This window comes from Paenibacillus sp. TAF43_2 (genome assembly GCF_052113545.1).
Lineage (GTDB): Bacteria > Bacillota > Bacilli > Paenibacillales > Paenibacillaceae > Pristimantibacillus.
This window is the reverse complement of the sequence record NZ_JBFRDK010000012.1, coordinates 1-57,671: the sequence shown is the minus strand read 5'-3', so window position 1 is coordinate 57,671 and position 57,671 is coordinate 1. Positions and strand designations below refer to the sequence as shown.

The following is a 57,671-nucleotide window of genomic DNA, read 5'->3' as shown; positions in this document are numbered from 1 at the left end:
TCCTGTATCAATCGCTGCAGCACTTGCTGCGTATGGAACAGGGAAAAGCTGAACGAGCAGCACCGCAAATGCCATAAATGCGGTAAATAACCGTTTTCGCCACAGTCTGCTGTTCATTCGACCTCTGTTCCTAGAACTTCTTGGTCCCATAGACCTACCATCTTCCTTCATTCCCGTACTCTCCTTTACTATTAAGATCGCTTTCAAAAGCTGTCTACATTCTTCTGTCTCTTTTTTATAAGTCCGACGACCTATAATAACATTCGTTTCTGTACAAATTCTGTACAATTTCGACAAGAAGAGTGGAAAAAGCTAGAAATTAATAAAAAAAAAAAGACTCCGTCGCATAATTAAATGCTGGAGTCGTTTGTTTGGTATATATATGATTGAATAATAGCTACCTAAGCTTGCTCTTCTTTTATAACCTTAAGGCGTTTCATTACATCATTTGCGCCGCGTCCGTAGTAGTCGTGCAGCAAGTTATATTCCGCATACAGCTTCTCGTAAACTGCAACGTTTGCCGGAATCGGCTTGAACGTTTCTTCGCGTACACGAGCCATCTTTTGAGCCGCATCAACAATGCTGTCGAAACCGCCCTTTGCGGCACCAGCTGCTACTGCTCCAAACATCGCTGCACCAAGTGCAGGCGTTTGCTTGGATGCTGCGACCTTGATCTCGCGATTCGTTACATCTGCATAAATCTGCATAAGCAGCGCGTTCTTCTGCGGCAATCCGCCGCATGCGTACAATTCATTTACTTCAACCCCGTTGCTGTGGAACGCATCGACGATTTTGCGTGTGCCAAATGCCGTTGCTTCAAGAAGGGCGCGGTAAATTTCCCAAGGCTTCGTTAGCAAGGTGAGGCCTACAATGGTACCTGTCAAATCCGTATCTACAAGAACCGAGCGGTTTCCATTCCACCAGTCAAGCGCCAGTACGCCGGATTCGCCAACATTCAGCTCGCTGGCTTTGCGAGTCAAATAAACATGTACATTTTCGCCAGCCTGCTCTGCCTCTTGAAGTACGTAGGCTGGAACAGATTCCTCAACGAACCATTCAAAAATATCACCAACCGCTGATTGTCCCGCTTCGTAGCCAAAGTAACCCGGAATGATGCCGTCCTCAACGACGCCGCACATTCCTTCCACTTCCTTCTCTTCCGTTCCGAGCAGCATGTGGCAAATCGATGTGCCCATCGCCATAACCAGCTTGCCTGGCGTAACGACGCCAACACCCGGCACCGCCGCATGTGCATCCACATTGCCAACCGCGATCGCCGTGCCTGGCGCAAGTCCGATGCGTGCAGCCATATCAGGCAGCAATTCTCCAGCCTTCGAGCCAAGCGGTACAACTTCGCCGCGCAGCTTCGTTTCTGTCAGGTTTTCTAAACGAGGATCAAGCGCTTTGAAAAAATCCTTGCTTGGATAGCCCTCTTGCTTATGCCACATGCCTTTGTAGCCGGCCGTACAGCTGTTGCGAACAATATTGCCAGTCAATTGGCCAATAACCCAGTCCGTTGCTTCAACAAATTTATCTGCAGTTTCATAAATGTCCGGTGCTTCATTCAAAATCTGCCATGCTTTGGCCATCATCCACTCTGATGAAATTTTGCCTCCATAACGCGGCACCCACTTCTCACCGCGCTGCGCTGCCATTTCGTTGATAAGGTTAGCCTCATCTTGTGCAGCGTGATGCTTCCACAGCTTCACCCAGCTATGCGGATTATCCTTGTAGGCATCCTGTACACATAGCGGATTCCCTTTTCCATCGATGGGGAGCATTGTACATGCTGTAAAATCGATGCCTAAACCGATGACATCAGCAGCATGGATACCTGATTCCTTCATTACCGCAGGAACCGACAATTCCAACACTTCAATATAGTCAAGCGGATGCTGAAGCGCCCAGTCATGCTCAAGCTTAATGCCAGATACCGGAAGCTTCTCATCAATAACGTGGTGAGTATACGGCGTGACATGCTCCGCTACCTCGGCACCGTTAGATAGATCCACAAGAACAGCTCGGCCCGATTGCGTGCCGTAGTCTACACCAATTGCGTATTTTTTGCTCATTATCCGAATCCTCCTTATTTTTGGCCGTAGTAGGCGTTCGCTCCGTGCTTGCGTAAATAGTGTCGATCCAATAAAGCTTGATCCATCGGCTGAACATTCGGGTTAAGCTGATACGTATGAAGAGCCATCTTCGCCACTTCCTCCAGCACAACCGCATTATGAACGGCGTTATGCGGGTCTTTGCCCCAGCAAAAAGGAGCGTGGCTGTTTACGAGCACCGAAGGCACTTGGTTTGGATCGATATGGTTTTTATTGAAGGTTTCAACGATGACATTGCCCGTTTCCAGCTCATATGCGCCGTTGATTTCCGCTTCTGTCATCGCGCGTGTGCAAGGCACCTCGCCATAGAAATAGTCGCCATGCGTCGTGCCAAGCGATGGAATAGAGCGCCCCGCCTGTGCCCAGCTTGTCGCCCAAGGCGAATGGGTGTGTACAATTCCGCCTATCGAAGGAAACGCTTTGTAGAGCAGCACATGAGTAGCCGTGTCCGAGGAAGGTCGAAGATTTCCTTCAATCACATTGCCTTCCAAATCTACGACAACCATCTGCTCGGCTTTTAACTCCTCGTAAGGAACGCCGCTTGGCTTAATAACTGCATAACCAGACTCTCTATCTACACCGCTGACGTTGCCCCAAGTAAATGTAACTAATCCGTACTTTGGAAGATCCATATTCGCTTCCCAAACCGCATGCTTCAATGCTTCTAACATGACCACTTATCGCTCCCTTCAAGCTCACATTTCTATGCTGATCCGCATTCACTTATACGGACATTGCCATAGAATATCTTTGCTTTATTATAAGTTGTACGTACAAGTGTGTCACGTCTTTTTTATTCATCCATTTAAAAACATTAACCGTTCAGCAACAGCTTAGCTTTGGGGCGGTCTAGTTGAATCACGTACAACGAGCTGCGGATCATATATTTTATCCTGCGTTTGTCTCCGCTGGTGCTGCTTATCCAGCATACTAAGCAGCAATTCGACCGCATCCGTGCCCATTTCTGTTTTTGGATGCGCAACGGTTGTCAGCTTCACTTCGGTAGCCGTAGCCAGATTCGCATCATCAAAACCGACAATCGAAAGATCCTCAGGCACCGTTAAGCCAGCCTGCCTTACGATATCAAGCATTTTTACAGCCAGCTCATCGTTATAGCAAATAATAGCGGTCGGCCGCTGATCCGGCTCACGCTGCAGCATCGCAAACAAGGCCTGCATCGGCTTGTCCTGCTTCTCCTCCGTCGTATAGCGCAGCAAATAATCCGGCGGAACCGTGTGCCCTTGCTCCCGATGAGCCCGTAAAAAACCGCGCATCCGGTGAACGCCTTGAAAGTCATCCGTCTTAAAAAATCCGGCGATTCGCGTATGGCCGAGCTTAATTAAATGCTCTGCGGCACGATAGCCGCCAAGCTCGTCATCCACGCGCAAGCATGGCGCATCCACGTCGCTATATCGTTCATTGAGCATAATGTATGGAATTTTGAGCGCATCGAGCGCCAAAAAATAATTAAAGTTCGGGTTGCCCTCCGCGCTCTTCGTCGGCTCAATAATGAGCCCGGTCAGCGGCTCGCGCAGCATCGACTCCAGACTGTCCTTTTCTTTATCCTTTTCATTATCCGTGCTCGCCAGCAGAAGTCTTGCCCCTACAGCGCGCAAGCTCGATTCAACGCCTCTGACGATGGTCGGGAATATATAATCTGATATATGGGTCGTAATCATCCCGATCGTCATCCCTTGGGATGAGTTTTTCCGCTCCGGCGCAGATTGGTCCGACACGAACGTCCCTTTCCCTTGTACGCGGTAGAGCCAGCCCTCCTGCTCCAAATCACCGAGTGCTTGGCGCACCGTTTGCCGGCTCATCTCGAATTGCTTGCCGATCTCATTCTCCGATGGCAGCTTCTCGTGCGGCTTAAACTGCGCTGTGACGATCCAGGATATGATTTCCTGCTTTAATTGCATATATTTGGGCGTTTGCTGTTCCTTCACTTCACACCTCAACTCCGTTAGTTGTATTCCTGTAGTATATCATACGCGAAACTTGTACGTACATGATCTCAAGTTCTAACCATAAAACCGGCCAAAAGACAAAATAAAAAGCCGCTCATTGGCGGCCTTCATTTCTCATGGATTAGAACTGCGTTTCCTTCAGCCTCTCCAGCATGTACTTTCTGACCTCATCGCCTAGATCCGCACGCTCTAATGCAAAATCAATCGTAGCTTGTACAAAACCAAGCTTGTCGCCTACATCATGTCTAATACCATCGAACCGATAAGCCATTAAAGAAGAGATATGGTTTAATTGCTGTAAGCTGTCTGTCAGTTGAATTTCCCCAGCTTTGCCTGGCGTCGCTTTCTCAAGCAGATCAAATATGACAGGATCAAGGACGTAGCGTCCAACAACCGCATAGTTGGACGGGGCTTGTCCTTGCGCCGGCTTTTCAATAATGTTGCGTACTCGCGCTACCTGCTTATCCCGCTCAATATCAACAATACCATATTTATGCGTCTGATCCCAAGGCACCTCCATCACAGCTACAACAGATGATTGTTCCCTCTCGTACACATCCATCATTTGCCGCAAGCAAGGTGGATCAGCTTTCAAAATATCGTCGCCTAGCAATACCGCGAACGGCTCGTCCGCTATGAAGCGGCGTGCGCAAAGCACTGCATGGCCAAGGCCTAGCGGCTCCTTCTGACGAACATAATAAATATCGGCCAGCTGTGATATTTTCCGCACCATCTCCAGCATTTCTTCATTATGACGCGCTTCCAGCTCCATTTCGAGCTCGGCAGATTTGTCAAAATGGTCCTCGATCGCTCGTTTGTTGCGTCCGCTGACGATTACGATACTCTCGATGCCTGAATTTACAGCCTCTTCTACGATATATTGAATAGCAGGCTTATCGATAATAGGCAGCATTTCTTTCGGCTGCGCTTTCGTAGCCGGCAAAAACCTTGTCCCTAATCCCCCAGCAGGAATGATCGCTTTCCGAATCCGCTTCTCCACCTTAACATCTCCCCCAGCTCTTTGCTTTCTATGCAATCGCTCCTTTTATCATAACGGTTTCACCCTCGTTTTTCCATGTATTCAAAAGCTTCCACTGTCGCTTCTTTCCAGCTTCGTCCCATAACTAAGCAGCTGTTCGTGCAAACGGGAGCTTAATCATAAAGCTTGCTCCAGTAAGCTGGTCCGCACTTGGATCAAGCGCAATGGTTCCGCCGTGAATATGAATGATGGTTTGTGCGATCGAAAGCCCAAGCCCGCTCCCGCCTTGGCTTCTATCCCTTGATAAATCCCCTTTATAAAAACGCTCAAATATTCGCTCTCGATCCTCCTCATGAACGCCTATCCCGGTATCGGTAATTCGGACCACAATGGAACCATCCTTTTCGGACAAAGACAAAAAGATTTTGCCGTCCTCTGGTGTAAATTTCATGCTGTTGGCAAGCAAATTCATCCATACCTGATTAAGCTGATCACGATCAGCAGTAATTACCGTTTCCTCCATTAACAGCTCAACCGTTTGTCTCTTGGCCATCCACTGCGGCTCGCAGGCAAGCACCACATCACGAAGCTGACGATCCAGTCGATAGGGCTGCGGGTGAAAAGGATGCTGCTGCGAGTCGAGCGATGCCAAATTGAGCAAATTTTCACTTAGCCGAGAAAGCCGCATGCTCTCTTGCTTAATGATGCTAATATAACGCTCCCGCTCAGCTCCAGTAACCTCCTCGCTGCGCAGTGCTTCTGCGAAGCCGCCAATCGACGTAAGGGGAGACTGCATTTCGTGCGAGACATTGGATACAAAATCCTGACGCATCATTTCAAGCTGTGATAAGCTGAGCGCCATTTTGTTCATGCCCTGGGCAAGCTCACCTAGCTCATCGCCGCGTCTTGCGGGCAGCCGTACACTGAAATCCCCCTGTGACATTCGCGTCGCAGCGTTCGTCATCATTTTTAGAGGCCTCACTAAATAACGGGCCACGATTAGAATAAGTACGCTTCCGACGAGCAGCAGCGTAACAAGCAGCGTGACAGCCGTCCATAAGAAGTTGCTATTTTGTGGAAAACGATTTAGCTGAACGAACAATGCCCATCTTTCATTGCCGAATGACACAAGTTTCCCTAAAGCAGGCGGCGAAGGCGGGCTAACCTCCTCACTAGCGTATACATCCAGTCTGACAGAGCTGCCGCCGAATACCTTTCTTAGCTGCTCGAATGTCAGTCGCTCCATAATCAGCTCGCTTCGCTCGCCAGCCCTTACTAAGTAGTTGGAGCTGCTGATAGCGACAATTGACTGCCCTTGCAAGCTTGAGATCTCCTCCAAAAATGCTTGCAAATCTGCCGGCTTCGAGACGGCATAAAGCTGTTCAATGCGAGCAATCGACTTCTCCAGCTGATTGGGCAGCTGTCCCCTTGCATCCCTCTTGAACATTTGGTTCGTGAATAAAAAAGCGACCCCGATGCTAATCAGAACGATAACAAGGAATGTAGCCGTAATTCGAAAGTAAAGGCCGCGAATCATGACCATACCTCCAGTCGATACCCTAGTCCGCGAATCGTTACGATACGGAAACGATATTGCTCCTCGGGAAAACGATCCCGCAGTCTTTTGATATGGACATCAACGGTTCGCTCGTCCCCCTCATAGTCCATTCCCCATATTTGTTCAATCAGATGATCACGGGCAAAGGTTTTGCCTGGATAGCTTGCCAGCTTGAACAGCAGCTCAAACTCCTTAGGCGGCAACGTTACCTTCTCTCCGCCAGCTGACATATGAAAGTCCGTTCGATTCATGAGGACATCGCCGAACTCCACCGTCTGCGAAGCGGTAATCCGGTATCTTTTGAGCAGCGCCTTAACCCGGGCTATAAGCTCCGGCGGATCAAAGGGTTTGACCATATAATCATCCGCACCAAGCTCAAACCCCTTCACCTTCTGCGAGGTTTCTCCCTTGGCAGTCAGCATGAGCAGCGGAATATCATAGCTCGCTCGCAGTTCCGCGCAAAGCGCCCACCCGTCCATGCGGGGCATCATGACATCAATAATCGCAAGATCTGGTCGTACCAAGTCCAGCTTCTCTAATGCGTCTATACCATCTATAGCTTCAATGACCTGACAGCCTTCTCTTTTTAGGAAAAGAGCTACCAGCTCGCGAATGTTTGGATCGTCGTCTGCAACTACGATTTTGGGCATTTTGTTCTTCCTCCAATTAGACTTATGTAGTTATGATTTCAGCATACATGACCAACATGAACGTTACATGAACGATATTGACTTTAAAGCTACATTATAATAATTTTAAAGTAGGATTTATTATTCAACGGAATTTTGAATGGAGGATATAGATGATGCATAAAACAATTATTATTGGTACAGGACCTGCCGGATTGACGGCTGCCATTTATTTGGCTCGCGCGAACATGGAGCCGCTCGTTATTGAAGGGTGGCAGCCAGGCGGCCAGCTTACAACAACAACAGAAGTAGAAAATTTCCCAGGTTTCCCTGATGGTATTTTGGGCAGCGAGCTAATGTCCAACATGCGTAAGCAAGCACAGCGTTTTGGTGCAAAATTCAAAACAGGCTCTGTAAAAAACGTCGACTTCAGCAAACGTCCCTACACGCTTGACGTGGAAGGCATTGGCGAGCTGCAAGCCGAATCCATCATTATCTCTACAGGCGCTTCAGCCAAATACCTCGGCATTCCGGGTGAGCAAGAAAATATCGGTCGCGGCGTAAGCACATGTGCAACTTGTGACGGCTTCTTCTTCCGCGGCAAAAAAATTATTGTAGTAGGCGGCGGCGACTCCGCAATGGAAGAAGCCGTGTTCCTTACTCGCTTCGCTTCCGAAGTAAGAGTAGTTAACCGTCGCAATGAGCTGCGCGCATCAAAAATTATGCAGGATCGCGCTCGTGCGAATGACAAAATCGTATGGAGCCTGAACCGTACACCGCTTGAAGTTGCTGCAACGGGCATGGGCTTGCAAGGGTTGAAGGTGCGCAATAATGAAACAGGCGAGGAAGAATTGCTTGAAACAGACGGCGTATTTATTACGATCGGCCACACGCCTAATACTGGCTTCCTTGGCGGTCAAATCGACACCGATGAGCAAGGCTACATTATTGTAAAGCCGGGCACTTCCGAGACGAACATCCCAGGCGTATACGCTTGCGGCGATGTTCAAGACCGTAATTACCGCCAGGCGATTACCGCTGCTGGAAGCGGCTGTATGGCTGCTCTGGATTGCGAGCGCTACTTGGAATCCCTAGCGCATGAAGCGGTTAATGCATAATTTTTTTTCAAAACTAGACTAGTACAATACGTGCAAATTATGTATAATAAAAGTGTTGAGATTTACAATAGAAAGGCAATGCTACCGCAACCATTTGTTCGCAATATGCTTCGCGTGAGCGGCGCCTGAACGTGTTATGGGAGAAGGTACAACCTCGGCTTATTATGAGCACAGAGGTTGTGCCTTTTTTCGTGTTTCCATATCTTCTCTCACATCATCCATGAAGGAGCGATAATCATGTTATTAGAAGCTGTTTATCACAGACCGAAGCAAAACTGGGCTTACGCCTACGACGGAAAGACGCTGCACCTCCGCTTGCGTACCAAAAAAGACGATGTTGCTGTAGTTGAAGCAATCGTCGGCGACAAGTACGCATGGGATCAAACGATTACAACGGTCCCTATGCATATTTTCACTTCGGATGCACGATTCGATTATTGGGAAACTTCCGTTATTCCTCCTTTTCGGAGGCTGCGTTATGCGTTCCGCTTAATAAGCGGAGATGAGGCGATTATTTTCTCGGATAAAGGTATCGAGCTTACACTTCCTGACAACTCAAATTCATTTTTTGATTTCCCATATATTAATCCAATCGATGTATTTGAGCCGCCAGCTTGGGTGAAGGACGCTGTCTTTTATCAAATATTCCCTGAACGCTTCGCGAATGGCGATCCTTCGATCAATCCTGAAAATGTGCTGCCTTGGGGCGGCGAGCCTACGCCAAAAAACTTTTTTGGCGGTGACCTCCAGGGTGTAATTGATCACTTGGATCATATTTCAGCACTTGGCATTAATGCGGTATATTTCACTCCGCTGTTCGAAGCAACGACCAATCACAAGTATGATACACAAGACTACATGAAGGTTGATCCGCATTTTGGCACAAATGAGAAGTTGAAGGAATTGGTTGATGCTTGCCATGCCCGCGGCATTCGTGTCTTGCTTGATGCGGTATTCAATCACTCAGGCAAAACCTTCCCTCCATTTGTCGATGCTCAGAAGAACGGACAGCAGTCAAAATATGCGGATTGGTTCTATGTTCGGGAATGGCCGCTGCAAGTGGTGGACGGCGTTCCGACGTACGAAACCTTCGCATTTGAGCCGCTTATGCCGAAGCTGAACACCGAGCATCCTGAGGTGAAGCAATATTTGTTCGAGGTAGCTCGCTACTGGATCGAGGAGATCGGAATCGACGGCTGGAGACTGGACGTTGCCAATGAGGTTGATCATCAGTTTTGGCGTGAGTTCCGTCAGACGGTAAAAGCAGTGAATAAAGACGCTTATATTTTGGGCGAGATTTGGCATGATTCGATGATGTGGCTGCAGGGGGATCAATTCGATGCGGTTATGAATTATCCTTTCACGAATGCAGTTCTTGATTTCTTTGCTTATCAAACGATCGATGCGACTGATTTCGCTAATGCAATTGGATCGCAGCTTGCAGCATATCCGCAGCAAGTAACAGAATCGGCTTTCAACCTGCTCGATAGCCATGATACGCCTCGTCTGCTTACGATCTGCGAGGATAATACGGATGCGATGAAGCTTTCTTCGCTCTTCCAGCTGACCTTCCCTGGAACCCCATGTATTTATTATGGCGATGAGGTAGGCATCAATGGCGCTGGCGATCCAGGCTGCCGCAAATGCATGGTGTGGGACCCAGAGGAGCAAAACCGTGAATTGCTCACGTTCTATACCGACGCAATCGGACTGCRCCACAAGTACAGTGCGCTTCGCAGCGCTGATATTCGCTTCGTGCACGTTGGCGCAGCAGATGGCACCTTGGTCTATGAGCGTCGTGAAGGCAGCCAGCGGCTTCTTATCGCGATGAATGCTCGCGGCGAAGCTGCTGATTTGAGCTTTGCAATTGAAGCTCAGCCGACTGATTGCAACGCTGCTCCTCACGCTGTTGCTTTTAGAGGCTTTGCGAAACCAGCAACTGCAACTGCTGTAAGCGAGGCTTCTGCATCCCCAGTGGCTGCCTCGATCGAAAATGCTAAGGCCGATGCTAGATCGGTTGCAACAGCTGTCATCACCGATAACGGCGCATCGACATGGTCTGTATTGTTATCAAACACTAGCAAATATGCAGTAAGCTCTTCCTTTGCAAGCAGCAACGACGGCAAGCTTCAATTCACGTTGCCTGCTTACGGCTATGTGATTTTGGAGCAGTCTGCCGAGTAACCAATAACCTTATTTGCTTAGGGCAGTCCAATCGCGGACTGCCCTTCTTTTGGTTGATTCACACGTCCATGTAACACAATAAGCACCTATTTGTGCTTACAGACCAGTAACCACAGCTACTTTCTCGCTGTAAGAACACATACGTGCTTACAGCCTCTTTTTTAACCTTCCGCATACGCCTAATTCGCTCAATAAGCACGTATTTGTGCTTACAGACCAGTAACCATAGCTACTTCTCGGCTGTAAGAACACATACGTGCTTACTGCTTGTTTTCTACCCGCCGCATGCGCCGAATTCGCTCAATAAGCACCTATGTGTGCTTACAGTCCAGTAACCATAGCTACTTCTCGGCTGTAAGAACATATATGTGCTTACAGCCTGTTTTCTACCTTCCGCATACGCCGAATTCACTCAATAAGCACCTATTTGTGCTTATTGATCAGTAACCACAGCTACTTTCTAGCTGTAAGAACACATACGTGCTTACAGCCTCTTTTCTACCTTCCGCATGCGCCGAATTCACTCAATAAGCACCTATTTGTGCTTACAGACCAGTAACCATAGCTACTTCTCGGCTGTAAGAACATATACGTGCTTACAGCTTCTTTTCTACCCGCCGCATGCGCCGAAATTACTCAATAAGCACATATATGTGCTTACAGATTAGTAACCATAGCTACTTCTCGGCTGTAAGAACACATACGTGCTTACAGCCTCTTTTCTACCTTCCGCATACGCCGAATTCGCTCAATAAGCACGTATTTGTGCTTACAGACCAGTAACCATATCTACTTCTCGGCTGTAAGAACATATATGTGCTTACAGCCTCCTGCCTACCCGCCGCATACGCCGAATTCGCTCAATAAGCACATATACGTGTTACAGCTACTACTACTACTCGTTACCTTCAGAAGTGTTTGAGGAAATCTTTAATAAATTGAGGCTAGACATCTAATTGGCATTCATGCAATAATTACTTAAACGATTAAGTGTCTGCTTTTAATCACGCCAATTCCCATTTATAATCCAACAATCATTATCAAGCTTTAGCAAGCTCTCACGATACCAATCGTATTAAGAAGGTTGAAGGAGTTGTATCCCCATTAAAAAAGCTACGCTTAAGGACATTGCAAAGGCTGCTCAAGTTTCTGTAGCTACTGTCAGTTATGTACTCAACAATGTCTCCAATCAGACGATTCCCGCAGAAACAAAATGCCGTGTCCTCGATGCAGCCAAGCAATTGAATTATGTACCCAACCTTGCTGCCAGATCGCTAGTCAAGCAAAAGTCTGGATTGATTGGCATTCTGATTAACAGAGCGGAAAATGAAGGCTTCTGGAAGCAGTTCCGTTATTCTCAGTTTATTAATCGGCTGGAGCGGCTGCTGTCAAATCGCGGCTACCATGTTGTATTATTCAGCTTGGATGCCTCAAGCCCAAATCTCGATATTATCTCGGAACGCAAGCTGGACGGCGTATTTGTTGTTGATGTTAAGGAGGAAAACTTCCACCTGATTTCTAGCCACTTCTCTACGGGCGTCCCTTTAATCGTTGTGGACAGCATGATTGATGATCCCTTATTTTATAAGGTTAATTACGATTATGCCGATGCCTTCACTCATGCATTCGCATCGCTCATACAGCCTAAGGAGAGCTTTTTGATAATCGACAGCTTCAACAATGCAGACCTCGTTAACCATATTTGTACTCATTCAGGAATAGAACGCAATCAAATCCATGTTATGGACGAAGAGCATGACTTAAAGGCATTCCTAGAACACAATTCGGATCGGACCGGCATCATTCTGAACGAATTTGTTGCCATCTTAGCAGCTAAGTACGTTGATCCAAAAAGCTTAACTGTCATTTGCATGGCAGGCTGTCCAGAAATCGCCCCTGCTTCCGCTTCCAAGATATCGTTTGGCGATCGCAAGCCAGAAGAAGCGTTCCAGCTTATGATGCAGCTGCTGAATGATCTGAAGTCTGGCCCTACAAACAAATATGTTCTTGTAAAAGCTSATAAATAAGCAAACGCAGAGTAATCTCTGCTTTTTCTATAACAACTTAAACGATTAAGTTATCCTCTATATCCTTAATAACTGCAGTTAATTATTAACCAAGTCAACCATTCTTATAGGAGGTTATATTATGCTCGGATTAGCAAAAGAATCAAATGGCAGCGCTCCTAATCTTCAACCGCAAGAAGGTTCTGCTTCATCTCTGTGGAAAAACCGAAATTTCATTGCCGTATTCTCCAGCTACAGCTTATCGCTGCTAGGCAATACCTTTCATAGCATCGCGCTTAATCTGTGGGTGCTGCAAACGACAGGAAGCGCCAAGCTCATGTCCGTTGTACTCATTACCCATCTCGTAATCAGCATGTTGTTCGGTTCCTTCGCAGGCACGATTGCGGATCGCACCGATCGTCGCACGTTAATGTGGGTGACAGATATAATCCGTTTTGTGCTCGTCGGCGCCATCGCTGTACTTGTTTACCTGCCTAATATACCGTTTATTTTTATCGTTATTTTGACTGCCATCGTCGCATTTGCAGGGGTCATTCGAACGCCTGCCTTCCAGGCTTCGCTCGTCGAAATTATTGATAAAGAACAAATAACCAAGGCCGTTGGGGTAATCAATATATCGGATAACATCATCCGAATATCTGGCTTTGCTCTTGGAGGTATCGCTGTTGCCGCATTTGGCGGGGCATTTGCGATTGCTATCGATGCAGTAACCTTTCTGCTCTCAGCAGCGCTGCTGCTCTTCACGGGCAAGTTCCCCTATGCAGCGGTTCGAGATACGCAGAAGGCGCAAACCACCTTTAAAGAGGATCTCAAAGCAGGCTTCCGATACGTATGGACGGATCCATTTGCCAGAGCAGCAGTTATTTTGTTACCGGTAGTTATGTTCTTCTTTCTGTCCACCTTCATGCTCATTCAAGTCATGGCCGTCAATGTATGGCATGCAAAACTTTTTGTATTCGGACTTATGGAGGCGTGCATCCCGCTCGGTTATGTCGTAGGCTCCATACTGATTATTAAGCTCGATACACGGTTAAAAGGCAGAGGAAAATGGATCATTGGGAGCATGATCCTCATGGGTCCTATGTTCATCGCCATATCACTAATGTCATCTGCATTTGCAGCATTGCCGCTTATCCTTCTCGTTGGCTTCCTCTTCTCCTTCAGTACGACGATCATCTTTATCGCACTTCGGGTAGCTATTGATCCTTCGATGCAAGGCAGAGTATTTGGACTCATAGGTGCTCTAACAAGCGTGGCGCCGCCTGTCGGCCTAGCCGTATTCTCAACTCTATCTGATATACACGGACCTGCCGTCATCATAGCGATAAGCGGCGCAGCAATGCTCATTATTGGCTGCATCTCCTACATGTATATGAAGGAGATGCGTCACTTCAACTAAACGAATAGACTGGCACCATTTTAAGATTGAATAACTGGGAACTCGGCGATCCGAAGCCGCGCGCAGCCGTAAGGGATAAGCGTAATTTCTTCCACGGGTTCCTTGCTCGCAACAGGCCCTATTGGCAGAGTGCCAGCCGAATTAAGCTCCATGGTCCATTGCGGGATCCGGCGACCGTTCATTCGCAAACGTATCGGTGCGTTCTCAGCTGCGAAGGGCTGCCTTACCATTGCTGCGGCTTCCACAATAGGTTTTCCCTGTTCATTTCCCTTCAGACTCACTCCATAATTCCATGGCGACTCCGGGTAAATCTCCCAGTCATGATAAGGCTCGTATGTGCGATGCTTCTGCCAGCGCTCCTTGATTGGGATAACGAACATAAGCGGTCCGCGCTGCAAGCCGGCCGCACCGTTAGCTCTGCTGATCGTGCGTGCCTCCATTGGAAGCCGAAGAGTCAGCTCATCGCCATCGTTCCAAACCTGCCGCAGCATAGCAAAACCTTTTTCGATGATCATAGCAGGCTGCTGTTGTCCGTTGATCAACAGAACCGGTGCGCTGCACCATTCCGGTATTCGTAATTTAATCGGGAATTCAGCTGGCTGATTTATCTGCACTTTCATCGTTATCGTTTCTCTAAATGGATATTCCGTTGCTACACGTATGGAAACATCGGTACTTGCATCGATGGCAGCTGTGATCGTACAGGGAGCATACGCGATTGCAGCCAAACCGCCGTCCTCCGTTGCCATCCACAATCTTGCCGTGTATTTCGGCCATCCTTGATGCATGTTAGCGGTGCAGCAGCCAAAATGCGGCTCAATGCCAAATAGATTGGCTTCATTGTTGTTTTCCGTCCAATTGCGTTTGGCATGCGTACACATAATCTGGTTAGCTTGCTGGTCATATTGATGAACTTTCCAATCCGGGCTGATTGCGGCAGGCAATGCATTATAAGCAACCTTCTCCAAAATATCACCGAAGGAGCCATCGCCTGTAATCCGGATCAGATGCTCCAACGAATGCATATATTCCACCACAGAGCACAGCTCCGTGCCTTGGCTAGGATGAGTTCCTGCAAGCCATTCGTCACCAGAAAACATGCCGTTAACTTGGCCATGGTAAGTCATCACGCTTGAAATCCCTTTGTATGCAGCTTCGATATGCTGCTTATCCTTTGATTGCATGTAGCGGAGAGCCGGCTGCTTGAATGACATCGCTACGTTAACAACATGAACCCGGTGATCAAATGCCTTCTGCAAGGACCAATAAGGATAGTCTTCATATAAGCCTGTCCAGTCCAGCGTTTGCTCCTGAATCAATTGCGAGAGCTCAAGCAAGAAAGGCTCGCCGGTGCGATTGTACAACCAATAAATGCTGATGAGATTTTCGCCGCCTCTAGCCTTTGCCCATTCCTGCAAAGGACGATTCGGCAGCTCCGCAAGCTGATATTTGAAATAGTTCATCAAGAATGGTTCTACCCGTTCATCGCCAGTATGCTCAGCGTGCTGAATCAGCACCTTGAGCATAATCATTCGGCTCCACCAATCTTCATTTGCGGCAGGCCCGAATTGTCCATCCTCGCGTGCGCTTGCAAGCGTCCATTCGATCCACGGCTTTACTTTGGCCTTAAGCTTGTCATCATCAAGGAGATAAGCAAGCGGAAGCAGACCGTCCAAGTAGTAAGGTCCTCTTTCCCAGCTGTCTCCATCTCCTCCGAGCCAACCGCTATTCGGCCCGACATAGCTCCAAAATTCATCTAGATGCCCTGTCATTCCCTCGCTTTGAATCTCCAGCTGGTCTCTAAGCCAGCCGTCCGGCTTAATCGCACCAAGCGGCAGCTCTTGAAAAGGGGTCGAAGCAAGCGGTGCACGGTTCAAAAATATAGCGCTCAATTTGTCATCTCCTCTATGCTGCTTATGTAGTTGAATTTCATCTAGCCATGCTAGTGATCCTTAACCCGTTTCCTTAAAGAATAAATGATTTGCCCCAAAGGAATACTAATTTGGAAATAAGCTAGTACTGGAGGGAATCGTTAGTAATGAACAATGCAGCTAACCAGAAGGATTCCAGCTCTTCTCAGCTTCGCGTAAAGGATAAGGTTGCGGTCATCACTGGAGCTGGTTCCGGCATAGGACGCGCTGCCGCGCTGCGTCTCGCACAGCAAGGAGCAAAAATCGTTCTTCTCGATCTCATTCACAACCGTACTGAAGAGGCAGAGCAAGAAATAAAGGAATTAGGAGGCGAGTCCTTCTTCATCGATACCGATGTTGCCAATGCTGAACGGATGCAAGAAGCGATCCAAGCTGCCGCAAAGCATTTCGGACGAATCGATATTGTGTTCGCTAATGCGGGCATTAACGGCACACTCGCCCCTATTGAAGATCTGTCGCCCGAGTCATGGGATGAAACGCTAACAACGAATCTAAAGGGAACCTTCCTTACCATCAAATATGCAATCCCCCATATGAAAAAAGCCGGCGGGAGCATCATTATAACGAGCTCTATTAATGGCAATCGTGATTTTTCAGGTGCCGGCATGGCTGCTTACAGCTCCTCCAAGTCAGGTCAGGTCGCTTTTGCCAAGATGGCTGCTCTAGAGCTTGCCCGATATAAAATACGTGTGAATGCCATTTGTCCTGGAGCCATTCAAACGAACATTGGGGAAAACACCCATCGCACTGCTCAAGTAGATAAAATCACCATACCCGTGAACTACCCTGAAGGCAGCCAGCCTCTTGAGCATGGTCCCGGGCAGCCTGAGCAGGTCGCCGATTTAGTGCTGTTTCTAGCATCGCAGGAATCCAGCCATATCTCTGGAACCGAAATTTACATCGACGGGGCAGAAACCTTGCTATAGAAAAAGAAGCATACAGGGTTGGAATGCCTTAGGGATGATCCTTAAGGCATTTTCTACTATGCTAAACTGAGGGCTGAATCACATCACTCTGATCACTTTTCCGTATCAGCTGCCAGCTGAGCGTGGATCGTAACCAGCGCCGCTTGCTCCAATAGTTCAGTTGAACGATTCGGATCGATTTCAATGACTCCCGTCTGAGGGTTCCGAAGCGTCGTCCACACCTCATCCGCATAGTTCTGTATATAATCTTTATACTTCGATTTTTTGTTCATGTCATCCAGCAGCAGCAGATTTTCAAAAAAGATTGAATTGAAAATAATCGGCTGTGTGTAGAGACGCGAGCTGCCATAAAATTTCAAAGCCGCATCAGCGATGCTTACTGCTTTGTTCAAGTACGATTTTTCACCAGTTGCTTTGTATAAAAGTACGCTGGCTCCAATCATCGTTCCTTGATTATAGGACCATTGTGTTTTATTAATATTTCCGTTTAGGTCAATATGGTCCCAGTAAAGCCCGTTAGGCGCCAGCATGCAGTCATTTACCCAGTTATACATTTTCTTCGCCCAGTCTAAATAGTATGTATCCTTGCTGATTTCATATAAATACAGTCCTATTTGAGCTGCAGGCGCATTCGATAYGGTATTCCGATCCTTGCTCCACGATGCCTGTGTCCAGAAAACGCCGCCAGGGCAAGCATGAGAGGCATCCGTGTCCCAGCCGGATACTTGCAGCTCAAATATTTGCTTTGCTCTATCTAAAGCTGCAATATCACCAGTAATTCGGTAAATTTTTATAAGTTCTATTGCGATCCAATCATTATCATCATAAAAGATGTCCCCGCCTCCGCCAAGCGGTGCGCGTACGTAAGAATCGTAGCCTGCAGGTGTCTTCGTGTCATTCCAATATGCAGCTAGACCATCTAATCGATTCTGAATGTCGGTTTTGTATTTCTCGCCCACCGCAGGTATTTTCGCCAAAGCTACGGTTGACTGCATCGTCCCTGCATAAGGCCAAACGTAGGAGTATTTATTGTTCCCAGAATGTGGGCTGTTCTCGCTGTAGAGCTTGGTGTCTGGCTGATAGAAGTAGGTTTGTAGAGCCTGATAAGCCGCTTCAGCCCGTTCTGCATTTTGATTTTTATTCGGTTTGGCCCAGACGCTTTGACCGGACGTCATTAATAAAACAACAATCGACAATGCAACAAAACGGAACGTCTTTACTGGTTTCGGTGTACTCATGATATACCTCCCAAGGATCTACTTAGACTGCTCTATATTAATCCAGACTTCTCCAAAGCTGCTGCCGTTTCGAGCAGGATCACGCCGCTAAGCTGTGTGCTGAGCTCGATTTCCTCTTCAAGCGATTCATCCCACCGTTTGCTGAAAAGAATATCCCCCCGGCTCGCAACACTGCTCCATAGGGACGATGCGTTTGCATACAATACATCTGCTACTTCACTTCCGCTGCCCATCGCAAGGGCCAGCTCGCCTGCATAACGAACAAAAATCCCTTTAAACAAGCCAGCATCCCCGCCGCCTTCTGCAGGCAGGACATTAGCTTCCTGCGAAGCAAACTCCTCCACAGACGCCTGCCATGTCCGAATGGCATCTTCAAGATAACCTTTTTCGCCCGTAATCTTGTACAGCTCAACTGCTGCTCCAATGAATACGCCCTGGCAATAAGTAAACTTCCATTCCTTATCGATAGCACCATCGCCTAGACGGTTAGCGCCATCCCACACGAAACCGCTTTCAGGATCAACAAGCACAGCTTTCTGCCAATTGTAAATCTTGATTGCCCATTCTAAATCTTCCTGCTTGCCGAATACCTGATATAGACGTGCCGCCAAAATAGCCGCAGGAGCATTAGCAGGCGTGTTTTTATAATCAAGCTGCGTTTTCTGCCAAGCAATTCCGCCGCCGACATGGTCATTCCATCCCGTCTTAATATCCTCCCATAGCAGCTTCGCAGTGCGCCMGTAGGTCTCATCTTGATCAATCAAATACGCGCGAAGCCAGCCAATTGCCATCCATTCCATATCATCGTATAGATTGTTAGGCCATTCTCCGCCGTTTCTCTCCAGAAGGCCTTGGTGTAGCATAGCCAACCTTTGCTTATAGATGGAATCACCCGTACGGTTCCATCCATCCACCTGCGTTTCAACCGCATGGGCCATCCACCAGTAATGAAAAATCGTGTTGCACGCTCCGCCGGGACATGGAGTCTTAATGTCATACAAGCTGATACTTGGGTTCCAGAACTGAGAATCCAATGTTCGTTGAGCCTGCTCCGCTCTCATATCCCAGAACGCAGCTTTTACGTTGTTTGCCATCTTCCTCTACCTCCGTTTCACTTTGATCCATTAGGTTTCCCGCGACCTGCAAATTGCTTTAGCACGGGATTACTTCCTCTTTGAAAATGTACAAAATAAAGCACTTTCAAATAATATACTATATTTCACATGTTAATATGTCAATATGTCATCTTTACATTTCAGGCTGTAATTTTCTACAAAAAAAGGCCGTTTCAAGAGCCATATTGGCAGCTCTAAGAAACGACCCTTTATTCTGATCTGACGTTAAATAGATACGGTAGAATTTCCTTGAACAATCTCGTGCTCCACAATATTGTTCAATTCCGTAGTCTCATTATTCCAAACACGCTGCAATATTTCGACAGCTCTCCTGCCTGTATCACGCTCGTTCTGGCGAACATGAGTAAACAAATAATCGCCAAACGGCTGACTCGGAGAGTCAAAGCAAACAATTTGATAGTCTTCCGGAATCCGTTTCTTTAGGGACAACAGCGCTTCCCGCAAAATAAGAGCAAGATTATATTCCGTAACGACATACGCATTAAGATCCTTATTAATTTCCACGAAATGGCGTACCGTCTCAATATCATACTGTACTTTAATCGTTTGAAACGATTGCGGCAAAGAGCTGTATAGATTCGTCATAATATGCTCAGGTTTAGGTGTAAACCCACGCTGCAAGCACGCATCATTAAAACCTTGTATTCGGTCTTCAATCGTCGTCGTATTGTCTGCAGGCGTCGATAAGAAACCGACATGCCGGCCCTCTTGATTCAGCAAAATATTCGTAAGGTCGAAGGCTGCCTTTCTATTGTCTGTATACACAGCGGTAGCCGCAATCCCCTTCAAATATCTGTCTACTAACACAATAGGAAAACCGTTTAATACGAGTCTGAGCACTTCAGCATTATAGTGCTCGCCGTGGCCTGGGAATACAACAATGCCATCGACACCCAGCTTCACAAAAGCACGAATGGCAGCTTCTTCTTCATCACGATTATCGTAAGTCAGCTTCATCATCATGACGCAGCCGCTAATCGCGCATTGCTCTTCTATTCCGCGAATAAGATCAGCACCAAACGAATCGCCAAAGTCTGGCAGAATCACACCTACAATGCGCACAACCTCATCTTCCGGCCTCGCTTCTGCGCTTTCTGACTGCTTCTGCAGCTTCGTTTCTTGCAGATCAGGCAAAACCTCCGCCACAAAGGAGCCCTTCCCTTGTATTCTCTCAATGAGTTTATACTGCGAGAGCATCTCCAGCGCTTTCTTAGACGTAATTCGGCTAACGTTAAATTGGGCAGCAAGTTCTTTTTCCGAAGGAACGCRCTCCCCTTTTTTCAATTCGCCGTCATTGATTTTTTGAAAAATATAATTATAAATCTGCTCGTATAAAGGATTATCCATTAGCCGACCTGCCTTGTCATAGTATCTTGATATATCAACTATACAACTTTATTATCACGACATCAATATATGAAAAGGCGAAATGGAGCAACGGCGCTGCCGTCGCCCCGCTACGTCAATACTAACTTATTCCAAATCTAGTCTTTCTATTTTGGCTGCGGCTTCTATTAAGAAAACTCCGCTCAATTGCACGGATATATCCAGAGGCTCCTGATGAGGCATATCCCAAGCGGGGCCAAACAAGCCAATTTCCTTCGTGCTGCCTTTCGAGAGCAGTGTATCCGCATTATGAAAGATCATTTCTTTCATTTGGACGCTTTCGTTGACTTCATACAAATGGATTAGATAACGAATGAATATGCCTTTGAACAGTCCACCGTCTCCGGTTCCTTCTTCCTTCATCATTCCGGTCTCAGCAACCGTATGATATTTCATAGCCGAGGCAGCGGTTTTCTCCGCATCTGCCAAATACGTCTTGTCATTTGTATGCTTATAAAGCTCAACTGCCGCGCCTATATAAGTGCCTTGGTTATAGGTGAATATCCAATTTTTATTGACATTAAGATCGCCATTCTCTTCCAGCTTAAGGCCATCATACACAAGACCGCTTTCAGGATCAACCAAATTTTTCTTCTGCCAATCATATATCTTTTTGGCCCATTCCAGATCTTCCTTATCGCCAAAATACTCATACATCCTTGCGGCTAAAATAGCTGCCGGCCCGTTCGAGCATGCATTCCGGCTGTCTCGTTGATCCTTCTTCCAAGCCATGCCGCCCAACTCATCTTCCCACCAAGCGGTCTTAATATCATTCCACAGCTTTAACACATACCCTTTAACCATCTCGCTTTTGGTTGCATCATAAAGCCTCAGCGCTGCAAGAGCGAGCCATTCCATATCATCATAAAATTCATTAAACAATGACCCGTTTTTTTTAATAATGCTTTTGACGATCCCCTCTGCCCTATCGGTATAAGCAGCATCACCCGTTCTCTCATACCCGTCCATCATGGCATCCACAGCATGAGCCTTCCACCAATAGTTCAGGCTCTCCTCGCGTTCTTTGCTATAAGGATAAGCGTTGTTCATCAGCTTCCCATTCTCATTCCAATAATGCTCGATAAGCTTTTCTTCTGCCCATTCCGCATGATTATTGTAATTTTCCAAACGCTCCTCATTTCCATTGCAGCCTGTCAAGAAAAAACTGCCGACAAGCAGCATGCATATGCTTTTCATAAATTTCACCTCATCCGTCCCTTCTTCTTGCAGGCTTCCGCCTTTTAACCGACAATACCGCTATGTTCAATACCCTCTACGAGGTATTTTTGCGCAAACAAATACACAATGATTAATGGCACAACAACTAATAATGACATCGTGTTCGTTAAGGTGGCGGTTAGAGGCTGACCCTGCTTCAGTCCAATGGTGGCGCCCTCCAGCATCAAGCCTTCAAATCCAACCAGCAGTGAATTTGATAACAGCTTGAACTGGCTGAAGAACATCGAGGAATAGAAGCTATCCGTCCACTGCCACGAGAAGGAAAATACAAAGATCGTAATCATCATGGAAAATGAGAGCGGAAGAATGATCATGCTGAACGTACGAAACAAGCCCGAGCCGTCCACATAGGCCGCTTCCTCTAGTTCTTTCGGTATTCCTTTGAAATATTGCCGCATGATCAATATATAAAGCCCATTTTTGAATCCAAAACCGATCATCGATAAAATCGCCATCGGCCACATCGAATCCATCAGCCTAACTGTCCCTCCTGTAAAGGTAGACATCAAACCGAATAAATCAAAGAAGCTGAACTTCATATAAAGAGAGATCATATACGTTTGCGGCGGAATTAAAATCGTAAGCACCACTAAAGAAAATATGACGCTTTTTCCTTTAAAGTTAAACCGCGCAAGCCCATAGCCGACCATCGTACAAACTAGCATTTGAATAATGCCGCTTAGAAAGGAAATGCCGAACGTGTTCGACAGCCCTTTAAAAAAGGACGTATATTCGATGACCGTTTTGTAATTAAACCATGTAAACTGCCTAGGGATGAAGCGCACCGTGCCATCTATCAAATCCTGCGGGCTCATAAAGCTGTTAGAGAGCTTTACGAGCAGCGGATATAAGATAAGAAACGCCAGCCCAATGAGAAGCAAATAGCGAATAACAGACCAGAACAAGCCATTTATTGCATGCAGATTTAAATATTTAGCCCGCATATTTTTCACTCCCTATTCTGATAAAAGACGAATCTGCTGACAAAAAATCCAATGACGACAAGGAATACGGCTGCTACCAGAAAATAAATCCATGCCATAGCCGAGGCTGTTCCATATTGGCYAAGCTTCATCGCGTTCGTAATGCTGTGCATAATTTGGTTTTTGCTTCCTGTAAAGGAATCAATAATCGAATAAATGATATTGACCAGAATCAACGGACTGATCAGCGGGAATGTAATTTTCCAAAAGCACTCCCAAGCGGAACAGCCTTCGATTTTGGCCGATTCGTAGATGGAGGAGGAGATTGCCTGCAGTCCTGCCAAGAAAATAAGAATTTGCACGCCTGAACTATTAATGACGGCAAATATATTTTCCGCAGCGCCAACCGTTATATTAACGAGCGCAGGACTGAAATCCAGCATTTGGAACATATATTTTTTTAGCTCCAGATTGCTGAACATCCCGCCTGCCGATTCAGTCACGATAGACGCGCCCGTATCAAGCCCTGGGATACTCTGATAAGCATTCATAATCGAGTTGCTTAAATCAGCTTTATCAATGATTCCAGTTGCCAAAATAACGGGCACGAAAAAAATCGCTCTAAAAATTCCCCGGCCCTTCATTTTCATATTTAACAAAACGGCAATAAACAAGCTGTACATGACGATAATCGGAATATCGAATAACATGTTCTGAACAGCACCGTAAAGCTGCTTGTTAAAGTTAGGATCCACTCTTAAAATTTGATGGTAATTGTCCAGCCCAATGAATTTCTCCGAAAATCCGCCTTGGGTTAGAAGATTCACATCCATGAAGCTAAATCGCAACGAATCAATGAATATACCCAGAAACAGCAGGAGAAATCCGAGTACAAAAGGACTGACAAAAACCCAGCCCATCAGATCCCTCTTCTGCGTCACGGTTAGCCTAAACCTTTCTTTTTTGTTTATGGCTGCAGACAATTTGTTCATTGCCGGTGATCCTCCTCGCTTGGTTTAAGGATTAATGACCGCGTAGCCCAATCCATCTACTGCGGTACCCTCAACCTCAATTCCTTTATCGCTGTAATTAACAATAATCGCTGTACCATTTTCATAAGTTGTTTTGTAAACCTCTTCACCAAGCCGCTCATGATTCACGATCGCCTGATCCTGAACATGCTTCAATACATTGTTCATTTCTGCATAGATGGCTGCAGCGCTCTCCTCCCAATCATCAAACTGGGAAGCGTACAAATCATCGAACAACGAAGCATCCTTCAGCAGGCTGTTCTCCCCGTAATTCAACTTGAAATAGACACCGCTGCCGTATTCCAGAGCTTTCAAAACAGCCRGACGCAGCTCGCTCGCTAGGTTCAAGGCTTCGCTCGCGTACCCAATATAGCCATGCAGCGCGATTTGAATAAATGGCACCTGCGCATCTGCTATCGAGAAGGAGCTGTCCTCATCAGGCAGGTTCAAAATATGATTAACATAAGGAAAGGTGTACGCGTTTCCGTCGTCTGTAATAATATCCTCATAATCCTCTTTTGCTTTAGCTAAAACGTCTGTCGTTATTTTTTCTGTGTCCTGTCGATTGATTTGAGCGCGGTTCTTAAAGTTGGAGTTCAAGCTTTCTCCCATCGTCGATAAGGAAAGTGCCTTTAAACCAAGCGAATGATAATCTTTGGAAAATTTATTGTAATAGCCTGAAATTTTGTCCGGATTAATTCCCCACACGCTGCTCTCATACTCAAGCGTAGCTACATTGAACAACCCTTTATAGCTAGTTTTCTGAAACAAGGAACGAATGCTGTCCTTTTGCGGCTTAAAGCCATCGAATGCTTTATTAGAAGAAACAAATAGCATATCCACATCCGGGAACACCTTTGCCCCCAGCTTCTCCGCTTTCTCTGACAGCTTGCGCAGTCCCTTTGCACCGCCGAGCACGGACTCTACCTTCATTTTTACAGGTGCGGTATGGCTCATGCCTCCGTTATACCATCCGGTATAGCGAAATTTAATGTTTTGGATACCACTTTGCGACAGCTCATCCAGCATTAGTCCCGCTTGATCGAAGGAAGTGACTGCCACTTGGCTGCGAAACGGAATACCCAGCTTCCGCACCATCTTATCGACAGAACCCATCGTATCCAAGTAGAACGGAATGTTCTCTTCGGCGCTCACTTTGCTCAAGCTTCCTTTATCAACGAGATACTGACGATATGCCTTTGCCATTCCAACGTAATTTGCATCGTCTCCTGTAAGGAAGAAGTACTTCATGACGATGTTGCCGGTATAAGCATTTTTCTCGTAAATAATCCAAGGAGCCTGCTCAAAAGCATTTTTGGCAATAAAAGAGTCTTTATTTCGAATGGTGAAGTTAGCATAGGCCGTGTTATAGGAGTGATTAATGCCGCCCATAACGCCATTAATATCCGCTACCGCATCGCCCTCTTCAATAACCGAGAATAGCGCTGCTCCATCCTTCTTGATGCCAAACACCGGCGCTCGAAACTCTTGTTTGAAGCTGCCTCTTGGCGACTGCGTTAATGCATAATCCGGCCCGTACATTTTCMCTGTCGTTAATAGCGTATTTTTGCTTGCATCATTATTGAAATAGAGGAGCGTTCCCGAGCCGTCTGGAAGGAATACATACCCCTCCTCGCCGGTTTGCCCTGCACCGAAATAATTCAGCAAGGAAAGCTTCACAAGATTAAAACGGGATTGATCATATTCAATGCCGCCGTTATAAAGAGTGACCGATAGACCGCCGTCCGCAAGCACATAATCAAGACTCATTTTGAAATAAGGAAATACGGAATCATCTCCGTCGTATCCCACCTCCGCGTAGTCCTCCTCCTGCTTCTCGTACGTATAGCCTGCTTCCTTGACGTAGTTTTCCAACACCTTCTTGTCCCGCTCCTTGACGGAGGTTTTCAGCACATAAATATCTTCTTTCTCCAAAACAGGGTATTTCGCGATCAGCTCCTTGCCTTTACTCCCTTCTACATCAGCACGACTGTAGAGGATATAGTAGGCTAATAGCTTCTTCTTATCCCGATCAGCTTCCATATGATCAAGAACATTTTTCTCGAATTTGGACTTCGTAATTTGACGCGGCAGCAGCATGCGCTGTTCCTCGCGGCCGATGACCATGTCCACCCTTATGCCGTTATCAATCTTGCCCCAGCTCACCTGATCCAGCTTCATCGCATGCATATAGCTGTTCATTTCCAAGTCGCCTTCTTTGCCTTGCACATTATATACGAGCTTGACCTGCGACATAAGCTCCTGCTTCATCGCATCACTGGCTTTCGGGTCTTCCAGCGCACTTGGCGGGTTGGAATAAAATTTGCTTCCCGTCGCTTTATCTTCAACCGCCACGCCTCCCGATTCATTATCGAAGTACAGCAGGAGGCGATCGTTCTCAGCAGCAAGTGCCAATCCGCCATCCTTTACAGCTTTTTTCATGTTTGGCGGGCTTGCTTTTGCTGCAGCTGCTGTTTCTGCTGTTGTTGCTTCAACTGCCTCCGCCGTTTTCCCATTTGTCGGTATCCCGAGCGTAATGGCAACCACTATGACCAATAGCCTAGAGATAATCCCCTTGGCATTCATATCACTGACCTCCTATCCACCATCTTGTTCTACAACCGAAACGTAATTTCATTGATGATCGTCGTAATAAAGGAATTCATATTTTGCAGGATGTTAATGAACAGCACCGTAAGGAAAGCAATGAACCCCATCCCTACTATAGAAATAGCAGAGGTATAGAAATTCTTGAATGGACTGTAATCATTGGTCACCAATACACCTATAAATATGAGCCCGAGAGACCAGCCTAACGCTAGGGTTGTAAAAAAGGTAATAAACTGCTGCTCTTCCAAAACAACGATATTGCTGAATAGAGTGACAGGAATCGTAATGATCACCATCGGGACTAACGAATAGGAAGACGCGATAAAAATATCTTTTAGGCTTCCTTCACCATCCATCAATGTTGTAAGACCCCAGTTTGCACAGCACCATAATCCAAATGGAATAAGGACGCTAAGCAGCGTATCCCAAAGCTCAATAACACGCCAGTCGGAAGGGTACAATATGTATCCGCCTGCCAGTTGTTTAAAGATGTCTACAGCCATAACGGCTGCAACAATAATAACAGCGGCACGAACGCTGCCTCGTTTCTCATGCTTCAAATCCCAAAACCCGTCAAACGGATGGAACATCACATGGAAGGAATAAAGCAGCTCTTCCCACAGCGTTCGCTTGCCCGGCTTTCTCCACCCTGCTGTGTTGACCTTCTTAGCATATTTGAAAAATCTGTACACTAACCATAGAATGGCTGCTGCGACTATTGGAATGAGGATAATAAATTTGCTTACTATTTCTTTCCGATACTCCGCAAAAGCTTTGAAATAATGATCCCAGTCATTAGCCAGCTTGTAATTGTGCATCGCTTCCTTGTATTCTTCTTTGCGCATATTGGACTGCGCCACACCGGAATACGCCATCTCAAGCGTCGGATTCATCTTCAAAACCCGCTGCCATGCAGCGATGGATTCATCGTAATTGCGATTCTTGCGATGATGAATCGCTGCTGCAATGTTAGCGCCGTATTCGGTCCGCCTAAATACAGTCAGCTTGCTTGAATCCTTATCCAGCACAAGCAGATTATTGCTCTGGTAAGCGAGTGCTGAAGCGCTCTGGAACACGCCGTCCTGTGTTCCGTACCCTCCAAATACATAAAGAAGGTTGCCGTTATCGTCGTAAGTAAAAATCTTATTTTGCGAAGAATCGAGCGTGCTGTACGCCCCGTCATCTGCCAATGCTACATCAATAAAACGTGAAACCTTGTCGGTTGTTTGAATATCTCCAGCAGGCGGATAAGCGCCATTTCGTTTCAATACATCGATGCCTGTATTGTTCAGCCGCTTAATTGGCGCATGCTTACTCGATTTGTCCCGGTTAATGAGCGCGCTGTATTGGTTTCTGGCATGGATCGCACTGCTCGTAACATAAGCAAAGCCAAGCTCATCGATCGTAATGTTGTTGTACTCGGTCGGTACGCTTTTGGCTGTGCGGCTCTTCTGCTCCTTGGTCGTCACCAGCTTCCAGAACAAATCGGACACTTTGGGCACTACCTTCTCCGCTCCGACAAAACCTTCGAATCCTCCGTCAGCATTCAGAGCAATAACACCCATGTTTGTGCTCTTCGAAATCACATAGATAAGACCGGATGGATCAACACCGATTGCTGATGGCTCGTAAATAAAGCCGGCAGGAAACACATCCGAATCCGGTGCCTCCAATATTTTCTCTACGCTTCCATCCTGATGAAGCACGACGATTCTAGCGTTTTTGGAGTCGGCAACGTAGATCAGGCCCTCCTCTGACACAAATATGCCGCTTGGCATGTTGAACTGATCCTTCGTCACGCCGTCTTCATGGACAAACTCCGTAATTTCTCGTTTTATTCGGTACTGTTCATCGAGAATAATAATTCTGTTCGATCCCGTATCTGCGATATAAACCGAGTTATTGTTGTCTACAAACAAATCCAGAGGCTGGTTCAGCCCAGCGCCCTCGATTCCCATTGCCTTGGCGTTTAACACTTTGCCTGGCACATAAGCGTCAGGAGAAACGAGATACTCCCCGTCATAATCATAAAAATAGGTTTTATATGGAACCATGGCGGAAGCTGATTCAATACCGAAGCTGCACAACAATAATAGTGCGGCAAAAAACAAAATCCACTTTTTTCTAACCACCGCATTCTTCCCCTTCCATGCCTATTCTTTCATGCCTGATGCAGACATGGTCTCTATAATCTTCGACTGCGAGATGATAAACACGATGATAGGCACAATCATCATCAGCACCGCTGCAGCCGATCCTGTCCCTGTACGGGCAATTCCGCCGGCTAAGATTTGGGACAACGCATAGTTTAAGGTTTTCAGCTCCTCGCTTTGGATGAAGTGATTCGCGCCGATTCCCCACAAACCTTGCATGGAGAAGATGATGAGCGTCAGCCAAGCAGGCTTAACCATCGGCATAACGATTGACCAGAAAATCTTCCATTCGCTGGAGCCGTCAATGCGAGCCGATTCCAAGATGGCGTCGGGAATCATCTGATCCATAAACTGCTTCATGAGATACAATCCGAGCGAGGAGGCAAATGCCGGAACAATAATAGCCTGATACGAATCAATCCAGCCTAACGAAGAAATGATGATAAAGTTCGGTATTTGGGTGACGACACCGCTAAACATAAGCGAGAGCACGACTGTGCTGAACATGATTCCTTTGCCAGGAAACTTATGTTTGGATAAGACATAAGCGCATAAGGAAGCGATGACCACATGACCAGCCGTACCAACAGCCGTTATGAATACAGTATTAAAGATATACCGGCTGAAGGGCACCCACGAATCGCTCATGACAGCGAGCAAATCTCTGAAGTTATCTAAGGTTGGGTTATTAACTAGAAACCGCGGAGGGAAAAACCAAATCTCCTCCAATGGCTTAATCGAATTCGAAATCGCATATACCAGTGGCAGCATCATAAAAATGCCAAACAGCAGCAAAAACAAATAGATGCCAAAATCCGCAAAAAAGGAACGTTYAATGCCGCTCTTGCTTCGATGAAGCTTGATTTGAATCACTTCATTCACCTACCTTTGCCAGAAGCATTTGCACAATCTTATTCGCTCCAATCATGATGATAAATAGAATGGTAGCTATAGCAGAGGCATAGCCCATTTCATAACGTATGGCGCCGTAATCCTCCAAGTGGTTAACGATGGTATGCGCTGCATAGCTGTTGCTTGGCATGCCGCACAATGCGGTAACAATGGCGCCGGTGCCGAACGCGCCGGTAATGCTCATTACCGCCCCGAACATAAGCTGCGGCTTCATCGAAGGCAGCGTGACGTACCAAAGCTCCTGCCACCGATTTTTAACACCATCCATAGCCGCTGCTTCATAAAGCGTTCGATCTATCCCCTGCAATCCCGCGATAAAGGAGAGGAAGCTCGTTCCAACACTGGTCCATAAGGCAACGATGACGACGAGAGTCATCATATATTTCGGATTCTCAAACCATAGAATAGGCGAAGAAATGACATTATAACGAAGTAGAATAGCATTGGCATAACCATAAGCGTCCTTGTTGAAGAAAATGCCCCATACCAAATAAATGTTTCCTGAAATGGATGGCGCGTAAAAAATTAAAGTTAAAATCGTTCTCAGCGACTTCGGCAGCTCATTAATAAGCCAAGCGAACACTAGGCACATGATATAACCGATCGGACCTACCATCACAGCTAGCAGGAACGTATTTCCGATCGCTTTAATGAAAATATCATCGCCTAGAAACAGCCTTATATAGTTGTCCATGCCAACGAAGATAGGCGCTTCGAGCAAGTTAAACGAGAAAAAACCTAAAATCAATGAAATAATGACGGGCAGAGCGGTAAAAGCAAAAAACAAAATCATATAGGGTGCTGCAAAGAGGTAGGACACTTTATTTTTTTTAATCGACTTCCAGCCCTGCTCCAATTTTCGCAAGATCGGATTGCCCTGCCTCTTAGGCTCAACAGCTCCTGATATCACCAAATCTCTACTCATGAATGGGTCCTCCTGAATCAGTAAAATCGCAAGGCAGCATCATTCCAACTTGAACTCCCGCCTTTTTCGCGTTATTTCAGTATTAACTTCTTTCACATAGTCCAGAAGAGATTCAGGATCTCCGTTGTTATACGCCGTTGCGGCAGCGAATCCAATACTTCGAGTTACATAGTAGCCGCCCGGCACCTCCGGTGTACCTGTTGCGAACGACCACTGCGTCATCAAATGGTCATACTCTGTTTTTGTCCAAGGCATATTAACAAGGGCTTCCATATTGGCGGTCGCTTGTTTGGCTGCCTTGCCGAGAATCGCTTCCATTTCCATTCCGAATCTGGACTGCGTCTCTGCACTCGTCCACCACTCCATAAAGCGCCATGCGTCATCCTTTTTCTGGACGCCCTTAAGCATCATGATTGCTGTCCCCGTCGACGGCGTCGCCCGGTTCAATTGTCCGTCCTCCATCACCGTTCCAGGAAGCGGAGCAAATTCCCACAGTCCTTTAATTTCAGGAGCAAACGCGATTAATTGGTTGTATGTCGTATAATCCGCGATGCCTATCGGCATTTCCCCAGTTCGGAAGCGGTTGCTGAAATCATAATCCCTCGGAAACTTATAGGTCGTGAACAGCTCCGTCTGCTTCTGGAACGCGTCGATCGTCAGATCGTCTTCCAGCGTTGAGCGGCTGTGCTCCTTGTTGTAAAGCTCCCCATTCTTCTGATACAAAAAGATTTGCAAGCCGGTAATATCCGCCGGAAAACCAATTTGCATATTTTGTTTCTGAATTTCCGGTATTAGCTTGTAAAACTCATCCCATGTCTCTGGAGCCTTCAGCCCCATATCATGCAAAATATCTTTCCGATAAAACATCATGGGAAACGATTGTGTTTCCGGCAAAGCATATACTTTTCCGTCTAATTCGAAGGGCACTAATGCACTTGGATGGAATCTAGAGGCAATCGCATCATAGTTCGGCATGTCTTTGATGTTCTCCACCGCATGTCTTAACGCGTATTGAATAGGGTCGGCAGCTAGATTTCCCATCGCCACATCCGGACCCGTACCTGCGAGCACCGATGGCAAAAGCGTCCCTTCCGTTACCAGCTTGAGCTTTACGTTTATGCCCGATTCCGGCGTGAACGTGTCATTGATCATTTCCCTAATAATTTGCGATTGATCGCGTCCAGACGTCAGCCATACTTCGAGCGGCTCTCCTTTGGTTTCACCTTCTGTATTCAAGGCATTGTAATCCACAAAAAAAGACATCGAAAATGACTTCGCTTCAAACACCATTTTTTTGAAAAAGGATGCATCCGCTTTTGGCAGCTTCTTGGACAACGGCATCACGCTAAAATAATCGACCGTTAAAGGCTGCTCGCCTACCGTCAAGATCCACGTACCAAGCGCGCCTACATTTTCTTTAAAAGGGGTAAACGTCTTCGCAATATTGGCTTCCGGATTTTTAACCATTTGCTCGAGCTGGAAGGCGACTTTATCGAGCAGCACCATGTTTTCGCCTTTTTGACCAACCAGCGCCTCCATGTCAGCCGATACTTCTCTAAGTATCGCGGCATGCTCCTTCATGGCGGCTATCGCATCCGGTATTAATTTCTCAAAGCCGTAATCACGATACAAATCCGGCTCAGCGCCGGTTATCATCAGAATTTGCCGATATACGGCATTCAGTTGAAATAAACTATCATCAACCCTGTTCAGCACATCAGCCAAATCTCCGAGCGTGACCTCCATCGTCAGCTCATGCTCACCCGGTTCTAGGTAAAAAGAAAACGCCTGATCGTCGTTCCCCAATGTTTTCACTTGCCAGTTGTTCCCGTATTTAAATTTCACTGCTTTCGCTTCTTTAAAAGGTACGGCTCCATCCAGCAAAATTTTGCGGTTGACGTACATCCCAGCTAATTTGTTTTGCTTGAATCTCGTTGCAATCTTGTACAGCCCTGCTTCCTCTACCGTGAATCGGTAGCTGATCCATTGACCCGGCATTTTCCATTTATCGCCGCCTATGCTGTTCAAGCGAAGCTTCGATGGGTCCTGCGGCTCGGTTATAGCCGATGAGCGATCGGACACCGGATATAGCGTATTATCAGATTTCTCAAAGCTGTTTTCCGCTTGAACCTTAATTGTCTCGGCGTCCGCTTCCTTATAGCCTTTTGCTTCATAACCCGCTTTTACTTCATCATAGGTCGGAAGCTCCTCCGCTTTATAAATACGAACGGTATTTAAAACCACTGATTCCCTCACCGATTCGAATCCAATGGTATGCTTACCTTTTTCCAAATAAAATAGTAATGGATCGTTATAATAACCAAGCAAATCATGCAACAGCACCGTTCTCCATCTAGGCGCTTCCGTCTGTTTCGGCCTAATGTCATTTCCTTTTTTGTCTTGCGCAATCTCGCCTTTGTCCTTCCAAACCCGTGATAAATTTATGTATTTCGCTTCGTTATAAGGTACTTCACCGTCAATTGATATCATTCTTTCAATGGAATTGCCTTTCCCATCTATCGGGTAATAAAGCAGTTCTACATTGTACATTCCACTCTCAGGAACGTTAATTTCCCATTCAATCTTTCCGGTTTCACCCGTAAGAACAGATTTGCCTTCCTTTCCTTCAAAATGATCGAGGGTTTTCAACTCTCCCTCCGCATTCGTATATGCATCTGCCTTGATCACAATATCCGCGTTTCCAGCTTTTTTATCGGCGTGCTGTTCAAGATAGGCGCGGTAGCTTTGCAGCTTGATTAAGTTGTCATCCTTGCTTGCAAATGCCGCATGCGGCCATACAATCACCAACAAGCTTAAGGCGATTGCTGCAACTGATAATTTCGCTATTTTATTATTCATAAACGTTCAACTCGCACCGTCATATTTGTTTCCTCCATATAGACAGAGATTCATTGCCTTTTCGTGAACGATAGGGAAAGCAGCCTCTTTTTTTTGCAAAAAAAAGAAAAGGGGCTGTTGCGCTAGCAGCAATCGTCATCTGTCTGACAGCCCCTTTATCTATTTGATGAAAGCTGCTATTCCGCCTTTTTCTCTTCCTCAGGCTTCGGTTCAGGCTCTACGAATTCACCTTTCAGCCTTAAAGCAAGCTCCTCAAGACCAATATTTACAGCATCCTCGATTTCCGCTACCTTGGAGGCAGGCTCCAGGTTCTGATCGTAGAACCCAACATCGGGAATGAGTGCCAAACCACTGTGTACATTGCCTTGCATTTGCTGACCGATGAACGCCATGTCCGATACGCCATAATTTTTCAGCTGCAACAGCGTTTGAAGCGATTCCTCATCACGCAACTGCGTGAGAGCAATTTCATCCATCCAAATTTTCTCTTCGCTTTGCGCTTTCCACGCTAGTGCATCCAAGATAAGCCCTGTTTTATCAAGCTCTTTGTTCGTTACCGGCACTGCGATCGAAGGAGCATCATGGCTTACCCAATCAAGATAATTGTCTGTGTTGTTGCCCATTGGCAATGGGATAAAGCCAAAATCACTTTCCATTTCATAAATCGGATCAATAACGCCTCTGCCTCTGGAATAAGCTAAAAACAGCGATTTTCCTTCTGCAAAAGCTTTCACGTAAGCGTCCATATCCTCGCCTTCGTTTTTCGGGAAGAACGTATCTCCTTTTTTCGCCATCTTCTTAATCATTTCAATCGTCTCGTATGCTTTTGGTGTATTTACTGCATATTTCATCTTTCCATCACTGGCGATATCAATGATTTTATTGCCGGATGCCAGATAAAGCGCTACAGAGATATCCCAGTCATGTCCAGTTGCCAGTCCATAACGGTCATTGCTGTCCATCACGCCATCACCATTTAGATCACGTTTTGCCGCTTGCTCCATCTCGAGCATTTTCTGGAATGTCCATTGTTTGTTTTTTACCAGCTCATAAGGATTTTCAAGGCCTAGCTCTTGAATAATGCTTTTGTTGAATGCCAGAACCCATACTTCATCTCCCTGGTTAGCGAATGGAGCTGCTGTTCCATATGTTCTGTTGTCATAAGTGAGCAAGAATGAAGTGTTGTATTCCTTCCAATAATCTTGATCCATCCGAAGGTTAGGAATCGTATTCATGTCCACAATACGCTTTCCGTTGATATGTCTTCCCAGCTCCCATGTAGGAGCAACGATGATGTCAGCATATTTGTCGCCCGCTAGTACCGCCGCGCCAAACTCTTCCTCGGAATGTTTTCTCACTTCAATTTTTACGTTGTACGTTTCTTCTACCCACTTGATACGATCGATAATGGCATTGGCATGATCAGAGCTTCCTTCTTGCGGGAACCATCTGTTCGCATTGTTATCCGCAACGATAAATTTATAACCGCCTAAATCTTTTACTGGAGGAGCTCCGTCATCTGGTGTTGCTTCCGGACTTGGCGAGGCTGTGTTTTCTGCCTTGTTCGTTGCTTCAGCCGTCTCCTTGTCTTTGCCTCCGCCGTTATTACTTGTGCAAGCACTCGCAAAGATGGAAATAATGAGGACGCATACGACTAACAAAAACATTCTCTTTTGTTTCATTTTTCTGCCCCTTTCAAATCTTTTATTTGTTATGCAAGTCCTGTCCGCAGCGGAGTCAGGCCCGCTCTAACACAAGTGGAGGTCAAACCAATTAAAAGAGATGCTGTTTCTTGTCTTCTACGAGCTTATAAATAAGTTCACCGAGTAAGCTGTTAGCCCATGCAAACCACGGTCTCGTGAATTCATTCGGATTGTCTACGTGAAAACCCTCATGCATAAAGCCAGTACCGCCATCTGAGCTGATTATCGTTCTTAGAAGTTCTTGTATTTCTGCGTCGTTGTCTGAAGTGAGCGCTTGCATGACTAGGCTGATATGCCATATGTAATTCGTGGGAGTATGCGGGCTTCCGATTCCTCTAGCTGCTTTTCCTGCGTAATAATAGGGATTCTCTTCACTTAAAATAAACCTTCTCGTATTCTGATAGATCATATCCTCTTTGCTTGTATATCCGAGATAAGGAATCGACAGCAGGCTTGGCACATTAGCATCGTCCATCAAGTTGTAATTTCCTAAGCCATCTGTTTCGTAAGCGTATATTTCGCCAAACGTTTCGTGCTTGTATATCCCAAATGCTTTGATGCCGGCATCGATTTCGCCGCCTAATTTCTTGGCTGCGAGCGCCAGTGTTTCGTCTTTGTATATGTCTTGGGCGATTTCTTCCACATATCTCAGCACAACAACAGCGAACATATTCGCAGGAATCAAATAATGATATTTGCACGAATCGTCGCTTGGCCTAAATCCCGACCATGTCATTCCTGTATAGGCGACGGGACTCCCTTTTCCACCGTGGCTTAACGTATCCGATTCTGGACAATTAAATCTTTGGAAGCTGTAGCTCGATTGTTCTGCATGCTTCTGCTCGACTGTCCAAAGCCCAATAATTTTGTTAACCGCTTCTTTAAAAGCATCATCAAACATTGCGGTGCTGTTTGTTGCCTTCCAGTACAAATAAGCGAGCTGTATCGGGTAACATAGGGAATCAATTTCATATTTTCTTTCCCATACCCATGAATTGCCCTCGGTTACATCTTCCGTATGTCCCCTGTTGTCCGGGCCTTTATTGAATGCGTTTGCATAAGGATCAATCTGGATATATTGCATTTGCCTTTTGATAAGTCCCTCTATCATTTTCTGATAGTGGCTGTCTGAAACAGCCAGTGGAATATAATGCCGAACCTGAGCAGATGAATCACGCAGCCACATGGCTGGTATATCACCCGTAAATACAAAAGTGGTTCCATCCTCAAGCCATTCCGTCGTCGTCTCCAGCGTGTTATAGAAGCAGTTTTTATAAAACTTAACGATTTCAGGCCACTTTTCCAGAGATGAAATCAATGCGTCACTCTTTTTCATATCGGTAATAGACAGATTCATTCGCAAACATTCCTCCTAATGGTGATCCTTCTACAAGTTGGACAAAGCTTTGTGATAAGCGCTTACAAATAGTATATTATAAACAATATGTCAACATGTCAATATACCAACTAGTAATTTCCTTAATTTTTTTACAAAATTTGAATACAAATGGGCTGGAATCGCATTGGAACGCACAAAAAAAAGAGGGAGCAGCACCGGCGGTGCAGCTCCCTCTTACCGTATTATTTTAATATGACTGTGGTGTAAGCCGGAATGGTCAGTTTCCCATTATCCAACTTAGTCCCATCATTGCTTGAGTGAATGATCCCCTCGAATGATCCAAAAGTTTTGGATGGCTGAAGATCAGTCATCTGCTCCTCGCCCGATAGATTGTGCACAACAAGCACTCTCTCGCTAGCAATGACGCGAACATATACACTTAGCTTCTGATTGGCAGGCTCCAGCTTAAACTCGGCTATTCCGCCATTGCGCAAAGCGGGCTCCTCGTTCCGCCACTTTATGAGCTCGCGATAATGGTTTAACAGCGAATTCTGATCTGCTGTCTGTGCCTCAACAGATACCGTCTCGGCATTCCCATTGAATCGCGATTTCTCCCRAGTGGTTTGACCTTCTCCTCCGCTTGCTGCGCTATACCAAGGCATTGGCTCACGAATGTATTCATCCGGCTTAGCCCCTTTCATGCCCAGCTCCTCACCATAATAAAGGTACGGGGTGCCTGGCAAAGTAAGCAGCATTGCAGCAGCCATCTTGGCATGATTGGTATTGCCGTTTAAAACCGTCATGACACGATTCTGATCATGATTGCTTAGGAACGGCGCATCAACAAATGTACCACCAGATGATTTCTCGTAAACACCGTATGCACGTCCTAGAGAATAAGCTAAGTCTGCATCCTTCTCCGTGCCGGCTGCACTCAGCAGCCGACCAGCTAGATCAAAGTGGAATGCGGAGTTCAGCGCTTGGTCAAAGTAAGGCGCAATAACCGTTAGTGAATCCCAAACCTCTCCGATCAGATAAGCATCTGGCTTCACTTTGTTCATGCCAGCTCGGAACTCTTGCCACCATGCTTTATTTTTCGCTTGAATCTCAGGCGTGCTGGCCGTAGACGCGTAGTCGCCGTAAATATGCTTTGCCGCATCAAGGCGGAAGCCGTCCAGCCCCTGCTCCAGCCAGTATTGTCCGATCTTAATCATTTCCTCGCGAACCTTCGGCTCGTCAAAGTTCAGATCGGGCATGCCTTCCCAGAAGACACCTAAATACTTGAGACTGCCATAGCTATGCCATGGATCACCGCCAACTGCCCCATCTGCTCTAACCTTCTCACCTTGTTTAGCAAATGTGTACCAGCTGCGGTAAGGACTGTTCTCATCCTTTAATGCTTCTTTGAACCAAGGATGCTCCTTGCTCGAATGATTAACGACAAGATCCATAATAACTTTAATATCGCGCTTATGCGCTTCTTGAAGCAGTTTCTGCAAATCATCCAGCGTGCCGTATTCCGGATTTACCGCATAATAATCGGTTGTATCATAGCCATGGTAGCTTGGCGAAGCGTTAATCGGCATTAGCCAAATACCGCTAACCCCAAGCTCCTTTAAGTAATCAAGCTTAGCGGTTACACCATTCAAATCGCCAATTCCATCTCCGTTCGTATCATAGAAGGAACGGACAAATATTTCATAGTATACGCCGCCAGGCTGCTCATCTACTGTGTAAGCAGCAGTGGAAGCTCCCCCGCTTGCACCTTCTTCATCCGCTTCTGCAGAAGCTGTGCTACTTGGTTTATTATTGTTCGCCGCCTCCTCTGAAGAGCAAGCAGCGAGCATAATAAAGATTAGCGAGCATAACAGGACTATCGCATAACGCAAACGGCTGCGGTTCATTCTCTTATCCTTTCGAAGCGCCAGACATCAGCCCTTGTACAAGGAAGCGCTGCAAGAAGATGAATAGGAGAGTAATCGGGATCGCAATCAACACCGCACCCGCGGCAAACAACGTGAAGTTGCTGTTCTGATAATTGCTTACAAGATCCCACATTCCTACAGCAAGTGTCCAGTTGTCTTTGCTTCGAAGTACCAATCTTGCAAAGATAAAGTCTACCCATGAACCAGCAAATGTAGTCAGCGCTACATAGGTTAACATCGGACGCGACAGCGGAAGCATGATTTTTACAAACACCTGCAGATGAGTTGCTCCGTCGATCCGAGCCGCTTCATCCAAGCTCCGAGGAATCGTATCGTAAAAGCCTTTAACGACAAAGCCACCGAGCACTGCACCAGCAGAATATACGATAATGAGCGCCGCATGTGTATCGAGCAGGTTAAGCTGCAATAAGAAGATAAAGATAGCGATCATACTCATGAAGCCAGGGAACATGCCCAGTACAAGCATAATCGTCAGTGTCATCTTACGGCCGCGGAAGCGGAAGCGCGACAACGCGTACATGCTGAGCGTGACCAGAATCGTAGAGAAGATCATCGTCAACGTCGCAATTTTGAGCGTATTCACGTACCAAACACCGTATTGGAAGCTTGGATTCGTAAATAACTCCTTATAATGAACAATCGTGAATGTATCAGGAATAAGACTGTCGCTAAACAGAGCCGTACCCGGGCGAAGCGAGGATAGCAGCACCCAAAGAGCAGGATAGATAGCGCACACAGCTATAAATATGAGAACGACATAGCTAAGTGTCAGGCGCACAATATTGGCGGTTTTCCGGCCCATTTTCATTGAATCATATCCTCCTCTTTAAATGACCGTGAGCGGCGATAGTTATAAATAGAGAACGACGCTACGATCAAGAAAATGATGATACCGATCGCGGATGCCATATTGAACTGACTATTGTTCAGCGTTAGCTTATACAACCAGGTTACAAGCAAGTCCGTGCTGCCGGCGTACTGGTAATCACCTTTAACCGGGTCACCGTTCGTGAGCAAGAAAATAACGTTAAAGTTATTCATGTTGCCAGCGAACTGTGTAATCAGAATCGGTGCCGTCGAGAACAAAATAAATGGCATCGTAATAATACGGAATTTCTGTATGCCTGTTGCGCCGTCAACATCGGCAGCTTCGTACAGGTCTTTCGGAATTGCAGTCAATACGCCTAGAATAAGTACCATTGAAACCGGGATACCAATCCACATATTAACGATAATAACCGTTACCTTTGCCCAAAATGGATCTGTCAGCCAAGGCAGCTTGCCCATACCAAAAAACTTTAAGTATTGATTGATCGGACCAAATTGTCCATTAAACAAATTTCTCATGACGAGCAAGGAGATCAATTGCGGAATGGCATAAGGAATAATGAACAATGTCCGCCATAGCTTTTTAAAACGAATGCCTTTTTGCTCAATTAGCAGCGCAACTAACAAACCGCCGAAATACGTCGTTACCGTTGCAATAACAGCCCATACAATCGTCCAAGTAAATACGCCAACGAATGTATGGCTCCACGTTTTCAAAGTCAATAGATTAGCAAACGTTTGGAAGCCTACCCAGTCAACCAGCTTAGCTGGCGGAATATGATCAGGCGATGCGTAGTTGGTGAAAGCAAGCATAATCATGAAGATAATCGGCATGATCGTTAGAAACAATACACCGAGCGCCGGAAGCGTAAGCAGTAAGTGCGGAAAATTATGATCCGTTACATACGCCCACGTCTTCCGAAAGCTTGCTGGCGCCACTCCTGCGTCTCTTTGCTTGCCGTTCAGATAAGCATCGCGGATATTCATAACATAGATAAAGACAAATAGCAGGAATAAAATTAACGTTATTAATCCACTGATTAGAAGAAAGATTGAATGGTCTCCCTCTACACGAACACTGATTTTACCTATTTTCTCAAGCCCTTGCGTTTTCTCTCCGAGCGTGACAACTCCCCAAATCGCTCTTCCTAGGTTTGGAATAAAATACATGAGCGCCGCTGCTTCAACAGCAAGCATAATTAAGCCTTTTATAAATTGGCGGTTATACAATTGCCCAAGACCCATTACGAGTAACGACAATATAGCCGCGGTGCTGCGATGACGATTCATCCCGCCTGGCTCCCTTCCTCTCATCTAAAAAAAAAAAACAACTTGCCTATTCCAATATGGAAATAACGGCTTATAAAACATCGGTTCACCCGCCGAAGGAATTCGGCGGGTGAAACCGTTGATATGATGTTATTTCGATGCCGCTGCGCCGTTGTTAGCGTCTTTAATTTGTTGCACGGCATTGTCTAAAGCTGCTTTTGCATCTTTGCCAGAGTTCCAAACATCAGCAAATGCTGCTCCGATAGGAGTCCATACATTGCCCATCTCAGGGATGGAAGGCATTGGCGTTGATTGGTTGAATTGCTCCAAGAAACCTTTTACCACTTCATTGCCTTGTACAGTAGGATCTGCTGCTGCTTCTGTGTTCGCAGGAATAGCGCCTGTCAGTTCAAAGTTTTTCAACTGAGCTTCTTTTGTAGATGCATAGTAAGAGAATAGACGTGCTGCATTCGGGTATTTCGAGAATGAGTTAACATACCAAGCTTTAATGCCTGAGAAGGAAGAAGCCGGTTGGCCGTTGATGCTAGGCAATGGAGCTACGCCGAAATCGATGCCAGCGTTTCTGTAATCGCCGATAGTCCAAGGTCCGTTAATATCCATTGCAAGTGTACCGCCGATGAACAAACCTTTTTTAATATCGTAGTTGATATCACCGGAGTTAAGCGGCAAAATGCTGTCTTTCAATGAACCGTAGTATTTCAAGCCAGCAATTGCGCCTTCTGTGTTAAGGCCGATATCGTCTTTGTTTTGACCGTTATCGCCGTATACATAACCGCCAGTTGAGATGAACGGATAGCTGAAGTAGAAGTTTCCTACATCCCACATAAGACCGTATTTGTTGTTTTTCGTATCGTTGAACGTTTTCGAGAATGCTACTACCTCATCAAACGTTTTTGGAGCTTCTTTGATTAGTGCTTTGTTATAAAATAGTGCGTATGTTTCTACCGAGCGCGGGTATCCATAAAGCACGCCGTCATAAGATACTGCATTTACTGCAATTTCCGAGTTTGCGCTTCTTGATTGCTCTTCATAGTAGTCATTTGGCAAAACCAATCCAGCTGTTACTGCTTTACCAAGGTTATCATGAGGGAAAAGAACAACGTCGGCGCCAAGACCTGCAGGGCCGTCTGTAACCAGCTTGTTTACTTGATCGCCTGCGCCGATTTCCTCGAATTTAATCTCAATGCCGTATTTTGCAGTGAATTCCTTCGCGATGGCTTCAACGAAAGGACGTTCTTCTTTACTTTCCCATACAAGCAGCGATGCGCCTTCTTCAGGAACGATCTCTTCTGATGCAGTACCTTCGTTAGCAGGTGTATTATTCGTTGGAGCATTTGTTGCATTTCCAGTTTTCTCTGTGTTTTCTGCCTTATTTGTTCCACCACAAGCGGAAACGATAAACAAGGCTGTGATTAATGACATTACAAACCACTTTTTCATGCTAGGTGATCCCCCTCCATAATGTGTTTCATGCCTTTTTTTGAATTCGCGGCGTTCCAACAATTCCTCAAGCTCTTTTCTAATAGGCTGCATTCGCACAAACGTTTTATTCATCGTTCTGAAAAGCTTGCTTCCATCATAAATTGGTAAGCTCAACAATGCGCAAACGTTTGTACAAATCATACTAGAAAATAATTTGTGAGCGGTTTTTATGCCGTTTCACAGCTGAAAACATGGTAGAATTGTTTTGAAAGCGTTCTATTCGTGGATTCATCATACAACAAGGTGCATGGTTTGTTAAAACGTTTGCACAGTTCAATATTCCGGTTAAATACGGAGTTATCTTCAATTTTCTTCGGTATTCTCCTTCTCATTCAGTTTTTCAATATTTGTGAAACGCTTACTTTAGATATATATTTACTTTTAGGCAACAGTTGCATTAGGATGAAGCATATAAAGCAAGCACGTTTGCGCGGGTGGGGGTTCAACTTAATATGGTAACCATTAAAGATATTGCAAAAGCTGCAGGGGTATCTCCTTCCACTGTATCAAGAGTCGTCTCTAATCATCCTAGAATTAGCAAGGCAACCTCTCAGAAGGTCAAACGGTATATGGAAGAAATGGGCTACCATCCTAACGTGATGGCGAAGAGTCTGGTATCAAAAACAACACAAACCTTAGCCATTATGCTGCCTCGACCAGCTGAAGAGCTGTTTCAGGACTTTTTCTTCGGTGAATTGCTTCGCGGAATACTGACGCAATCGACAAGAGCGGGATACGATATGCTGCTTACCGCAGCGACGTCGCCAAGCGACGAGACGGAAACCGTATCACGTCTTGTATTCGGTAGACGAGTTGACGGCGTTATCTTGTTATCCTCTCGGGTAAATGACCCTTTAATCGACCTATTGGACAAACATAAGTTTCCTACAGTATTAATAGGCCGCACAGAAAATCGGCCTAATATATTATCAGTCGATAATAACAATGAGCAAGCAGCTTATGATGCGACGCAGCATCTCATTGTCCAAGGCCATGAAAGAATCGGTTTTGTTAGCGGTCCACCATCATTAACCGTTGCACATGACCGGATGGAAGGCTACCGCAGAGCCATGTCCGAAGCCGGTTTGCCTGTTCGATCCGAATGGATCGTTGAAGGCGAGTTTCTTCAGCAAAGCGGCTATCGTGCCATGTCATTTATGATGAGCCTGCCCGAAAGACCTAGCGGCCTTGTTGTCATCGATGATGTAGTCGGATTCGGCGTATTGCGCGGCCTGACAGAGCTTGGGTACAAGGTGCCTGATGATCTTAGCATCGTAAGTTTCAATAACATTGCATTGTCCGAACTTGCAACACCGCCAATCAGCTCGATAGATATCGGAACCTATCAGCTCGGCTATACCGCATCACAAATGTTGATTCGTCTTATACAAGAAGAAAGCATACACCAGAACAGAATGATTATTCCGCATAGGCTGATCGTTCGCGAATCATCGATTCAAACCGTATCCAAGAGGAGTTGACAGCATGTCAAATAAAAAACCATTTTTAGTGGATGCCATTATCGGCAATTCCAAGTTTCTCGCATCGCTTGGCCGCACAGGCAAAATGTATCGCCTGTGGTGGCCGAACATTGATTTGCCGCAGCATGTAGACGCTATCCGCACAGGAATTCAGTGGGCGCAATCCCCTGTTTCCTGGTTTGATGAAGAAAAGAACGGCTTCACTCATGAGACGGCATATGTTGCAAAAACAAACATTTTGCAAGTGAATGCTCGTACTGACCAACAGCCCGTTCAAGTGGACAGCTTGCATTTTGCTGTTCCCGGCCAAGATATTATCGTTCGTGAATACACGTTCACAAACGTCAGCAATCAAGCTGCTTCATTCTCGTTTATCGTTCACTCTTCTTTTCTCGTAAGCGAGAATAATCTATATAACACAACGATGTTTAATGCCGCTGAAGATTCCTTGGTTCATTTCCGCCATAAGTATTATTTTGCGCTTTCAAGTGCAAACGTATGCACTGGTTATCAATCAGGAATCAACTGGGATAACGTTCAGCATGGGGAGTTGAACGGCAATAACATTGATATGAAGCCAGATGGTGCCTTGAACTGGCGCGTCGATGAGCTTGCAGCAGGCGCATCCGTAACGATTCCCGTCTATATAACAGCCGGCCATGATGAAGAAAGCGTACTGCAGCAAATGCGTACTGCAAAAAGCAAAACAAGCGCAGAATGGGTTCAAGAAACGACAACCTACTGGCATGAATTTTTGACTGCCGCTGCCCCTTGTCCGATTGACGACAACGAAATCTCAGATCTATATGACCGATCCCTGCTTATGTTCAAGCTCATGTCCGATGAGCAAACGGGAAGCATTATCGCTGCTCCAGAATTTGATGAAAATTTCACGCGCTGCGGGGGTTATTCCTACTGTTGGGGCCGAGATGCCGCATTCATTACGACTGCGCTTGATAAAGCAGGTCTTGGCGCTCTCTCCGACAGCTTCTATGCATGGACGCTTTCTGCGCAATCGCCAGATGGTTCATGGCAGCAGCGGCATTATCATGATGGCAGCTTAGCACCGTCATGGGGCTTGCAAATTGATGAAGGCTCGTCGATTCTTTGGGGAATGTGGCAGCATTATTTGGAGAAAAAGGATTCTGACTTCGCTAAGCAGGTATGGCCTGCTGTAGAGAAAGGCGCATCCTTCCTGATGAGCTTCCTCGAAGCAGAGAGCGGCTTGCCGAAGCCTAGCATCGACCTGTGGGAAGAGCGTGAAGCATCGCATACGTACTCCTCAGCCGCTGTATACGGTGGTCTGACGGCAGCAGCGAGCTTTGCCGAGCTAGCAGGCAAACCTGAGCTTGCAGCGGAATGGACGGCTGCTGCGGAGCGGATTTCAGCAGCAATCAAAGAGCTATGCTGGAACGAGGAAGGCGGCAGATTCTACCGCGGAGTTGACCTAACGGTAAACGCAGGCAAATACGAGCAAGCCTTGGCAGCTGGCTCAACTGGTTATGTGACTGAGGGCAATAAAGGCTACAAGAAGCATGTTCTCGATCATGATACTGTAATTGATATCAGCCTGCTTGGCATCGCTGTACCGTTTGGAGCGGTAGCGGCAGACGATGAATCCATGCGCCGCACTGCTGATGCAGTTGAAGCTGCATTGACTGTTCCGGGCGTCGGCGGCATTAAGCGCTATGAGGACGATATCTATATTGGCGGTAACCCATGGATTCTCACTACACTATGGCTTGCTCACTATCGCATTCAAACCGGCAGCATTGATGAAGCGAAGCAATTGCTGAAGTGGGCGATGGACCATCGTACGGAGACCGGCCTCCTGCCAGAGCAAGTAGACAAAAACACCGGCGAAACCGCTTGGGTTGTCCCGCTTACTTGGTCGCATGCCATGTTTATATTGACGATTTTCATGCTTGCGGAAGCGGAAGCAAAGTAAAACCTGCTCTATCCGATTTTAAAAAATCACAAATACATCAAACCCCGACGGTTGCTTGAACCGTCGGGGTTTTTTATGCTTGAATTCCGCGCTGCTGATTTACATCAAGACCAATTGTACACGGCAGTATCAGACGTGCCTGTCGAACTCGCAGGAGAAGTAAACGAGCGGTTCGTTCCACTCTCCCAGATGACATTGCCGAGACTGTCCTTCTTAATGAACTTGAATTCGAAGGTCGTCCCTTTCGGCACACTTACTGGCAGGAACCATACTGGATAGTTCGGATTCATCATCGCTTCCGTCGATTTAGCTGCATCCCAGCTGCCGAGCTCAGGAATGCTGCCGACGATATGAATATTTTGTCCAACTGTCGTTGTGGCATTGACCTTAAAGATGACCTGTACCTGATCACCCGACAGTACCTCGTAAGTAAAGCTATTGCTGACATTTGTTCCTTTCGTAACCGTAATGCTGCGTGAACCCGCAGCTACAGCTGGAACGACAGCTTCGATAAACGTATCATTGTTGGATACGATTGTTGCAGCAACCGTACCGAATTTCACGGTAGCCGTGCCGCCCAAGCCCGTTCCGTAAATATAAACGGTATTGCCTGGGCGTCCTGAGGTAGAAACAACATCTCCGATTCTTGGAACCGTAGTGCCAAGCGATGGATTGTACGCCAAAATGTTAACCTCGCCGCCTGAGAGCGTGAAGCTGGAAATTTTATTTTGCCCTGATACGCTCGTAACCGTATTCGACGCGCCCATTAGCAGGCCGGACAATCCATCTGTGTAAGTTCCTACAGGCAACGTTGTATTAATTGCAGGAACCGTATACGAAATATCTGGCTGTCTATTTACAGCGACAATTACTTGCTTGTCGTAGAACTGGCGCTGATAAACGAGAACATTGTCTGTGCTGTACAGAATGGAAGTTGTACCATAAGCGATCGCTTCGTTGGACTGACGCAAGGCCGATAGATTCTTGATCACTTTGAAAGCCGTTGTCGTCTCATCGAAAGCAGCCGCCTTCTGCATAAATGAACGGCCAGCAATATCGCTGCTGTCCGCGGAGGACAAATACTGCTCCGTACCATAATAAATATTTGGTGTTCCACGTGATGTCATAAGCGTTGCGAGAGCAGCGTGATAAGGCTTATTGTTCGATTGAATATAGCGGAACCGTGTAACGTCGTGGTTGTCAAGGAATGTTACTGCTTGATTCTCATAGGAATAATCGGCGCTCGTTTGTGTCAGCATATTACCGAAAGTAGACATCGTCTCGGAGAAGTTGCCGAAAGCATTTGTTGCAGAACGATAAAATTCAAAATCAAGATTATTCACGCCCGTACGGTCAGGGAAGGTGCGGAATTCATCATATTTCGGGTCAGGTCTGCTAATAAAAAATTCACCAAAATGAGTGAGCGGTCCGCCTGCAGCGGAGTCAATGGCGTCTTTCAAACCTTTGGTGAATGCTGGATTCATATGCAGCGTTGCATCATGGCGGAAGCCATCAACGCCCTTCGATTTCCAGAACGTCGCTGCCTTCTCCAAATGCGCAACTACATTGGCATTCTCTTGCGAGAAATCTGCAAGCGAGCCGAGTTCCTTATGACGGAAGCCATAACGAGAATTGTCGCCTGCGCGATCGCCTAATCCGTGAAACCAGCCGTTTGCATCATTATTAGGATCAGCGATTAAGTTTTCTATTTTGCCATCGTTGTTGTAATCATAAGGGTTGCCAGCAGCATTGAAGGCATAATTGCCGCTTGCGTCTTTATCCGGCTCATAGAGCTTGCCGTCTTCTGGAGAATTTCCGTTAGTCGGGTTTTGCCAGCGGCTCGTATGATTCGTTACAAAATCAATGACCAGCTTCATCCCTTGATTATGGAGAGCATCACGAAGATTCTCAAAGTCCTTCATCAGCCCAAAATGCTGATTCGTTGCAAAATAATTGCGAACATGATAGCCATGAAAGCTCGTCCATTTATTCATGCTGCCGCCAGGCTGGTAATCCTCAATTACTGTATCTCTATTCTCGTAGGGTGCGGATATCCAAACAGCTGTTACACCCATATTTTTCAAATAAGGAATTTTGTCGATAATCCCTTGCCAATCCCCGCCTTGATAAAGCTTTAAATCATTGCCATCCCCTTTGCCATCGCCATTCGCATCATCAAATAAAGCAGCGGAGGAGCCAGCAGGGATATTATTGCTTGTGTTGCCATCATAAAATCGATCCGTAATAATTTGGTACACCGTATCCTTTGGCGTAACTGGACTAAGCGCGGACGATGCGGTTAATGCCTCTGCTTCTCTTGGATTAACACTAATTGCCGGCAATACAAGTGCTGCTGCTAATACGAACAAAGCCAACCTTTTCCCTATAACCTTCATCCATTCAACACTCCCCACTATTTTGAAATGCAGATTTATTGCCTAGTTCAAAAAAATAACCTCCGTTTAGACGCATGATTTCACCTAGGCTCCTAGAAGTTTGGCATCACCCCCTTCATAGACTGCAAGTCATCGCGCTGCTTCTGTTCATTTCTTTACTGCTGTGCTTTGCCTAATGGTCAGCTCGACTCCAATTACGACCTTGCGATCAACAGCAGCATCCTTATCCATTTGTGCAGTCAGCAATTTCACAGCCGTCTGTCCTTTGAGCACAATATCCTGATGAACGGTCGTTAAGCCGGGCACCATATAATGGCTGTTTTGATTATCGTCAAAACCCATTACGGACACATCGCGCGGCACAACGATACCAAGATCATGCAAGCCTTTAATTAGTCCAATAGCGAGAACATCCGATAAAGCGAAAACAGCCGTTAACTCCTGTCCTCTTGAAGCGATTTGAGATGCAGTGCGATAACCGCCAATGGAGGAGGTAGGAACCTCGAAAACATGGTCGCTTTGGTAGGTCATTCCCGCTTCTTTCAGCGCTCTCTTATAGCCGATCCACCGTCTATGATTAACGCCTTCTTCGAGCAGTGTCCCGGTCAATAATGCGATGTTCTGGTGTCCAAGCGATAACAGATGTTTTGTTCCGATATATCCCCCAAGCTCATCATCCAACCCAACCTGGTACAGCTCATCGTTATTTAAATAGCTATCCATAAACACACAAGGCACATTCAACTCTAAAATTCGCTCGTATATCGGGGAACCCTCAAATACGCCAATAATGATCAAACCATCCAAATGGCGTTCACGAACAAATGAAAAGGTTTCATCCGGCTCTACCCCAACAAGAAGGACATGCAGCTTCTCGTTCCGTGCCCCTTCTTCAATTCCCGTAACAAGCTGCCAATAAAACGGATTGTCATGCAGTCTGCCTTTCTCCAAGAAAGGGACAATGACCGCTATTAGGGATGATTTCTTATCCTTTAAATTGCGAGCGGACATGCTTGGCGTGAAGTTCATCTCAGCGATAGCTGCTTGAACCGACTGAACCGTGTTAGGAGCTACTCTGCCTGTTCCATTCAGTACGTTGGATACCGTAGCAATCGATACTTTTGCGCGTTTAGCAACATCTTTAATCGTTATTCGTTCCTGACTCATGACGAACCACCTTTACAATAATTAAACGTTTCATCTACGTAAAACACTTATGAACAAAGAGTTTATATTAGGCGATATATGAATTCAATAAATAATTGATTAAACGTTTCATTTAATAATTCATACTATATTTTATCCTGTATATTTCTGTCAATCATTATTTTGTAAGCGCTCTACTTTGTCCCGTCAGTGGCCTCTTCTACTCCATAATAAAAAGAAAAATGAGCTTCCATGCCAATAAGATGTTTCAACTCTAACAAAATGGTGTATACATATTGACAGACATCTTCTAGTTTGTAATAATTATAAACAAGGAGTTAGTCTAATTTAATTTAGAATTTGCAATCAACCTTTCCATTTTTGTATTCACTGACTGCAAATAGCGCAAACTACCATCAGAAAGGATGATCATTATGACAACACCTACAACTGTACAACAACATTTGAATCGCCAAATCGCCAACTGGAGCGTACTTTACATCAAGCTGCACAATTATCACTGGTACGTAAAGGGCTCCCAGTTTTTCACTTTGCATGCAAAATTCCAAGAGCTTTATGAAGAAGCTGCGCTTCATGTCGATGAAATCGCTGAACGCTTGCTTGCCGTGAAGGGTACGCCTATCGCAACCATGAAAGATTATTTAAAAACCTCAAGCATTGAAGAAGCGTCCAATAAAGAAGATGCGACGCAAATGGTTGAGCAATTGATTAAAGATTTTACAACCGTAATCGGTGAACTGAAAGACGGCATGGAGGCCGCACAAAAGGCTGACGACGAAACAACAGCCGACATGCTCCTTGCTATTCATACGACACTTGAGAAGCATGTATGGATGCTTACCGCTTTTAATGGCAAATAATTGTTGCACGTCCTATGCAAAAAGGAGCTTCGGCAGTATTCTCACTGTCGAAGCTCCTTTATTTGCTTAGTGCTCTAGCCTGATACATTCATTATTAATCACTGCTCATTTTGAGAACATCAACCGCTTTGAGCTTGAGCGCTGCCCTTGCTGGCGTAATATTAATGAGCAGAGAGGCCAGCAGCAAACCAGCTATAATGGGAAAAACAATGTCGAATGGATACTCATACAGGAGGGCCGACTTATCGCCTTTCAAATCCGCTTTCACACTCTCGACAAACATATGAACCCCGCTAAGACCGATCGCTAAGCCTGACAACAAACCCATCAAGCTTATAACAAAACCTTCAATAAACAGCATCCAAAATATAGACTTGCCGGGAACGCCGATGCAGCGCATCATTCCGATCTGTTTGCTCCGCTCGCGCACGGCTCTAAACAAAATAATCGCAAGCCCTAGCAAACCAATAAGAGCGGATATAACCGTAAAACCTATGAATCCATAGCCAATTTGTTTATTAATCAATTGCTCCGCTGTATTTTGCACATAAGGAACATGAAAGGCCAGTACGCCTTCAAGTGCAAATCTTTCCTCCAAATCCTTAGCCAGCTTAATGTTTTTATAATCAAATTGGAATAAAACGAAACCAAGATCGGTTTGGTTGGGCCATTTGTGACCAAGCGGACGAAGCTCATCTACAACTTTTTTGTTCATCAAGGTTGTGCCATAGAAATCTATTAATCCGGAAGCTGCGTCGTTATTTAAAAAACCAGCGATAATGAAATCTCGCTTCTGTTCGGGAACCCAAGCTTCTTCTCTCGATCGGAGCTTGCTCTTATATACAGGAAGCGTAATCTTATCGCCTGCCTTGAGATTCAATAATGGCTTAGGAAACTTCTCTTTATAATAGTCAGGCAGGATTACATATGCAGGGTCATTCAGTACAGCCTGCCATGCTTCAGCATCGCTTGAGAACGCTGGCGATCGCGCATTTAATGCAAAGTTGTTATTAAGCAGGAGCTCCTTCGTAACGGGTATAATAGCTTGAGCCATGCCGTTCTCCTGCATGCTAAGCATATAAGGCTCCACGACAACTTTCCCCTTCATATGCTCCTGTATCAACGGGTCAGCAGCGGCAACTGCTTCAATTTTATCCTTCTCCAGCTCAGATTGGTATACAGCATAACCACCAAAACCTAAGACGGTTTGATTTATGCGATCAACATTCCCGCTAGCTTGTATAAGATGCGTAATGCCAACCAAAAATGTARTCAACATCATAACAAGTGCAAATAAAAGTGCTGCTGTGTACGTTCGTCCTTTATGTTGATTCGAGTATTTAACAGCGAGGAGCATGGATATCGGCGGAACACCAATAAACCGCAGCAGCTTTTGCAGCGGGACAGTCATTTTCCCCACTCCATTAAGCGCGATAAATAACACTGTAAACACGGATGCTATCCAAGTAAGCACAATGGCAAGCATGTTGTCATTCGTTAATTCAGGCGGATCGATAAATGCAAATATAAAATGAACACAAGTAGCGGATAAACCCGCAGCGATTACACCGCGGTTTCGCGTTCGTTTCCACCCTTTCGCCCGCAAGGCCCCGCTGTCCGCTGAAGGCCCTCGCAGCGCTTCAACAATATTGAATCTGCTTGCTTTACGAGCTGTTAATCCAGAAATGAAAAGAAGGAACAACAAGGTTGCTGCGAATACAGCTGCTGCTGTTAGGATTGAAACATGAGCTGTAATCGGCACAACGAGACCAGCCGTTTGAGATAGGTCCGCAGCATAGAAGCTATAAAAAAATTGAATCAATCCATAACCGCCAGACAACCCAATCAGCGTACCAAGCATCGCACTGGCTACTGACAGCAAGAGCGCTTCAACCATGAACATCGCAGATATATTGTCTCGCGAGAATCCGATTGCTCGCAAAATGCCGTACATCTCCCGCCTGGAATCGCCAATCATGACCAGCACCTGCCGCATAAACAGCATGCTCGATATAACGGCTACAATACTTATCATGCCAATAATGATCGAATAGTTCATATCATCAACTTCATTTTTATATTTGCTTTTCAAATTCTCTACTTTGTACGTTTGGCCTGAAACAAAAAACATGCCGCCCAAGTTTACAGATGGATCAGAGTTTCCCGCCAGTATAGCTTCATAGCCATCTCCAGCTTGGCCAGACAGTTGACGCACAGCTTGCTCCGTCCCGATTATGGTACCGGCAAATGCACCATATTCTTGGTAGCCAGTGAGTCCTCGCTGCTCTACTACCGCACGAATGCGAAATAACTCATCTTTGCCTGAGACAGTAACCTTAAGCGCGTCACCGACGTCAACATGCAGAAGCTTGGCTATGTCACGGTTAATAATAAGCTCATCGTCAGCCAAGCCATTTGTCCATAAGTTTTCATAGGCAGGATCAAACCTAGCAGCTTCCTCCATGGAGAAGCCCATAAACAGCATATTTTTCAGAATGGATTGCTCACCCGTATTTGCAGCCTCAGCAAAAACAGCCGCTTCCGCCTTTACATAGGGAAGAATCGTATAGTCGCTTTTTCGTGAGAAGTCTACTAAAAATGCAGCCTCTTCCGCGGAGAAAGCGTCAGAATTAAGCTTCTCCGGCGTTAGCTTCCAGTTGATCGGACCTAGATGCTTCTCAATCCAAGCTGCCCCGCTTCGCTCGACCGATTCATAATTTACGGCACTAATGGCGATCAGCATAGCCCCGATGGCTCCAGCCATTATCGTGATCAACGTCTGCTTCCATTGTTTTCTCAAATGACTCAGCGCCATTCGCCATACAAGACTAGACGTTAGCATGACGAAACGCCCCCATCATGGATAACACGTCCGTTTTGCAATCGAATGGTGCGTGATGTTCGGTTAGCTACTTGTTGATCATGCGTCACAATAACGATCGTTGTGTTGTAATGGCGATTGAGCATCTCCAGCATCCCAATGATTTGATCCGCCGTTTCCGTATCAAGCGCGCCTGTAGGCTCATCTGCCCAAATGATATCGGGTCTCCCCACAATAGCTCTAGCGATAGCAACTCGTTGATTCTGACCGCCCGATAGTTGATTAGGATATTGATTAGCTTTATCAGACAGCCCAACCTCTTTGAGCGCTTCAAGCGCTCTCTCTTTGGCCTTATTGGCATCACTGCCTGCGGCAATAAGCGGCAGCGCCGTATTCTCCCAAGCATTCAGCACCGGTATGAGATGATAGGATTGAAACACGAACCCCATCTTCGCAAGCCGCAGCTTAGCGATCTTTTCGTCTTCCCATGAATGGATGGACGCGTCTCCAATCCATACTTCACCTTTATCGCTGTACTCGATGCCAGCCATAATATGCAGCAGCGTTGATTTGCCGCAACCGGAGGCACCCGTAATGGATACCATTTCTCCTTTATTAATTGTAAAAGATACGTCCCTCAGCGCTCTGACCGCTGCTTCTCCCTTGCCATACGTCTTGCATAATTCCTTTATCTTTATCATCTCTTCAAATCTCACCCCTTGTTCCATTGAATGCTATCACTTTATCAAATCGATATGCATTCTTAATGGAGCAAATATGCAGAACTTGTGCAGATGGCTAGTCTTTTATGATGGGGAGGCTTAACGTAAACGCAGCTCCTTTGCCATAACTGCTCGACACATCAAGCGTTCCGCTGTGGGCATGCGCGAATTGCTTCGCTATAGCGAGCCCAAGGCCCAGTCCTGAGCCGCGTTTGCTTGCTCTAGCTTGCCCAGCTCCTCTGTAAAAGCGGTCAAAAACAAAAGCAAGCTCCTCCTCTTCAATTCCCAAACCATCATCGATAATCGTCAATTCCGCATATCCAGCTTCTAAGCTGAGCTCGATTCGCAGCTCATGGCGTGCATGCTGCAGCGCATTCCCAATCAAATTAATAATAATTTGCCTGATCCTTGCTTCATCCGCATAAATACGAATATCATGCTCCATATGTACCGTTGCCTGTATCGTATGTTCATCCGATTGAACGACAAGCGTCTCAGCAACCGCCGCTGCTAGCGCGGTAAGTGAAAACCAGCTTTTGCTTAAGGACAAATGGCCAGATTCCGCTAGCGACAGCTCCTGTAAATCTCGAACTAATTTAGTGAGACGCAGCGTCTCATCATGAAGCGATACAGTACGCGCTAATGGCAGCGGCAGTCCCTCCTGAATGGCATGGTCCAGCTGCGTCCGCATGACTGCAATCGGTGTTCGAAGCTCATGAGCAATGTCAGCTACCATCGTTCGCCTAACCGTTTCTAAGCGTTCTACGCGCTGCACAAGCCCATCTATTTGATCGAGCGCATCCGTGAGCTGCTTGTCCCCGTCTATACGATTATTTGTAGATAAAGAGGCTCGCTCCCCAATTAACGCCGCTATTCGCCGCTCCGTTTGTTTTGAAATATTGTGCGAGCGTTGAATAATCCATAATCCAATGATGTATATCAACATAGCGAGCAACAACGGCGGCAATACCATTCTCATACTTATAAGTTTCTGAGCTGTAGTCGATACCTGCGTATACCCGACAATCGAGCCATTTGAGAGTACCGCTATTTTCCGCGCGTCTTTATCCGTATTTTGCTTAATGAACAGCGTGGCTATCTCGGTTATTGCATCTTTGTCATAAACGATAATGGACAGCGATTTGTATCCGGAAATCATGTAACGATCATGCTGAAGCCGATCCTCAAGACCGATCCAGCTTCCCGTCGACTCATAAAAAAGCTTGGCGTATCCATTCCAAAACAACTGCGTCTTTTTAAGCTCAGTCCGATCGATGCGGTTCATCATCCATAAGGTACAAATAAATGCAACAACGACAGCAATCATACATATGTAAACTAATCTAAGCTTCTCACGCTGCATGCTTGTACTGCTATAGCTCTTCACAGTACTTCCTCTGTAAAGCGATAGCCAACTCCATACACGGTTTGAATGAGCTCACGCTTCTCATCCCCGCCTTCCAGCTTACGCCTCAAATTGCGAATATGTGAATCGAGCGTTCGCTCATAACCGAGAAAACTATCGCCAAGCGCCTCATCCATCAAATGTGTTCGTGTAAACACTCTGCCTGGATTTGCCGCGAGCTTCCAAAGCAGTAAAAATTCAGTACGGGTCAAGTCAAGTTTGTGCTCATTGAGCACAGCTGTGAAGCGCTGCTGATCGAGCATGAGCGGTCCTCTATAAATAATCGATTCATCAGGCGCAGGAAGGGATGGCTCGCCATGCTTGCTTGCTCTGCGCATAACCGCTTTAATTCTCGCACTTAGTTCACGAAGCCCAAACGGCTTCGTCAAATAATCGTCCGCGCCAAGCTCCAGTGCCAGCACCTTATCGAATTCATCACCCTTGGCGGTAACCATAATGAAGGGCAGCTTCCACTCTTTTTCATTACGCTTGCAAATGTCTATTCCGCTTGCTCCACCGGGCAGCATCCAATCGACGAGCAGCAAATCCGGATTTATCTGCTTAATGAGCGGCTCCGCTTCGGTCAATGAGGAAGCGCCATAAACCTCCACCGATTCTTTCCGCAAATAATCAGCGCATTCCTGAAGCAGCTGCTGCTCATCCTCAATCCATACGACTTTCATCCTTCGCTCACACTCCCCTAAATAAATTGTTGCATAAAAAAACAGTTCTTCCAAGTAGGGAAGAACTGTCTTTTCATACAAATCTATGGATGTTCGCTAAACAAACTCGCTGACGCGAAATGATAATCAATTGATCTTATACAAGCTTTACGCCGCAGCTGCCTACAGCTGTGCCTGCCCATAATGCTTGCAGCTGGTCGCCGTCATGCAAAGCAGCCACCCCTGCTGGCGTTCCTGTGAATAGAAGATCGCCGGCGCCAAGCCCATAATGCTCTCCTACGAATTGAATCAGCTCCGATACGCTGAATAACATATCGCTGGCTTTGCCGCGCTGCGCCTCTTCGCCATTTCGCAAGAGCACAAACTCGTTTTCAGCAAGAGCCGCTGCACCTGGGTAAGGAAGCCATTCACCAAGCGGAGCTGAGTTTTTAAACCCTTTGGCCGCAAGCCATGGCTGTCCCTTAGCCTTCAGCTTGGACTGAACGTCACGAAGCGTTAAGTCCAAACCAAGCGCCATGCCGTCAATGCATAGTTCTGGATCGATGCCCGGCTCATAAGCACGGCCAATCCGCAGTACGATTTCAAGCTCAAAGTGCACCTCGCCTACATTACCGGGAAGATCTACAGTGTTGCCTGCCATTGAAACAATGGCATGCGACGGCTTTGTAAACACGAGCGGCTTATCAGGCACCTCATTGCCAAGCTCCAAAGCGTGAAGTTTATAATTTCGACCGATACAATAAATATTACGAATCTCATTGCTGCTCATGAACAATGCCGCCTTTCTATTTCAATTAGGTTAAATCGGTTTCGTTTACTTCTGGGCAGCGATTTGCTCAGCCAATTCATTCAGTTCTGCCCAGCGGTCCATTAGCTTCTCCAGCTTTTCTTCCAGCTGCTGCTGCTCTGCTGCCAGCTCTAGGAGACGAGCAGAATCGCTGCTTGCAGCTTCCATGCGTGAGGCGATTTCGCTGATCTCGGTTTCCGCAGCCTCAATCCAGCCATCGATTTGCTCAAAGTCCTTTTGATCCTTGTAGGACATTTTGAGTGTACGTCCCTTAACCGCGGGTTTCGCAGCCGCTTCTGTACTTTTCACCTCTGCGCTCGAAGCCGCTTTTGCAACGGCTGTATCGGCTGCAACCGCTGACGGCGTAGTTCCAGCGCCGTATTTCTCAACAAACGCTTGGTAATCCGAATAGTTGCCGGTGTGATGTGCAATCACGCCGTTGCCCTCGAACGCGATAATCTTGTCTACTGTCCGATCAAGGAAATAACGATCATGAGAGACAACGAACACAACGCCCGGGAAATCGTCAAGATAATCCTCCAGCACTGTAAGTGTGGAAATATCCAAGTCATTCGTCGGCTCATCGAGCAGCAGCACATTCGGTGCATTCATTAACACGCGCAATAGCTGCAAGCGGCGCTTCTCTCCGCCGGACAGCTTCGAAATTGGTGTCCACTGCATCGTAGGGGAGAATAGGAAACGCTCCAGCATTTGTCCCGCCGATATGGTCGAGCCATCAGCCGTCTTTACTTGCTCAGCGCCCTCGCGAATATATTCGATCACCCGCAAAGACTGATCCATCTCTTCATGCTCTTGCGAGAACCAGCCCAGCTTGACTGTTGTACCAAGGTCCACGGTTCCTTCATCTGGCGTTAATTGCCCTGTAATCAGCTTCATTAGCGTTGATTTCCCGCTTCCGTTGCGTCCGACGATGCCTACTCGGTCCTCTGGAACGGCAATATAGCTGAAATCGCGAATAAGCGTCCGATTACCAAAGCTTTTTTTCACATTTTCCATTTCAAGGATTTTCCGGCCAAGCCTAGTCGAAGCTACCGAAACGTCCATCTTCCCGCCCGCTTGCTTCGGTGCATCTGCCTTAAGCGCCTCAAAGCGATCGATACGCGCCTTTTGCTTCGTTGATCTTGCTTTTGCCCCTCGTCTGATCCACGCGAGTTCATTGCGCAGCAAATTTTGACGCTTCGATTCCGTCGAAGCTTCCCGCTCCTCGCGGTCCAGCTTCAGCTCAAGGAAACGACTGTAGTTTGCTTGATAGAAATGGGCTTGGCCTTTATCGAGCTCGATGACGCGGTTACTGACACGATCAAGGAAATACCGATCATGCGTAATCATGAGCAATGCGCCTCTGCGTTTTTGCAGCATGCCTTCGAGCCAAGCCACGGAATCATTATCGATATGGTTCGTAGGCTCATCCAGAATGAGCACATCGGAAGGAAGCAATAAAGCAGCAGCCATAGCGACACGCTTGCGCTGGCCGCCGGACAACGTCTCTACCTTCGCTTCAAAATCATTAATGCCTAGCTTCGACAGCGCCATCTTCGCATCGATCTCCAG

At 46.3% G+C, this 57,671-nt stretch carries 41 protein-coding genes (1 of these 41 running past the window's edge); 8 read left to right on the top strand and 33 right to left on the bottom strand.

Translation table 11 applies throughout. From position 1 onward, the window contains the following. From AB4Z17_RS04720 to AB4Z17_RS04690, 7 genes are all read right to left on the bottom strand, one after another. Positions 1–117, bottom strand: the start of a protein-coding gene (locus tag AB4Z17_RS04720) for an S-layer homology domain-containing protein (RefSeq protein ID WP_441958431.1). It extends 5,868 nt beyond the left edge of the window; 117 of the gene's 5,985 nt are visible here — the first part of the coding sequence; it begins with the start codon at positions 115–117; its stop codon lies off the left edge, out of view. Between the two features lie 284 nt (positions 118–401). Beyond that, positions 402–2,072, bottom strand: coding sequence for a ribulokinase (locus tag AB4Z17_RS04715; protein WP_441958430.1), 1,671 nt, complete (start codon positions 2,070–2,072; stop codon positions 402–404). 14 nt (positions 2,073–2,086) lie between these two features. Then, the gene (gene araD, locus AB4Z17_RS04710) at positions 2,087–2,782 is read right to left on the bottom strand and encodes an L-ribulose-5-phosphate 4-epimerase (RefSeq protein ID WP_441907995.1); all 696 of its coding nucleotides are present in this window, start codon (positions 2,780–2,782) and stop codon (positions 2,087–2,089) included. A 162-nt stretch (positions 2,783–2,944) separates the two neighbouring features. Further along, complete coding sequence (locus AB4Z17_RS04705; RefSeq protein WP_076268853.1) at positions 2,945–4,057, bottom strand: GntR family transcriptional regulator; 1,113 nt, start codon at positions 4,055–4,057, stop codon at positions 2,945–2,947. A 142-nt stretch (positions 4,058–4,199) separates the two neighbouring features. Next, positions 4,200–5,114 (bottom strand): UTP--glucose-1-phosphate uridylyltransferase GalU, encoded by a 915-nt coding sequence (galU, locus tag AB4Z17_RS04700; protein WP_441958428.1) that lies wholly within the window; start codon positions 5,112–5,114, stop codon positions 4,200–4,202. Positions 5,115–5,202: 88 nt separating this feature from the next. Beyond that, complete coding sequence (locus AB4Z17_RS04695) at positions 5,203–6,594, bottom strand: HAMP domain-containing sensor histidine kinase (protein ID WP_441958426.1); 1,392 nt, start codon at positions 6,592–6,594, stop codon at positions 5,203–5,205. Then, positions 6,591–7,265 carry a response regulator transcription factor gene (locus tag AB4Z17_RS04690; RefSeq protein WP_441878515.1) on the bottom strand — a complete coding sequence of 225 codons (675 nt, stop codon included), beginning with the start codon at positions 7,263–7,265 and terminating at the stop codon, positions 6,591–6,593. The genes AB4Z17_RS04695 and AB4Z17_RS04690 overlap by 4 nt, the downstream gene beginning before the upstream one ends. A 155-nt stretch (positions 7,266–7,420) precedes the next feature. Between AB4Z17_RS04690 and trxB the strand changes: the two genes are divergently transcribed. From trxB to AB4Z17_RS04670, 4 genes are all read left to right on the top strand, one after another. Beyond that, complete coding sequence (trxB, locus tag AB4Z17_RS04685; RefSeq protein WP_441958440.1) at positions 7,421–8,362, top strand: thioredoxin-disulfide reductase; 942 nt, start codon at positions 7,421–7,423, stop codon at positions 8,360–8,362. Between the two features lie 237 nt (positions 8,363–8,599). After that, positions 8,600–10,546, top strand: a complete 1,947-nt coding sequence (locus AB4Z17_RS04680; protein ID WP_441958425.1) for a glycoside hydrolase family 13 protein — start codon at positions 8,600–8,602, stop codon at positions 10,544–10,546. Positions 10,547–11,643: 1,097 nt separating this feature from the next. Further along, positions 11,644–12,573: a LacI family DNA-binding transcriptional regulator gene (locus AB4Z17_RS04675; RefSeq protein WP_441958438.1), complete on the top strand. Its 930-nt coding sequence runs from the start codon at positions 11,644–11,646 to the stop codon at positions 12,571–12,573. Between the two features lie 121 nt (positions 12,574–12,694). Then, a complete protein-coding gene (locus AB4Z17_RS04670) occupies positions 12,695–13,972 on the top strand; it encodes an MFS transporter (RefSeq protein ID WP_441958423.1) in 1,278 nt (425 codons plus the stop codon). A 20-nt stretch (positions 13,973–13,992) separates the two neighbouring features. On the opposite strand, the gene AB4Z17_RS04665 is transcribed toward AB4Z17_RS04670, so the two are convergent. Further along, on the bottom strand, positions 13,993–15,864 hold the full coding sequence (locus AB4Z17_RS04665) for a beta-L-arabinofuranosidase domain-containing protein (protein ID WP_441958421.1): 1,872 nt from the start codon (positions 15,862–15,864) through the stop codon (positions 13,993–13,995). 146 nt (positions 15,865–16,010) lie between these two features. Here AB4Z17_RS04665 and AB4Z17_RS04660 point away from each other — a divergent pair, with 146 nt between their 5' ends. Next, positions 16,011–16,829 (top strand): SDR family oxidoreductase, encoded by an 819-nt coding sequence (locus AB4Z17_RS04660; RefSeq protein ID WP_441958419.1) that lies wholly within the window; start codon positions 16,011–16,013, stop codon positions 16,827–16,829. Positions 16,830–16,921: 92 nt separating this feature from the next. Here AB4Z17_RS04660 and AB4Z17_RS04655 read toward each other — a convergent pair whose 3' ends face one another. The 17 genes from AB4Z17_RS04655 to AB4Z17_RS04575 all read right to left on the bottom strand — a co-directional run bounded on the left by AB4Z17_RS04655 (position 16,922) and on the right by AB4Z17_RS04575 (position 41,787). Continuing rightward, entirely contained in the window at positions 16,922–18,067 is a 1,146-nt protein-coding gene (locus AB4Z17_RS04655; RefSeq protein WP_441958417.1) for a glycoside hydrolase family 76 protein, read from the bottom strand. Between the two features lie 32 nt (positions 18,068–18,099). Further along, positions 18,100–19,161 carry a glycoside hydrolase family 76 protein gene (locus AB4Z17_RS04650; RefSeq protein ID WP_441958415.1) on the bottom strand — a complete coding sequence of 354 codons (1,062 nt, stop codon included), beginning with the start codon at positions 19,159–19,161 and terminating at the stop codon, positions 18,100–18,102. Between the two features lie 246 nt (positions 19,162–19,407). Next, entirely contained in the window at positions 19,408–20,550 is a 1,143-nt protein-coding gene (locus AB4Z17_RS04645; protein WP_441958413.1) for a GntR family transcriptional regulator, read from the bottom strand. Between the two features lie 126 nt (positions 20,551–20,676). Next, on the bottom strand, positions 20,677–21,786 hold the full coding sequence (locus AB4Z17_RS04640; protein ID WP_441958412.1) for a glycoside hydrolase family 76 protein: 1,110 nt from the start codon (positions 21,784–21,786) through the stop codon (positions 20,677–20,679). 44 nt (positions 21,787–21,830) lie between these two features. After that, positions 21,831–22,772 carry a carbohydrate ABC transporter permease gene (locus tag AB4Z17_RS04635; protein ID WP_076268841.1) on the bottom strand — a complete coding sequence of 314 codons (942 nt, stop codon included), beginning with the start codon at positions 22,770–22,772 and terminating at the stop codon, positions 21,831–21,833. Positions 22,773–22,777: 5 nt separating this feature from the next. Beyond that, on the bottom strand, positions 22,778–23,743 hold the full coding sequence (locus tag AB4Z17_RS04630) for a carbohydrate ABC transporter permease (RefSeq protein ID WP_441958410.1): 966 nt from the start codon (positions 23,741–23,743) through the stop codon (positions 22,778–22,780). Between the two features lie 24 nt (positions 23,744–23,767). Continuing rightward, positions 23,768–26,368 carry a DUF5696 domain-containing protein gene (locus AB4Z17_RS04625; protein WP_441958408.1) on the bottom strand — a complete coding sequence of 867 codons (2,601 nt, stop codon included), beginning with the start codon at positions 26,366–26,368 and terminating at the stop codon, positions 23,768–23,770. A 29-nt stretch (positions 26,369–26,397) separates the two neighbouring features. Then, on the bottom strand, positions 26,398–28,524 hold the full coding sequence (locus AB4Z17_RS04620) for a YIP1 family protein (RefSeq protein WP_441958406.1): 2,127 nt from the start codon (positions 28,522–28,524) through the stop codon (positions 26,398–26,400). 21 nt (positions 28,525–28,545) lie between these two features. Then, entirely contained in the window at positions 28,546–29,418 is an 873-nt protein-coding gene (locus tag AB4Z17_RS04615) for a carbohydrate ABC transporter permease (RefSeq protein WP_441958437.1), read from the bottom strand. A 1-nt stretch (position 29,419) separates the two neighbouring features. Continuing rightward, positions 29,420–30,382 (bottom strand): carbohydrate ABC transporter permease, encoded by a 963-nt coding sequence (locus tag AB4Z17_RS04610; RefSeq protein ID WP_441958404.1) that lies wholly within the window; start codon positions 30,380–30,382, stop codon positions 29,420–29,422. Positions 30,383–30,421: 39 nt separating this feature from the next. Next, on the bottom strand, positions 30,422–33,241 hold the full coding sequence (locus AB4Z17_RS04605) for an extracellular solute-binding protein (RefSeq protein ID WP_441958403.1): 2,820 nt from the start codon (positions 33,239–33,241) through the stop codon (positions 30,422–30,424). Positions 33,242–33,417: 176 nt separating this feature from the next. Continuing rightward, the gene (locus AB4Z17_RS04600; protein ID WP_441908013.1) at positions 33,418–34,923 is read right to left on the bottom strand and encodes an ABC transporter substrate-binding protein; all 1,506 of its coding nucleotides are present in this window, start codon (positions 34,921–34,923) and stop codon (positions 33,418–33,420) included. 91 nt (positions 34,924–35,014) lie between these two features. Continuing rightward, complete coding sequence (locus AB4Z17_RS04595) at positions 35,015–36,280, bottom strand: glycoside hydrolase family 125 protein (protein WP_441958436.1); 1,266 nt, start codon at positions 36,278–36,280, stop codon at positions 35,015–35,017. A 245-nt stretch (positions 36,281–36,525) separates the two neighbouring features. Then, on the bottom strand, positions 36,526–38,187 hold the full coding sequence (locus tag AB4Z17_RS04590) for an alpha-amylase family glycosyl hydrolase (protein WP_441958401.1): 1,662 nt from the start codon (positions 38,185–38,187) through the stop codon (positions 36,526–36,528). 4 nt (positions 38,188–38,191) lie between these two features. Beyond that, complete coding sequence (locus AB4Z17_RS04585; RefSeq protein ID WP_076268893.1) at positions 38,192–39,031, bottom strand: sugar ABC transporter permease; 840 nt, start codon at positions 39,029–39,031, stop codon at positions 38,192–38,194. Between the two features lie 2 nt (positions 39,032–39,033). Continuing rightward, positions 39,034–40,347 carry a carbohydrate ABC transporter permease gene (locus AB4Z17_RS04580; protein ID WP_441908015.1) on the bottom strand — a complete coding sequence of 438 codons (1,314 nt, stop codon included), beginning with the start codon at positions 40,345–40,347 and terminating at the stop codon, positions 39,034–39,036. A 129-nt stretch (positions 40,348–40,476) separates the two neighbouring features. Continuing rightward, positions 40,477–41,787, bottom strand: coding sequence for a sugar ABC transporter substrate-binding protein (locus AB4Z17_RS04575; RefSeq protein WP_441908016.1), 1,311 nt, complete (start codon positions 41,785–41,787; stop codon positions 40,477–40,479). Positions 41,788–42,281: 494 nt separating this feature from the next. Here AB4Z17_RS04575 and AB4Z17_RS04570 point away from each other — a divergent pair, with 494 nt between their 5' ends. Beyond that, a complete protein-coding gene (locus AB4Z17_RS04570) occupies positions 42,282–43,310 on the top strand; it encodes a LacI family DNA-binding transcriptional regulator (RefSeq protein WP_076268828.1) in 1,029 nt (342 codons plus the stop codon). A gap of 4 nt (positions 43,311–43,314) precedes the next feature. Beyond that, entirely contained in the window at positions 43,315–45,258 is a 1,944-nt protein-coding gene (locus AB4Z17_RS04565) for a glycoside hydrolase family 15 protein (protein WP_441958399.1), read from the top strand. Between the two features lie 104 nt (positions 45,259–45,362). On the opposite strand, the gene AB4Z17_RS04560 is transcribed toward AB4Z17_RS04565, so the two are convergent. Beyond that, complete coding sequence (locus tag AB4Z17_RS04560) at positions 45,363–47,654, bottom strand: alpha-amylase family glycosyl hydrolase (RefSeq protein WP_441958397.1); 2,292 nt, start codon at positions 47,652–47,654, stop codon at positions 45,363–45,365. 147 nt (positions 47,655–47,801) lie between these two features. After that, on the bottom strand, positions 47,802–48,821 hold the full coding sequence (locus AB4Z17_RS04555; RefSeq protein WP_441958396.1) for a LacI family DNA-binding transcriptional regulator: 1,020 nt from the start codon (positions 48,819–48,821) through the stop codon (positions 47,802–47,804). A gap of 413 nt (positions 48,822–49,234) precedes the next feature. Here AB4Z17_RS04555 and AB4Z17_RS04550 point away from each other — a divergent pair, with 413 nt between their 5' ends. Beyond that, a complete protein-coding gene (locus AB4Z17_RS04550) occupies positions 49,235–49,681 on the top strand; it encodes a Dps family protein (RefSeq protein WP_430055183.1) in 447 nt (148 codons plus the stop codon). A gap of 94 nt (positions 49,682–49,775) precedes the next feature. On the opposite strand, the gene AB4Z17_RS04545 is transcribed toward AB4Z17_RS04550, so the two are convergent. The 6 genes from AB4Z17_RS04545 to AB4Z17_RS04520 form a co-directional block, all read right to left on the bottom strand. Then, positions 49,776–52,523, bottom strand: a complete 2,748-nt coding sequence (locus tag AB4Z17_RS04545) for an ABC transporter permease (RefSeq protein WP_441958395.1) — start codon at positions 52,521–52,523, stop codon at positions 49,776–49,778. Further along, a complete protein-coding gene (locus AB4Z17_RS04540; RefSeq protein WP_441958393.1) occupies positions 52,517–53,203 on the bottom strand; it encodes an ABC transporter ATP-binding protein in 687 nt (228 codons plus the stop codon). The genes AB4Z17_RS04545 and AB4Z17_RS04540 overlap by 7 nt, the downstream gene beginning before the upstream one ends. A 97-nt stretch (positions 53,204–53,300) precedes the next feature. Beyond that, complete coding sequence (locus tag AB4Z17_RS04535) at positions 53,301–54,611, bottom strand: sensor histidine kinase (RefSeq protein ID WP_441958391.1); 1,311 nt, start codon at positions 54,609–54,611, stop codon at positions 53,301–53,303. Then, positions 54,608–55,312, bottom strand: a complete 705-nt coding sequence (locus AB4Z17_RS04530) for a winged helix-turn-helix domain-containing protein (RefSeq protein WP_441958389.1) — start codon at positions 55,310–55,312, stop codon at positions 54,608–54,610. Before AB4Z17_RS04530 ends, AB4Z17_RS04535 begins: the two co-directional genes overlap by 4 nt. Before the next feature lie 136 nt (positions 55,313–55,448). Beyond that, the gene (locus tag AB4Z17_RS04525; protein WP_441958387.1) at positions 55,449–56,081 is read right to left on the bottom strand and encodes a fumarylacetoacetate hydrolase family protein; all 633 of its coding nucleotides are present in this window, start codon (positions 56,079–56,081) and stop codon (positions 55,449–55,451) included. 45 nt (positions 56,082–56,126) lie between these two features. Then, the coding region (locus tag AB4Z17_RS04520) for an ABC-F family ATP-binding cassette domain-containing protein (RefSeq protein ID WP_441958385.1) at positions 56,127–57,671 on the bottom strand (1,545 nt) is incomplete at its 5' end.

Bases quoted from the DNA above. Each gene is read 5' to 3' on its own strand.
- AB4Z17_RS04715 (WP_441958430.1), bottom strand. From the start codon at position 2,072: ATGAGCAAAAAATACGCAATTGGTGTAGACTACGGCACGCAATCGGGC.
- araD (WP_441907995.1), bottom strand. From the start codon at position 2,782: ATGTTAGAAGCATTGAAGCATGCGGTTTGGGAAGCGAATATGGATCTT.
- AB4Z17_RS04695 (WP_441958426.1), bottom strand. From the start codon at position 6,594: ATGATTCGCGGCCTTTACTTTCGAATTACGGCTACATTCCTTGTTATC.
- AB4Z17_RS04690 (WP_441878515.1), bottom strand. From the start codon at position 7,265: ATGCCCAAAATCGTAGTTGCAGACGACGATCCAAACATTCGCGAGCTG.
- trxB (WP_441958440.1), top strand. From the start codon at position 7,421: ATGCATAAAACAATTATTATTGGTACAGGACCTGCCGGATTGACGGCT.
- AB4Z17_RS04670 (WP_441958423.1), top strand. From the start codon at position 12,695: ATGCTCGGATTAGCAAAAGAATCAAATGGCAGCGCTCCTAATCTTCAA.
- AB4Z17_RS04660 (WP_441958419.1), top strand. From the start codon at position 16,011: ATGAACAATGCAGCTAACCAGAAGGATTCCAGCTCTTCTCAGCTTCGC.
- AB4Z17_RS04640 (WP_441958412.1), bottom strand. From the start codon at position 21,786: ATGAAAAGCATATGCATGCTGCTTGTCGGCAGTTTTTTCTTGACAGGC.
- AB4Z17_RS04635 (WP_076268841.1), bottom strand. From the start codon at position 22,772: ATGCGGGCTAAATATTTAAATCTGCATGCAATAAATGGCTTGTTCTGG.
- AB4Z17_RS04610 (WP_441958404.1), bottom strand. From the start codon at position 30,382: ATGAGTAGAGATTTGGTGATATCAGGAGCTGTTGAGCCTAAGAGGCAG.
- AB4Z17_RS04605 (WP_441958403.1), bottom strand. From the start codon at position 33,241: ATGAATAATAAAATAGCGAAATTATCAGTTGCAGCAATCGCCTTAAGC.
- AB4Z17_RS04600 (WP_441908013.1), bottom strand. From the start codon at position 34,923: ATGAAACAAAAGAGAATGTTTTTGTTAGTCGTATGCGTCCTCATTATT.
- AB4Z17_RS04595 (WP_441958436.1), bottom strand. From the start codon at position 36,280: ATGAAAAAGAGTGACGCATTGATTTCATCTCTGGAAAAGTGGCCTGAA.
- AB4Z17_RS04585 (WP_076268893.1), bottom strand. From the start codon at position 39,031: ATGGGCCGGAAAACCGCCAATATTGTGCGCCTGACACTTAGCTATGTC.
- AB4Z17_RS04580 (WP_441908015.1), bottom strand. From the start codon at position 40,347: ATGAATCGTCATCGCAGCACCGCGGCTATATTGTCGTTACTCGTAATG.
- AB4Z17_RS04575 (WP_441908016.1), bottom strand. From the start codon at position 41,787: ATGAAAAAGTGGTTTGTAATGTCATTAATCACAGCCTTGTTTATCGTT.
- AB4Z17_RS04570 (WP_076268828.1), top strand. From the start codon at position 42,282: ATGGTAACCATTAAAGATATTGCAAAAGCTGCAGGGGTATCTCCTTCC.
- AB4Z17_RS04565 (WP_441958399.1), top strand. From the start codon at position 43,315: ATGTCAAATAAAAAACCATTTTTAGTGGATGCCATTATCGGCAATTCC.
- AB4Z17_RS04560 (WP_441958397.1), bottom strand. From the start codon at position 47,654: ATGAAGGTTATAGGGAAAAGGTTGGCTTTGTTCGTATTAGCAGCAGCA.
- AB4Z17_RS04555 (WP_441958396.1), bottom strand. From the start codon at position 48,821: ATGAGTCAGGAACGAATAACGATTAAAGATGTTGCTAAACGCGCAAAA.
- AB4Z17_RS04550 (WP_430055183.1), top strand. From the start codon at position 49,235: ATGACAACACCTACAACTGTACAACAACATTTGAATCGCCAAATCGCC.
- AB4Z17_RS04540 (WP_441958393.1), bottom strand. From the start codon at position 53,203: ATGATAAAGATAAAGGAATTATGCAAGACGTATGGCAAGGGAGAAGCA.
- AB4Z17_RS04530 (WP_441958389.1), bottom strand. From the start codon at position 55,312: ATGAAAGTCGTATGGATTGAGGATGAGCAGCAGCTGCTTCAGGAATGC.
- AB4Z17_RS04525 (WP_441958387.1), bottom strand. From the start codon at position 56,081: ATGAGCAGCAATGAGATTCGTAATATTTATTGTATCGGTCGAAATTAT.